Here is a 57,671-nt window from a genome sequence, read left to right on the forward strand (position 1 = left end):
TGCATATTGAGGATAAAGCGGAAAAAGTAAAACTTCTGTAACACCTTTATCACTCAATTCCTGAAGACCTTTTTCGATTGTCATGCTTCCGTAACGCATTGCTAAAGAAACCGGAACATTTACCAAAGGCTGTACTTTTTTCTGCATTCTTTCAGAAAGAACGACTAAAGGAGAACCTTCTTCCCACCAAATTTTTGCATAAGCATGTGCTGATTCTTCTGGTCTTTTTCTTAAAATAATACCGCGAACTAATAATGCTCTCAACAAATACGGAACGTCAATCACGTATTTATCCATTAAAAATTCATCTAAATAAGGTTTTACATCTTTTGTTGTTGGACTGTCTGGAGACCCTAGATTTACTAATAATACGCCTTTCATTATTTTTTACTTTAGGCTTTAAGCATTAGGCTTTAAGCTTTTTATTTGTTTTTAAAATTTCGTCAAAAGTAGAACTTGCTGCTTTTTAGAAATATGATATTTATTACTTTTTAATTATTGTGGAATACCCAAAATCAATATTGCAGCAATTTTTCACGCAGATTTCGCAGATCTTGCAGATTTTTAATTTGTGAAATTAGCGGCAAAAAATCTAAACATTCGCATTAATTGACATTAAATACTTTTTTGGAGTTGTCGCAAATTTTTTCTTGAACGCCGCTATAAAATGACTTCCAGTGCTGTATCCAATTTTAAGCCCAACTTCGTTTACGTTATAAGATCCGCTGTCAAGAAGCTTTCGAGCGAAATCCATTTTATAATCAAATAGAAAGCCATAAACGGTGTCACCGTAAATTTGTTTGAAACCCATTTTGAGCTTCTTCAAATTCAAACCAATTTCATCTGCTAATTCTTGTAATCCCGGCGGTTCAGCCATATTAGCAATGATAATTTCTTTGGCTCTGCGAATTTTAAGCACGTTATCTTCATCTATCAAAAACGGACATTGTTCTGCGTTTGGGTCTTCTGTTCGATTGAAATATAAACTCAATAATTCGTATCCTTTTCCTTTATAATAAAGGTTTTTTATAGATGGATGAAGATTATAATGAAACAACTGACTTAAAACAATTGCCATTGACGGACTGATATTTCCTTCGTTATAATACTTTTTATCCTTATTATCAGGACTTAAAAAAGTAATGTAATCAGCTTCGGCAGAAAATAATGCGTGAAATTTTTTAATAGAGACAATTACAGAAATCACCCAAGAGTTTGGAGCTAATTCTAAATTCAGCGGTAATTCTTTTTGCGGATTGTACAAAAGCAGCGATTTTTCTTCTTTCAATTCTAAAGCATAATTACCTTGATTGAACAAAAATTTGGCGTTGCCTTTTATTCCGAAGTGAAACTGTATCAGCCCACTACCTACTTCATGCTGCCCAAAAAAGGGTTCTGAACTATCGTTTTGAAAACGGATCAGCGTAAAGTCGTCTTCAATTTTTATAATTTCTTGAGAACTCATAGCGATGTTTTTTAGAAAAGAAAATCAAAGCAAATCCAGAATGTTATTTAGAACGACTCTAAACAAATCATTTCAAACGACTTGATTTTGCTACAAAAGTACTTCTTTTTGCATAAAAACAGTCGTTTACAATCAAAAAAACACATAGCGATACAAAAAGTACTTTAAGCGTTACTTTTATAAACACTATAGTAATAATTTTGTTGCACTTTTATGAAAGTGAATTTATGGAAAACAATAACGTACCGAAACACCTTTATTTTTACTCAGTTGGTCTGAGTTATAAAAAAGCTGATGCTGAGGTCAGAGGTCAATTTAGTTTGGATGCTGTTGCAAAAACTCGTTTGCTGGAACAAGCTAAAAATGATGGAATAGAAAGTTTAATTGTTACTTCAACCTGCAACAGAACCGAAATCTATGGTTTTGCAGAACATCCTTTTCAATTAATCAAACTTATTTGCGACAACAGCAACGGTTCTGTTGATGCTTTTCAAAAAGTTGGTTTTGTTTACAAAAACCAAGAAGCAATTAATCATATGTTTCGCGTAGGAACCGGTTTAGATAGTCAGATTCTAGGCGATTTTGAAATTATATCTCAAATTAAAACCAGTTTTGCCCATTCAAAATCAATGGGATTAGCCAATGCTTTTTTAGAAAGATTGGTTAATGCAGTTATTCAGGCCAGTAAAAGAATCAAAAACGAAACAGAAATAAGTTCTGGTGCAACTTCGGTTTCTTTTGCTTCGGTACAATACATTCTTAAAAATGTAGAAGACATCAGCAATAAAAATATTTTGCTTTTTGGAACTGGAAAAATTGGTAGAAATACTTGCGAGAATTTAGTAAAACATACTAAAAACGAACACATTACTTTAATTAACCGAACTAAAGACAAAGCTGAAAAATTAGCTGGAAAACTTAATTTGATTGTTAAAGATTATTCTGAACTTCATTTAGAACTTCAAAAAGCAGATGTTGTGGTTGTTGCAACAGGCGCTCAAAACCCAACGGTTGATAAAGCAATTTTAAATCTTAAAAAACCGTTATTGATTCTGGATTTGTCTATTCCGAAAAACGTGAATGAAAACGTAGAGGAATTAGACGGTGTAACCTTGATTCACATGGATTATTTGTCGCAATTGACAGATGAAACTTTAGAAAATAGAAAATTACACATTCCGGCTGCGGAAGCGATCATTGAAGAAATCAAAGAAGAATTTGTAATTTGGATGAAAGGCCGCAAATTTGCTCCAACAATTAACGCCTTAAAAGAGAAATTAAACGCAATAAAAGCTTCGGAATTAGATTTTCAAAGTAAAAAAATTGCTGATTTTAATGAAGAACAAGCTGAAATCATCAGTAATAGAATCATCCAAAAAATCACTACTCATTTTGCCAATCATTTAAAAGACGACGATACCATGGTCGATGAAAGCATCGAATGGATCGAAAAAGTCTTCAAAATAAAAGCATCTTAAATAAAATTTAAACCATATAAGTTATATAAGTTCATTTAAAAACTGTGTTTTACCCAAACTGCTTAAATTTACTTATATAACTTATATGGTTCAAAAAATAAAACATGGCTGAAAAAACAATCAGAATTGGAACACGAGACAGCGAATTGGCTCTTTGGCAGGCACATACTGTCGAGAAAAAACTAAATGATTTAGGTTATAAAACCTCAATTGTTGCTGTAAAATCTCAAGGTGATATTATTCTGGACAAACCTCTTTACGAATTAGGGATTACAGGAATTTTTACAAAAACGCTGGATATTGCCATGATTAATGGTGATATAGATATTGCGGTTCATTCTATGAAAGATGTTCCAACGGCTTTACCAAAAGGAATTGTTCAGGCAGCTGTTCTCGAAAGAGCCAATGTTTTAGATATTTTAGTCCATAAAGGAAATCCTGATTTTGCTAATCCAAGTACAATTGCAACCGGCAGTTTACGTCGTCAGGCACAATGGTTCAATAAATATCCAAATCATACTGTAGTTGATTTACGCGGAAATGTAAATACGCGTATGCAAAAACTACAGGACAATGATTGGGATGGAGCTGTTTTTGCTGCTGCAGGTTTAGAACGAATTAACTTAAAACCTGAAAATTTCATCAATTTAGACTGGATGATTCCTGCGCCGGCACAAGGAGCAATGCTTGTTGTGGCAATGGAAAACGATAATTATACTTTAGATGCGCTATCGCAGCTAAATCATATCGAAACTGAAATTTGCACGTATATCGAACGTCAATTTTTGAGAACACTTGAAGGCGGATGTACGGCACCAATTGGAGCTTTGGTAAACTATAACGAAGACGAGGATACACTTCATTTTCAAGGTGTGTTGCTTTCTATTGACGGAAAACAGAAATTAGAAATCAACAAAACGGTTGATATTTCAGAATGGAAAAAATTAGGTTTTCATTCCGCTCAGGAGATTTTAAACAATGGCGGAGTAGAATTAATGCAGAAGATTAAAGAATCCCTGAAAAAATAATGGCAAAATCAATTCAGATATTATCCACAAAAATATTATCTCCTGTTCAAAAACAAGAGTTGACAAAAGCTGGCATAGAAGTAATCGAAGCTGATTTTATCAAAACCCAAAACAAACCTTTTGAACTTAAAAACCTCAACGAAAGTTTGATTTTTACCAGTCAAAATGCAGTTCGAAGTGTTTTATCGAATCCAAAATCAGAAGATCTTAAAAGTAAAAACGTGTATTGCGTTGGCTTAAAAACAAAGATCCTTTTATCTGAAAACGGGTTCAATGTTGTAGCCTATACAGGTTATGCCGCTGATTTAGCAGAAATTATCACTCTAATTTACCGCAATGAAAGTTATACTTTCTTCAGTGGAAATCTTAGACGAGATACTTTACCAACGGCTTTAAAAGAAGCTGAAATAAAACTGAACGAAATTCAGGTTTACGAAACTTCATTACAGCCTCAAAAAATAAAAACTGCCGTTGATGCAATTTTATTTTACAGTCCGTCTGGAGTTGAAAGTTATTTAAAAGAAAATACGATCAAGAAAGAAATCTGTTTTTGCATTGGAGAAACTACTGCAGAAGCTTTACATAAAATTACCAAAAACATCATTATTGCAGATCAGCCCACAGTTGAAGATGTAATTGAAGATGTAATTAACGAATACAAGTAGCAATAGGCTTTAGGCTGTAAGCCGTAAGCTAAAAAATAAAAATAAATATCGCTTAAAGCCTAAAGCTTAAAGCCTAAAGCAAGAAAAAAATGTTAAAAAACGACCTATTTTTAAGAGCATTAAAAGGAGAAACAGTGCAACGTCCGCCAGTATGGATGATGCGTCAGGCAGGAAGATATTTGCCAGAATTTAGAGAACTTCGTGATAAATATGATTTTTTTACGCGTTGTGAAACTCCAGAATTAGCTGCTGAAATTACAGTTCAGCCAATTCGCAGAATTGCTCCGGATGCTGCTATTTTATTTTCGGATATTTTGGTAGTACCTCGCGCAATGGGAATTCATGTAGAATTGAAAGACAATTTAGGGCCGATTATTCCAAATCCAATTCGTTCTTTGGCCGATGTTCACAAAGTTTATGTTCCAGATGTAAATGAAACTTTAGGTTACGTTTTTGATGCTGTGAAATTGACCAAAGAAATGTTGAACGACGAAGTACCATTAATTGGTTTCGCAGGTTCTCCTTGGACAATTTTCTGTTATGCTGTTGAAGGAAAAGGTTCTAAAAGTTTTGATATTGCAAAAGGATTCTGCTTTTCAAATCCAGCTGCAGCACATACTTTATTACAAAAAATCACAGATACGACTATTTTATACTTAAAAGAAAAAGTAAAATCGGGTGTAAATGCGGTTCAGATTTTTGATTCTTGGGGAGGAATGCTTTCTCCTGTTGATTATCAAGAGTTTTCATGGAAATACATCAACCAGATTGTTGATGCTTTAGCTGATATTACTCCCGTTATTGTTTTTGGAAAAGGTTGTTGGTTTGCTCTTGGCGAAATGGGAAAAAGTAAAGCTTCTGCATTAGGAGTTGACTGGACTTGTTCGGCTAGAAATGCTCGTTATTTGTCAGGTGGAAACATTACATTACAAGGAAATTTTGATCCGTCAAGATTACTTTCTCCAATTCCGACTATCAAGAAAATGGTTCACGAAATGATCGACGAGTTCGGAAAAGATAAATATATTGTAAATTTAGGTCACGGAATTTTACCACATATCCCTGTAGATCACGCAAAAGCGTTTATTGACGCGGTTAAGGAATACGGGCAATAATCGTTGATAGTTTTTGGTTGATGGTTGTTGAAAATGTAACGATCAACCAAAAACTATCAACCATCAACTTAAAGAAACATGCTGAACAAAGGACTTAGAGACGAAGAATCTATTAGAATAGAAAATACTCTGCGAACTTTGCATGCCTTAATTTTTGTTCCAAAATTTTGGAATGCTGAAGACACAAGTCTTATTGATGAACAATTAAAAAGTTTTGGCTTAAGCCTGCAGAGAACAATTGAAATTCCAGAAGAGGAATTAATTACTCTATTGCAACAATGTCATTTAGACTGGAATCAGCAAGAACAATTTGCCGATATTTTGATGGGACTTTCTGCAGAGAAACAATTTGATTTTCTAGAAAAAGCTCTTGCCATTTACCAATATATCCAACAAGAAAGCAAAGTTTTTTCTTTTGGGATTAACGCTAAAATTGCTTCGGCCAAAAACAAATAGAGATGAGTTTTACAGACTGGAAAACAGAGCGAATTGAAAGCATTCTTCCCGAAGATTTTTACACGCTTATTGAAAAGAATGCAAAACACATCGAAAAAACTTTTCCAGTAACTTTATCTCATTGCTTAGATTTAGAAAAAACTAAAAATTTCATTGCTTATAATCAAGATAAAGAGAACCATAAAGAAGGATACTATTTTTATCCCAGAGATATAAAAACCAATGCCTTAATTGGTTATTTATGTATCAAAAGCATTGATAATCGTATTTCTAAATGTGAATTGGGTTATTTTGTTGATGAAGATTATCAAGGAAAAGGAATTACCTCAAAACTGGTTTCAGAAACATTAGATTTTTGTTTCAATACTTTAAAAATGAATAAGGTTTTTATCTGTACTTCAAAAATCAATAAAGCAAGTCAGCAAATTGCATTAAAACACCATTTTAAAAAAGAAGGAATATTAAGAGACGAATTTAAAGGCGGCGACGGAACATTTGAAGATGTCGTTTATTTTGGATTACTCAAATCAGAATATAAGCAACATGAAAGATAAAGTCAGATGAGTTCTTTTGAAAAAATCTTAACATCCATTCTTGATTTTAACTTAAAAAAATTGAGTCCAATATATCAAGGTTTTCTTGTGGCGTGTTTTTTTGCAATATTTATTAGCACATGCTCGTATTTTTCAAACGAAGCCAAAATGAGTAAAGATGCATATAGACAGATATTTCAAAAAAAAATTTCTGGATTAATTGTAAAGAAGTTTTTAGATAAACATAACCATATGTCTCACACATTTACACTAAATGACTCAAGTCATGTATATGGTTATTCTATTATTTGGGAAAAAGCTGAAATAGGAGATTCATTATTCAAAAAAGCAAATTCAAGGTTTGTAAAGATTTTAAAAAAAGATACAACAATAGTAATTGATATGAATCTTGCATTCAAATATCATGATACTTTCCCAGAAAAATAAAAACATGAAAGATAAATTTTACGCATACATACAACAATTACAAGACCAAATCTGCGCTGGATTAGAGACTGTTGACGGAACAACAAAATTCAAAGAAGATTTGTGGAAACGTCCTGAAGGCGGCGGCGGAAGAACACGTGTTATTGAAAACGGAAATGTTTTTGAAAAAGGCGGGGTAAACATTTCAGCCGTTCACGGAAAACTTCCTGAAACAATGCAAAAAATGTTCGGTGTTGGCGAAGCTGATTTCTTTGCTTGCGGATTGAGTTTGGTTTTGCATCCAAAAAACCCAATGGTTCCTACGGTTCATGCGAATTGGCGCTACTTTGAAATGTACGATGAATCTGGAAAAGTGATCGAACAATGGTTTGGCGGCGGACAGGATTTAACGCCTTATTATTTATTTGAGGAAGATGCAAAACACTTTCACCAAACTTGCAAAACGGCTTGCGATAAGCATAATCCAGAATTTTATCCAAAATATAAAAAGCAATGTGATTCGTATTTTTGGAATGCGCACAGAAATGAAGCCCGCGGAATTGGCGGTTTATTCTTTGATTATTGCAAAGCAAATGAGCAAATGTCGATGGAAAACTGGTACAATTTTGTAACCGAAGTTGGTAATAGTTTCCTTGAAGCATATGTTCCGATTGTGGAAAGAAGAAAAAATTTAGAATATAACCCAGAAAACAGAACATGGCAGGAAATTCGCCGCGGCCGCTATGTTGAGTTTAATCTCGTTCATGACAAAGGAACTTTATTCGGTTTAAAAACCAATGGAAGAATTGAGAGTATTTTGATGAGTTTACCTCCGCATGTTCAATGGGTTTACGATCATCATCCAGAAGCGGGAAGTGATGAGGAAAAATTGGTTAATGTGTTAGAAAATCCGCGTGAGTGGATTTGATTTTTATTGAGAATTTATAATCCGATTATTCTATGTCGCTCCGCTGGAGCTTTTGACAAGTATCGTGTAATTTTGCTATAAATATAATGCTCCTCTGGAGCATTTTTTTATATACGAATAGTTCCTGTAAAATTTTAGACTATTCCTAAAAAGAAGCTTCGGAGAAGCGAAATATTTATAGAACAATTTACATCCCCTAGCATAAAGCCCCAGAGGGGCGACATATTTTACACACCATAAAAAATAATAATTGTCCTACAAAATTAAAATTATTAACTAGCTTTACTAAATAATTAATTTTAATTAATCACATGGCAAACACCTATTCTCAGCTATATGTTCAAATCGTTTTTGCTGTAAAGGGAAGACAAAACTTAATTTCCAAAAACAAGAAAAACGAAATTTATAAATACATCACTGGAATTATTATCCATCAAAAACAAAAACTGATTGCAATAAACGGAATGCCAGATCATATTCATATCTTAGTCGGAATAAAACCAAATATTTCAATATCAGATTTAGTGCGAGATGTTAAATCAAGTTCATCTAAATTCATAAATGAACAAAAGTGGATAAATGGTAAATTTGAATGGCAAACAGGTTTTGGAGCCTTTTCATATGGACATTCGCAGTTAACATCTGTTATAAAATATATTGAAAATCAAGAAGAACATCATAAAACCAAAACATTTAAAGAAGAATATATCGCATTTCTAAAATTATTCAATATTGATTTTAAAAATGAATTTATTTTTGATGATATTTAATATTATATCGCTCCGCTGGAGCTTCAAATGTTATTCGATTATTATAATAGCTATAAATATTTTGCTTCTCCGAAGCATTTCTTAAATACCACATTATCTTGAAACTGATTTACGCCACATTTTTTATCAGCATTTTTGGGTGTTTTGCTCAAAACGATACTTTACAAAACCCTTACTTTAAATCATACAATGATAAAATTACCGTCAGTACTTATTATTTAGACACTTCCAATAGTTTTCAGATTGCTTCAGGCAGTCAAGATTCGCAAACATTTGTTAATCTTATTCCGAATCGGAAAGAACAAATTGGTTTTAATTTGAATTATAAAATCATCGATGTTACGATTGGTTTTGCGCCTAAATTTCTTGGCGGTAACAAAGGCGATTCTCATTCCAAGCATTTCAATTTCAATACCCGTTTTTATTATAAAAAATGGATGCAGTCATTCACTTTCATCAATCAAAAGGGATTTTATATCAGTGATGATAATATAACTGCTCAATTGCCAAGAATGAGAACCACTAAAATTGGCGGATCGACAGCTTATGTTTTTAATGATAAATTCTCTTTTAAAACACTGGTAAGCCAAAATGAATGGCAGACAAAAAGTTCTGGAAGTTTTATTCCGACTTTTTCATTTTATTACACCAATATAGATTTAAACACTCCAGATTCGTCTCCCGGCGATATTTATGTATTTACTTTAGCGCCTTCTTACTTTTACAATTTCGTAATCAGCGATCGTGTTTTAATTGGAGCTGGAATTGCCTTAGGATTTGGAATTAATGATGTTGACGGAGATACATCTGCTTTATATCAAGCCGATTTCAATTTAAAACTGGCCTATAATAAAGACCGTTTCTTTGCTTTTGCGAGTTTAAATTCGGTAAGCTTTGTTCAAGATGAAAAAGTTGATCCTAGGCTGAATGATAATGTTTCAACATTAAAATTTTCGGTAGGTTATCGATTTGATCCTCCAAAAAAAGTAAAGGAAGTTTACGATAAAGTCAATAAAAAAATTGGGCTGTAAAAAACACTCTTTCAATAAGTTCTAAAAAATGCTTAAATTAACGGGAATTTATTCCACCTAAAATTCAGTATTATGGCAAATATGAACAATGAACAATTAAATCGCATGCATTCTGGGAAAGGTTTTATTGCTGCTTTAGATCAAAGCGGCGGAAGTACTCCAAAAGCATTGGCACAATATGGAATACAGGAAAGCAGTTTCTCAAATGATGAAGAAATGTACACTTTAGTACACGAAATGAGAACGAGAATTATAAAAAGCCCTGCGTTTGACAGCGAATATATTTTAGGTGCTATTTTGTTTGAAAACACAATGGATCGTAAAATTGACGGTCTGTGGACTGCTGACTATTTATGGGAGAAAAAACAGATTGTACCGTTTTTAAAAGTTGACAAAGGTCTTGCTGATCTAGCAAATGGCGTACAGTTGATGAAACCTATTTCTAATTTGGATGAATTATTGACGCGTGCTGTTGAACGAAACGTTTTTGGAACTAAAATGCGTTCTGTTATTAAAGAGGCAAATGCAGCAGGTATTTGCGAAGTTGTGGAACAGCAATTTGCTGTAGGTCTTCAAATCTTTAAAAAAGGACTAATTCCTATTATTGAGCCTGAAGTTGATATTTATAGTGCTGATAAAACAAAATCAGAAGAAATTCTAAAAGAAGAAATCATAAAACAACTACGCACATTAGACAAAGATGTAAAAGTGATGCTGAAATTATCGATTCCAACGGTTAATGATTTTTACAGCGAATTAATGTCGAACCCGAATGTTGTTAGAGTTGTGGCTCTTTCCGGTGGATATTCTAGAGAAGATGCCAATGACAGGCTTTCACAAAACCACGGATTGATTGCGAGTTTCTCAAGAGCATTATCTGAAGGACTTAGTGCTGACCAATCTGATAATGATTTTAATAATACGCTGAAACATACGATAAAAGCTATTTATGACGCTTCTATCACTTAATAAATTGTTCTTTACAACTTAAAAAAATCCCCGAAAATTAATTTTTCGGGGATTTGTATTTTATAGCTTATTTAGAAGTCATCTCGTCAGCTAAATCTAATGTCTGTAAAATGATGTTTTTATCAGATTTTAAAGTGTTCAATTTAACTGCAAAAATCAATTTGTTATTGATTAGTTTTTTAGGAGACTCAAAAGTAATATCTGAAAATTGCTTCGAAATTCTATTTAATTTCTCAAAATCAGATGCATTAGTACTTTCAGATTTACCGAAAACATTCATCGTCTGACCAATATTCAACTTTCCGAACATATAATTTTTCTTTAAATCTTTCTTGGCTTCAGCCACAAATGATCCTTTTTCTTTGCTAAAATAATCAAGCGTGTTTGCTACGACAACAACATCTTTGTCTTTGATAATAAACAAATCGCCATATTCTTTTGTTCCTTCTATCAAGAAAGTATTTCCGTTTTGAGTCAAAAATTGCTTACGAACGCCTAACTGTAAAAGCTTATCTCCAAATGTTGGATGTGTAGAGGTAAAAATCACAGAAAAAAGCGGCACTGTTTTCTTAATTTTTTCTTCTTTTTCTATCGGCTCAAAATTTTCATCGTAGTCGTACGATTTAGAAACTACCTCAACTTTCTTGCTGTTGTATAAAAACAGGCTCAAATCACCGTCAAAAAGCTTTGCTGCGGCTTCTTCATCAACAATTGTAGAAATTAAATCTGTAACCACGGTCAAATCATCTCTCTTTAACGCAGGACTATTAAACAAATCGGTCATTAAAGACGGAATGTTTTCAAGCGCTGCTTGGGTATTGATGTGATAAGACATATATCCCAAAGGCTTATTCAACGGGAAGTAATTAAATATGTTTTTGTTGATTTTTCTATTGCTGATTTTCCCTACAACTTCTGCAATCTGCTCTGAATATTCGATAACTTCTTCTATTCGCGCATTGTTGTTGTCGAAATAAAAATCGAGATTTATCCCTTTTACAAAATTGCCCAAATTTTTCTGGTTTGGTAAAAATTTATCATAACCTCCAAAAATTGCCATTGGATAGGAGTAAGAAGAATATAAGCCAGTCATAATTGCACCATAATTTACCCACGATGAAATATCTGCCAGTGCATTTATTTTATCAGATACAGGTGCCGTAAAACCATTCTCAAACAATGCTTTTATCATCAAATTTTGCTGTTCGGCCAATTTTTGATTAAAGTCATCTTCTTCTTTAGTGTATTCAGCATAAGATTCATTACTATATGGAGATTCTTCTGCAGGAGATTCTTCTACAGCTGTTGAATTATCACTAACTGCCGGCTCCTCAATAGACAATTCTTTATAAGGTTCATCTATTGCAATTGAATCTTGCAGTGTAACTGCTGCTGGAATATCATATTGGTTTGAGTGAAATTTCTTTGTTAGTTTTAATATTACCAAATAATTATCATTCCACGCAAATGATTCTTTTTCATTTTTTGTGGTAAGAATACTGAAATTTCCAAAATCCTGAACATTTGGAGCTATAACCGAATCTGTGTTTTTATTCAAGCTGTATTCTTGCAGTAAAAACTGTCTTGCAGCTTCTTTATTCTTTATCGGAATCGTGATTTGACAATACGGAATACTGTCTGTAAAATTTCCGTGAACGGTTAATTGTTTGTCTAAATAAAAAAGAGATGTGTACTTGCTGATGTCAAAACCTGAGTTTCCCTCTTTGTACTTATTCAATACAGGATGATTTAATACCTCATCTATATTTACTTTTTTCGAAAGTTGATTTCCATTAAATTGTACAAAATAGTCGTATTTATTTTGATTGTTTTGACCAAAGGTCAGATAGGTGGCGAATACTAAAAATAAAGTGCAAAACTGCTTCATAAATCAGGGCGTTAATTGGATTGTATTATTCATTAATGTCGATTTTTTAAGTACGCTGTACATACTCTGTTTCAAAAAAACCGTTTTTTTGTTTTTGGATATTTTACTATTGGTATTTTCAACTGATGCAATATCTTTGTCGAAAGTATAAATCGCTGTTATACTGGCTTCTTCAAGATCTTTCTTTTTCTTTGGGTCTTTAATTACTTTCTCAGGAACTGGATAAGAAGCAATTCGTTCAAAATTTTTAGCATTACTGCTAAAATGAATTTGATCACGCTGATTGTTAATCGTATTTACGACAGCGTTTAAGGCTTTTATATTGGCATAATTAAGTTTGATAATGAAAACATAATTGTCAAAATCTGTTTTGGTCGTTACGTTTGAAATACCCCCAATTTTTGAAGCTTTCACTTTAAAGTCTTCTAATTTCTGCGAGATTTCCTGTTCGTTTGGGATTTTAACGCCATCAACTTCTTCTAAAAAAATAGCGGATTTGGTTTTAAACCATGATTTCGAAAAATCGATCATCAATGTATATTCACCACTTTGGTCGTCGTGATGTTTGATTCTTTCTGTTATCTCAAAACAACTCGTCATGAGCAAACAGCAGCAGAAAGCAAGAATTTTCTTCATTTAGCAAATTTATGCGAAATATTTTAAAAACCTACCGCAAAGGTTTCTTAAAATTCAGCTTATAAAAGCATCAATTTTTAGATAATATTAACGGATTCTACACAGGTCTAAACTCCTTATTCTGTTGATTTTTGATTAACTTTGCGCTACTTGTTAAAAAAGTAAAATAATCTTCAAAAAAATAAAAAAACAACTTCACTTTTAGAAATTAAGATTTATTGATCTGTTTTCGAAGAAATCAGGTTTCAAAGTCTGAAATCTAAAATCTAAAATCTAAATTATATGTTCCCATTACAAAGAAACCGTCGTTTGAGAACCAATGAATCAATTCGTTCTTTAGTACGTGAAACCAGTTTAAGTCCACAGGACTTTATGCTTCCAATGTTTGTTGCTGAAGGAAAAGATGTAAAAGCAGCTATTCCGTCAATGCCGGGAATTTACCGTCATTCCTTAGACAACACAATAAAAGAGGTAAAAGAAGCATGGGATTTAGGTATAAAAGCGGTAAATATCTATGTAAAAGTCAGCGATAATTTAAAAGACAACAAAGGAACTGAAGCTTGGAATAAAGACGGCTTAATGCAGCAAACTATTCGTGCGATAAAAGACGCTGTTCCAGAAATGATCGTTATGCCAGATGTAGCTTTAGATCCTTATTCAATCTATGGTCATGACGGAATTATTGAAAATGGTCAATTAATCAATGATGCAACTGTTGACGCTTTAACTCGAATGAGTTTAAGTCATGCAGAAGCTGGAGCTGATTTTGTTGCTCCAAGTGATATGATGGATGGAAGAGTTTTAGCGATTAGAAAGGCTTTGGAAGAAAACGGACATCATAATGTTGGAATTATGAGTTACAGTGCAAAATATGCTTCGGCATTTTATGGTCCTTTTCGTGATGCTTTGGATTCTGCTCCGGTAGATTCTCAAAATATTCCAAAAGACAAGAAAACTTATCAAATGGATTATGCTAACCGAATTGAAGGAATTCGTGAAGCTTTATTAGATGTTGAAGAAGGCGCAGATATTGTTATGGTAAAACCAGGAATGGCTTATTTAGACATTGTTCGTGAGGTAAAAAACGCAGTTCATGTTCCTGTTGCTGTTTACCAAGTTTCTGGTGAGTACGCTATGGTAAAGGCTGCAGCCGAAAGAGGATGGCTAGATCACGATAAAATTATGATAGAGCAACTTTATTGCATTAAGCGTGCGGGCGCTAGTATTATCTCTACTTACTTTGCAAAAGAAGCTGCTGTAATTTTAAATAAATAACATGAAGAAAGTATTATTCTTATCTGCTGTTTTAGCATTTGCTTCATGCAAAAAAGAAGCAACTGAAAATCCAGATCATAATCCTGCTGAAACATATACTGAAGGAGAATCTGCAGAAGCCAAAACACCAGAAGCTTTAGGAAAAGAAATTTTTGAAGGAAGAGGAAACTGTACTTCTTGCCATCAAGTTGATCAAAAAGTAATTGGACCAAGTATTAAAGAAATCGCACAGATTTACAAAGATAAAAATGCTGATATCGTTACGTTCTTAAAAGGAAAAGCGGAACCAATTGTTGACCCAAGTCAATTTGCGGTTATGAAAACTAATATTCCGATAACGCAGGCAATGTCTGATGAAGAATTAAAGGCTATTGAAACGTATATCTACAGTCAATTAAAATAATAATGAAAGTTTTGTTTTATTGCTGACATACTGTTGTCACCGCTTCGGTTTAGATTTGTGACTTAATAACTAATTTTTTAAATATGAGCATTCAACAATTTAATGTAATTGGTATTTCGGTAAGAACTACAAACGAAAATGGTCAATCAGCTCAGGATATTCCTGCTCTTTGGAACAAATTTATGACAGAAGGAATTCAACAAAAAATTCCAGCTAAAATTTCAGAAGAGATTTTTTGCATTTATACCGATTATGAAAAAGATCACACCAAACCTTACACTACTATTCTAGGCTGTAAAGTTGAAAGTTTAGATTTTGTACCTGAAAACATGGTTGGTAAAACAATTGAATCTGCTGAATATGAAAAAATAATTGCCAAAGGAGATTTGACTGAAGGTATTGTTTATAATAAATGGCTGGAGATTTGGAATTCAGATCTAAATCGAATTTTTACAGCAGATTTTGAAGTTTATGGAGAAAAAGTCCAAGACCCAAAAAATGCAGAAGTTGATATTTACATCGCAATTCGATAAGACTTAAAAACAAAAACGGCGCTGATTCAGCGCCGTTTTTTTATATTTTACTCTTACCAGATTTTAACTCTCTTAGCAGGATCAATATACATTTTATCTCCTTTTTTAATATCAAAAGCTTGGTAAAAAGCATCTACGTTCTGAATTGGCACAACTGCTCTGTACATTCCAGGAGAATGCGGATCAGTTTTAACCTGACTCTTAATTGCCTCGTCTCTAGATTTTGTTCTCCAAACCGTAGCCCAAGAAATAAAGAAACGCTGCTCTGGCGTAAAACCGTCAATTAAACCAGGATTTCCGTTTGCTTTTAAATACAATTGTAACCCGTCGTAAGCAGCATTAATTCCGCCTAAATCTCCAATGTTTTCCCCTAAAGTAAATTTACCATCTACATGAATTCCAGGCAAAGGCTCTAAAGCGCTGTATTGATCTGCCAAAGCAGTTCCAAGAGTTGTAAACTGTTTTAAGTCTTCTGGTGTCCACCAGTCAACAAGATTTCCATCAGCATTGTAACGTGCTCCAGAATCATCAAAACCATGAGAAATTTCGTGACCAATAACAGCACCAATTCCACCGTAATTAACTGCTTCATCAGCTTGGTAATTGTAGAAAGGCGGTTGTAAAATTGCCGCTGGGAATACAATTTCGTTATACGACGGATTGAAATAAGCATTAACTGTTTGAGGTGACATTCCCCACTCTGTTTTATCAACTGGTTTACCCAATTTCGCTAAACTTTCGGCATAAGACCATTTTGATATGTTTTTCATATTATCAAAATAAGTTCCGCCTTCGTTAACATTTTTAAGTTCTAGCTTAGAATAATCTTTCCATTTATCAGGATATCCAATTTTAATGGTAAGTCTCTTTAGTTTTTCAATTGCTTTTGCTTTTGTTGGTGCAGACATCCAAGGCAATGCATTGATTCTATTTTCGTAAGCTAACATTACATTAGCAATCATGCTCTTTGCTTTGTCTTTTGCCTCAGCAGGAAATAATTTTTCTACATACAATTTCCCCAAAGCTTCTCCGGTAGCACCGTTAATTACCTGCAATGCCATTTCTTCACGAGGACGTTGTTTTAACGCTCCAGTAAGGGTTTTTCCATAGAAATCAAAATTTGCTTCTTCAATAGCAGTAGTCAACGTTGAAGCATTTCTGTTCAATAAAGACCATTTCAAATATTCTTTCCATGCTTCTACTTTCTTTTCAGAAAGTGTTTTTTCTAAAGCAATCATATAACGGGGCTGCGATACATTTACTGAATCCAATTTCGTCATTCCAATTCCAGTGAAATATTTCTCCCATTGAATAGAAGGTGTGTTTTTCTTTAAATCAGCAATCGCAGTTGGATTGTATTGTTTTCTGCGGTCTCTTCTTTCAACACGGTCTAATCTTGGAGCAGAAAGTTCAATCTCTAAAGCTAAAATTTGTTTTGCGCTTTCTTTTGCTTTTGCAGGAGATTCTCCAATATATTGTAACATTCTCGCAACGTGTACTTCGTATTTTTCACGTTTTTCTTTTGAATCTTTATCGTCTGAATTGTAGTAATCCTTATCAGATAATCCTAAACCTCCCGGCCCTAAGTTAACGGTATTTTTGTTACTGTTTTTAGCATCAGCCCCAACATATACTCCAAAAAAACCAATACCTCCTTGTGGCTGCATTTCAATAAAGAAATTCTGAAGATCGGTAACGTTTTTAATAGCATCGATTTTCTTCAAAACAGGCTGAAGTGGTGTAATTCCGTTTTTATTGCGACCAACAGTATCCATAATCGTGTTAAACAAAGCAATTGCTTTACCTTGATCTGTATTTGATTTGTATTTAGGATCTTTTGATGCTTCTTTTAGAATAGCAAGAGCATCATTATCAGTCTTCTGACGCAATTCGTTAAAACTTCCCCATGAATTTCTATCGCTTGGAATCTCTGTTTTGTCCAGCCAAGCTCCATTTACGTAACGAAAAAAATCATTTTTTGGGCTCACTTTCGTGTCCATATTAGAAAGATTGATACCCGGTTCTTTCTTTTTTGCGTCTTGTGCCTGAGCTGCAGTAATTGTAATCATTGCAGAAACAACACAAAACAGCGGCTTTCTAAACTGTTTAATCATTTTTATTTATAGTTTTTAGTATATACACAAACATATTGCAATTATTCTAAACTATGTGTTAAATACACTAAATAATTAATTTGATACTTTATAGAAACAAAAACGGCGCTGAATCAGCGCCGTTTTTTATCGTTTGATATTATCTTACCAAATTTTAACTCTTTTATCTGGACTTACAAACATTTTATCACCGCTTTTAATTCCAAAAGTAGTGTAAAAAAACGTCCATGTTTTGAATTGGAACATAAGCTCTGTACATTCCCGGAGAGTGTGGGTCTGTTTTTACTTGGTTTTTTATCGCTTCGTCTCTTGATTTTGTTCTCCAAACTGTTGCCCAAGAAATAAAGAATCTCTGATCTGGTGTAAAACCGTCAATTAAACCAGGATTTCCGTGTTTCTTTAAATACAACTGCAGTCCATCATAAGCTGCATTTATTCCTCCTAAATCTCCAATGTTTTCACCTAATGTAAATTTACCATCTACTTTAATTCCCGGTAAAGGTTCTAAAGCGCTGTATTGATCTGCTAATTTATCACCAAGTGCTGTAAATTGTTTTAAATCTTCAGGTGTCCACCAGTCTACAAGATTTCCTTCGGCATTGTAGCGTGCTCCAGAATCATCAAAACCATGTGAAATTTCATGCCCAATTACAGCTCCGATACCGCCATAATTTACAGCTTCGTCAGCTTGATAATTGTAAAACGGCGGTTGTAAAATCGCTGCTGGGAAAACAATTTCGTTGTAAGATGGGTTGTAATACGCATTTACAGTTTGAGGAGACATTCCCCATTCTGTTTTATCAACTGGTTTGTTTAATTTTTCAATTCCTTTTTTGAAGTTCCATTTTGCTATATTTCGTGAATTATCGAAATAACTTCCGCCTTCTGCAATACTTTTAATTTCAAGCGCTGAGTAATCTTTCCATTTATCAGGATAACCTACTTTAATGGTGATTTTGTTTAATTTTTCAATTGCTTTTACTTTTGTTTCTGCAGACATCCAAGTTAAGTTGTTGATACGATTTTGGTATGCAGTGATTACATTCTGAATCATATCTAAAGCTTTGGTTTTAGCTTCAGCTGGAAAAACTTTCTCAACGTACAATTTACCAAGTGCTTCACCAACATCGTTATTTACAATTTGCAATGCTTTTTCTTCACGCGGTAATTGTTTTAATGCTCCTCTTAACGTTTTGCTGTAGAAATCGAAATTAGCCGTTTCAAGATTTGTTGATAATTTCGTTGCATAGGTATGGACTAAATCCCATTTTAAATACTCTTTCCATTGTCCAACTTTGTTAGCTGTAAAAACAGTTTGAAGCGCTTTCATGTATTTAGGCTCCATAACTATAACTGTATCAAGCTTTGCTAAACCTATTCCAGTAAAATAAGCTTCCCATTTTATAGCTGGTGTTAACTTTTGAAGTTCAGCAATTGTCATTGGATTATATTGTAAACGGCTGTCTCTGCTTTCAACACGATTTAATCTTGGCTTTGACAATTCAGTTTCTAAAGCTAAAATAGCCGAAGCACTTTGCTTTGATTTCTCTGGAGATTCGCCAATAAACTGCATCATCTTTGCAACATGCAATAGGTATTTTGCACGTTTTTCTTTAGAATCTTTATCTTCTGAAATATAATAATCTTTATCTGGCAATCCCAATTGGTTTACTCCAAGATATACCGAATTTTTAGAACTGTTTTTTTCATCAGCACCTACATAAGTTCCAAAAAAACCAGCAGCTCCTTCTTGTTCTACTTCAGTTAGATATTTTTGAAGATCGGCAACGCTTTTTATAGCATCAATTTTTTTCAAATAGGATTGTAAAGGTGTGATTCCTTGTTTGTTTCTGCCTACTGTATCAAGAACGGTTGCAAATAAATTTATTGCTTTTCCTTGATCAGTATCTGATTTGTACTTTGGATTTTTTGATGCTTCTTTTAGAATAGACATTGCATCTTTATCTGTTCTCTTTATCAATTCATTGAAACTTCCCCAAGTTGTACGATCACTTGGAATTTCGGTGTTGCTTAACCAAGTTCCATTTACATATTGAAAAAAGTCCTGACCTGGACTAACTTTGGTATTCATGTAGGAAACATTAATACCGGGCTCTTTTGGAGCTGCGTTTTGTGCTTTAACTGCAGTTAATGAAAACATTACAGAAAAGACACAAAATAAGGGTTTTGTAAATTGTTTGTTCATTTTCGAGTGTGATTTTTGTGTTAATACAAAAATATTGTTAATATTTGGAATTTTGTGTTAAAATCAAAGCAATAATTAGCGGCAGTATTTTAGTAAGAAGTATAACCTCCGCCATTTCTGCTTTTTAAGATTTAAACCGCATACAATTTCTAGAAAGTAAGTTTCATCAGTGTGTGCATTTAATTAAAAATCTGCTTAAATCTGTAAAATCTACATAAAACAAAAGCACTGCACCTTTACAAGATTAAAAAATCAAAGCTGTTAAAAAGCATTATAGTTGTGCCTTTTAAAATGCTCTTTTCGTATTTTTGCGCCAAATTGTTTTTATGAAATCGCTTCTATACAAATACCGCAAATTCTTTATTGTATTAATTGTCTTTTCGGTTGTCACTATATCTTTATTTTATTCGGCTTTAAAACCGCAAAAAACACTGCCTATTTTTAATCCTGCTGATGTTAATCCAGAATTAGTCGACAGCACTGTTCAATACAAAAGTAAATACCATACAATTGCTGATTTTTCGTTTGTAAATCAAAATGGAGACACGATTACTCAAAAAAACTACGAAGGAAAAATTTATGTTGCTGATTTTTTCTTTACAACCTGCGGTTCTATTTGCCCAAAAATGACAACGAATCTTGAGGAGGTTCAAAAAGCCGTTTTAAACAATCCAAAAGTTATGCTGCTTTCGCATACTGTTTTTCCAGAAGTGGACAGTATTCCTGTTTTGAAAGCTTATGCTGTAAAACATGGTGTTGTAGACAGTAAATGGAATTTGGTTACGGGCGACAAAAAAGAAATCTATACGATGGCGAGAAAATCGTATTTGGCGGTAAAATTAGGTCGACCTGATCAATTGTACGATATGGTTCATACCGAAAATTTTGTTTTAGTTGATCAAAAAAGACGTGTTCGCGGTTTTTATGACGGAACGAACAAAGAAGAAATTAAACGTCTGTTGGAAGACATCGATTTCTTGTGTAAGGAGTAAAATCCTCAATTTTTAGAAAGATTTAGCATTTTCAGGTGTGTTAAATGCCTTGAAATAAAGAATTATTGCCTATTTTTGCAATCTAAACTCAATCTAAATAAGCTTGCAAAATACAATCCATACCCTGAAAAAAGGCGATAAAGCCATTATCAAAGATTTTGATATCGATTTGATTCCTTTAAAATTATTAGAGATGGGTTGTTTGCCGGGCAGCTTAGTCGAATTGCTTCAAATTGCTCCTTTTGGAGATCCTTTATATTTAGATATAAATGGTTCGCACGTAGCGATACGTGTTGAAACTGCTCGTGAAATTGAAGTTGAACTTATCAAAAACAATTTGTAATGAGCATTCAAAATATCAATGTTGCCCTTATTGGGAATCCAAATACTGGAAAGACTTCTGTTTTTAATCAACTTACGGGTTTAAATCAACAAGTGGGGAATTATCCGGGAATTACGGTTGAGAAAAAAATAGGTTTCTGTAAATTACCGCATAACATCAAAGCTAACATTCTGGATTTGCCGGGAACGTACAGTTTGAATGCTAGTTCGATGGACGAAAGTGTTGTTATTGAACTTTTATTGAACAAAAACGACAAATTGTATCCAGATGTGGCTGTAGTAGTTACTGATGTTGAAAACCTAAAACGAAATTTACTGATTTACACTCAGATAAAAGATCTTGAAATTCCGACGATTCTAGTTATTAATATGTCTGATCGTATGGAAAGCAAGGGAATTAGTTTAGACATTCCGTATTTAGAAGAAAAACTAAAAACTAAAATTGCTTTAGTAAGTTCTCGTAAAGGTTTAGGAATTGAGCAATTGAAAGAATTAATTGTTTCCTACAAGACGATTCCGCACGAACCATGCTTAAATGCTTCTGTAATTGATCCTCAATATTTTGAAAATTTACAAAAAGCATTTCCAAATCAATTAATGTACAAATTGTGGCTGGTAATTACGCAGGATGTTAATTTTTCGAATTTAGATCGAAATGAAATCCGAAGCACTTTTACCAAATCGCATTCAGAATTAAAACGTCTGCAGCAAAAAGAAACCATTAAAAGGTATCAGTTTATAAATGATGTTTTAAAGGAAGGTTTAAAAGTCGATGCCTCGATAGCAAAAGATTTTAGAGCAAAACTAGATCGTGTTTTAACTCATAAATTTTGGGGTTATGCCATTTTTCTAGGCATTTTGTTTATCATTTTCCAGTCTATTTTCAGCTGGTCGACGATACCTATGGATTTTATTGACAGCTCTTTTGCATCTTTAAGCAGCTGGGTTGCTGACGAACTGCCAAGCGGTATTTTGACTGATTTACTTTCGCAGGGAATTATTCCGGGAATTGGCGGGGTTATTATTTTTATTCCTCAAATTGCCTTCTTGTTTTTATTTATTTCGATTCTGGAAGAGAGTGGTTATATGAGCCGTGTTGTTTTTTTAATGGATAAAATCATGCGCAAATTCGGGCTCTCAGGAAAAAGTGTTGTGCCGTTAATTTCAGGAACAGCTTGTGCGATTCCGGCAATTATGGCAACACGAAATATCGAAAATTGGAAAGAGCGTTTAATCACTATTTTGGTAACGCCGTTTACAACTTGTTCTGCGAGATTACCTGTTTATGCGATCATGATTTCGTTAGTGATTCCTAATAAACGCGTTTTAGGAATTTTCAATCTACAGGGATTGTCTTTGATGTTCTTGTATTTACTAGGATTTGTCGCGGCTATACTTTCGGCATATGTTTTAAATAAGGTTTTAAAACTAAACTCAAAATCCTATTTTGTTGTTGAAATGCCAAGTTACAAATTACCGCTTTTGAAGAATGTTGGAATTAACGTTGTCGAAAAAACGAAAGCTTTTGTTCTTGGTGCGGGTAAAATTATCTTAGCAATATCTGTTATTTTATGGTTTTTAGCTTCTTTTGGACCTGGAAAAGATTTTAATGACGCGGAAAACATTGTAAAGGAAAGATTCGCAAATACGACTTTAAATGAAGTTCAATTTGAAAACGAAGTGGCTTCTCAAAAAATAGAGAATTCTTATATCGGGATTATGGGTAAAGCTATTGAACCTGTAATTTCCCCTTTGGGTTATGATTGGAAAATTGGAATAGCGATTATCAGTTCTTTTGCCGCTCGTGAAGTGTTGGTGGGAACTTTAGCAACAATTTATAGTGTTGGAGACAGTGATAATGAATCGACAATTAAGAGCAAAATGCAAAAGGAAGTAAATCCTGAAACAGGCGAAAAGATATTCAATTTTGCCAGCGGTATTTCATTGCTACTGTTTTATGCTTTTGCGATGCAGTGTGCCAGTACATTAGCGATTACAAAAAAAGAGACAAATTCATGGAAATGGCCTGTTGCACAGCTTTTCTTAATGACTGGACTGGCTTATTTTACGGCTCTTTTAGCTTATCAATTTTTAAAATAAATCACCATGATACAAGAAATAATTGCTTTTGGAATCCTTTTTATCGCGGTCGCTTTTTTGATCAAAAAGTTTTTTTGGAAATCTAAAAAGAAAAAAGACTGTGGTGATGGTAATTGTGGATGTTCTTAGAAAAAAGGTTCTTAGCTGCTGAGGCTCTAAGGTTCCAAGGCTAAAAAAACAATTTCATAGAGATGCTAAAAATAAAAACACAAAGCCTCGCAGAGAATTAAAAATCTTTGCGAGGCTTTGTGTTTATTTGCTGAATATTTGCGAAACAAAAACTTACTTCACTCCTTCCCACTCTGCATAAAACTGGGCTAGAAATGTTTCCATAAAACGATGTCTTTCGGCCGCAATTTGTTTTCCTTTTTCGGTATTCATTTTATCTTTTAGGAGCAAAAGCTTTTCGTAAAAGTGGTTTATTGTTGGCGCACTATTTTTCTTGTACTCTTCTTTTGTCATATTTGTCACCGGCGCAATTTCGGGATTGTGCAAGGCTCTATTTTTGAATCCTCCGTAATTAAATGCTCTTGCAACTCCAATTGCTCCAATAGCATCTAAGCGATCAGCATCCTGAACAATATCTAATTCTATGGAAGAGAACTTTTTTTCAAAATTTCCGCCTTTATAAGAGATATTTTCAATGATATTGACAACGTGCTGTATAATTTCTTCTGAAACATTTTCTGACTCTAAAAACAACCGTGCAGTTTTGGGGCCAATTGTCTCGTCTCCGTTATGAAACTTACTATCGGCAATATCATGAAGTAAAGCTCCTAATTGAACAACAGTAAGGTCACAATTGGTATCATTTGCAATTAAAAGTGCATTCTTGTAAACACGTTCGATATGAAACCAGTCGTGCCCGCCTTCGGCATCATTTAATTTCTCTTTTACAAAAGTGATTGTTTTAGTTATAAGTTCAGAATTATTCATAAGTGGTATTAGTTTGTAATAAAAGCATTCTGATTAAACAGATTTATATTCGCTTTTATATTTAAAATAAAAAAGTTGATTGTTAAAGCTTCAAGACTTTAACAATCAACAATGTTTTCAATATCAATTGCAAAAATCAATTTTAAATCTAAAATCAGTACTCTGCAATCTAAAATCTATAATCTCGCTGGTTCAACCCATTTAAAGATATGTCCTTCAGCAGGAATTACTAATCTTTCAGAAATTCTAGCCATACGAGCTGGAAGTTTCATTAAGTAATCACGTGCTTTTTCTGCTTCATCAGTCAAATTAGTAACTTTATCAATTTCCCATTTGTTGATTAATTTCTGCATAATATCAACATAATCGTTAGCGGTGTAAACACCAATACGTTGTGCTGAATCTGAGAATTGCTCAAAAGCGGTACTTATTTTTTGACCTGATTCTCTTAAAAAGTGAGCCGGCATAACAATTTTCTGCTTCATCATGTATTGAAAAGCTAACATCATTTCGCTTGGATCAACTTGGAAAATTCTGGTAACAAATTCACTGTAAGCATGATGATGACGCATTTCGTCACCTGCAATCATTTTACACATTTTAGACAACTTGTTATCACCAAATTTCTTAGCGATCTGCGCTACTCTATTGTGCGAAACATAAGTTGCTAATTCCTGAAAACTGGTGTATACAAAGTTTTTGTACGGATCAGTTCCTGTTCCAATATCAAAACCGTCGTTAATTAAATGCTGTGTTGTCATTTCGATTTCACGCATATTTACACGACCAGACAAATACAAGTATTTATTTAAAAGATCACCGTGACGGTTCTCTTCTCCTGTCCATTGTCTAATCCATTTAGACCAGCCATTTCCGCCATTTTCTACTTGGTTTACACCTTCTACATCCATTAACCAAGACTCATATGTTGGCAAAGCTTCTTCGGTAATTGTATCACCTACAAGCGTTACCCAGAAATCGTATGGCAGTTCTTTGGCAATTTCACGCAATTCTTTTACCTCTTCAAAAAAGTTTTCACCTTCAGAATTAGGCAAAAAATCAGACGGCTGCCAAATTTTTTCCACAGGAATTAAATACTGTTCAACGAAGCTGTCAACGTTTTTTTCCAAAAACTGCATCACTTCTAATCTAATGTTTTTTATAGACATTACTTATTTTAAATTTGGATTTAAGTTTAGCTTTTTACTAAAATTAAATCTGTTTATACTCGTTTACTCCTTCTACAACTGCCTTTTCTGTCAAAGCCATCAGTTCTGCAAAATCATACTCTTTTACAGCCATTGCTTTATGCACTGTAAAGGTAAGGCGATTTCCTAAACCAACAGGAAACATTCCATAACGCACCATTTTCCATGAATTGTTAATACTTACTGGCACAACATACGCTGAAGGCGCATATTTACATAGAATTTTTAAACCGCTTTGGGCAAACTCTTTTGGATTTCCAGTTTTGCTGCGAGTTCCTTCTGGAAAAATCACAGCAGATCTAGTGTTTTTTTCGATATATTCAGACAAGCCTTTGATTACTGGAATCGCTTGTTTAGGGTCTTTACGGTCAATTAGTACAGATCCTCCGTGACGTAAATTAAAAGATACGCTCGGGATTCCGCTTCCTAACTCCTTCTTACTTACAAATTTACAATGAAAACGTCTAAAGTACCAAATCATTGTCACGATATCGTACATACTTTGATGATTTGAAACAAAAATAAGCGGTACTCCTTTAGGAATTGTGTCTACGCCTTCAATTTTATAGGTTGTTCCAACTAGATTTGTACATTTTAAAAGGCAAAAGTTTAAGTAATCAACGCTTTTTTTATGCGCCTGATAACCAAAAAGGTTTAAACAAACCCATTGTATCGGATGAAAAACCGCTAAGCATAATCCAAAACATAAATAATAAATTACTGATATAGGATACGAAATTACCTTTTGCATGCTTCTAAAAATTAAAGGCCAAAAGTAATAAATATATTTTTAGCGGTATAAAAATTAAAAACAATAACCATTTTTATGCTTTAATTGTACCTTTGTACCAAAATTTGCAAATTTTTTCTGAATTAAATGAACTTTACTTACCCTAAAAATGAACGCTTAAAGAGCAAAACGACAATTGGTTTACTGTTTTCTGAAGGAAAATCGGTTTCAAAATACCCGCTTCGTTTGGTTTATTGTCCAGTGGGAGAAAATTCAGAAGAAAAAACAAAAATTGGAGTTTCGGTATCTAAAAAATATTTTAAAAAAGCGGTTGATCGAAATTATTTCAAAAGGGTTCTAAGGGAAACCTATCGTTTAAACAAACATTTACTTTTAGATCATCTGGATCAGCCATATTCTTTCATGTTTTTTTATCAAACAAAAGACAGATTATCTTACGAAGAAATCAATACAAAAACGATTCAATTGTTTGAAAAATTCATACTTCAAATTAAGAAAACTCAGGAATCTGAAAATAAAACTGAGTTGTAGACCTCAAAACTCATTTTGTATGTTAATTTAGACAAAAAATTATAAAAAAATTGTAGTTTTAGCTCTAAATTGAAACTTTATGCGATATATTTTCTTTTTAACATGTTGTTTTTTAGTTCTTTCTGGCTGCAATAAAGCTGATGCAAAGCATGAAGATCTTGCCGTAAGTAATATCGAAATGCCTCCGCCACCGCCCGCAGGTGCAAGTGAGTCTAATAGAAAAGATCAAGATAAAAACGAGGCTTCGCTCGAAATTCCGCAGAAAATTATCAAACAAGCTTCGCTTCGATTTGAAACTAATGATTTAGAAAAAACTTTCGATCAAATCAAAACGGCTATTACAGCTAATAAAGGAAGTATTCTAAGTGATTCTGAAGGAAAAGATTATAATACTATTTATAGAAATTTAACGGTAAAAGTTCCAAGTCAGAATTTTGACCCTTTTTTGAGTTCTGTTTCAAAAGGTGTTTCGTATTTTGAACGCAAAGATATTTCGGCAGAAGATGTTACAGAACAATACATTGATCTGAATTCACGATTAAAAACGAAACAAAAACTGGAAGAGCGTTATCTTCAAATTCTACAAAAAGCAACTAAAATTAGTGAGATTTTAGAAATTGAAAAGCAAATTTCGGCGATTCGTGAAGAAATTGAAGCGAAACAAGGTCAACTAAAATATTTGGAAAGCCGAGTTTCGGAAAGCACTGTTACTATTGAATTTTACAAAACAATTGCAGAACAGGAAGGGGTTAAAACATCTTATGGTGCTAAAATCTGGACGGCATTTAAATCTGGATTTTTTGGCTTGTCTAGTTTTTTCATTTGGCTGTTAAGTGTTTGGCCATTTGTATTGATGGTTTGTGCGGCGGTTTATTTTATTAGAAAAAGATTTAAAAGAAAAAACAATAATCATGTATCCTTATTTCAAAAAGAAATTTATTATACCAGCTGTTGCTGCAGGGTTTTTATTTGTTGGAACCAGTTTTAAAGATGATTTCTTTGAAATTGCCAAGCAAATAGAAATTTTTACAACTCTATTTAAAGCGGTTAACACTAATTATGTAGATGAAACGAATCCGGGCGATTTGATGGATAAAGCCATTAAAAGTATGCTTGGAAGTTTAGATCCTTACACGGTTTACTTTAACGAACAGGATGTTGTTAATTTTAAAATTAATAATACTGGGGAATACACTGGAATTGGTGCTATGATTGCCCGTAAAAAAGATCGTCTTGTTGTTCGTGAGCCTTATAAAAATTATCCTGCTGATAAAGCGGGATTGAAAGCGGGTGACGAAATTATACAAATTGGTGATGTTTTAATTGCTGATTTTAAAGATGATGCTTCGCAGCTTTTAAAAGGGGCAAAAAACACCAAAATAGCAGTTAAATATCTTCGTCAGGGAAAAATGTATACAACTGAATTGGTTTTGGATGAAGTTGATATTAAATCGGTTCCTTTTTATGGCAAGATTGACAGCAAAACGGGTTATATAGTGCTGTCTCACTTTAGCCGAAAAGCTTCTGCTGAAGTTAAAGAGGCGCTGGAGAAGTTAAAAGCCGATGGGGCAACACAAATTGTTCTTGATTTAAGAGGAAATCCTGGAGGTTTGTTGAATGAAGCTATTGATATTTGTAATTTGTTTGTTCCTAAAAATGAAGTTATTGTAACTACTAAATCGAGAATTGAAAAACACAATAATACTTATAAAACGACCAAAGAACCTGTTGATACTGAAATTCCTTTAGCTATTTTGGTAAACGGACGCAGTGCTTCGGCTTCTGAAATTGTTTCTGGAGCTTTGCAGGATTTAGATCGTGCGGTTATTTTAGGAAGCCGCAGTTTTGGTAAGGGCTTAGTGCAACGCTCTGTAGATCTTACTTATGGAACGCAGTTAAAGGTGACTATTTCTAGATATTACACTCCTTCTGGAAGATGTATTCAGGCTTTGGATTATGCTCATAAAGACAAAAATGGTGTAGCGCAAAAAACGGATGCTAAAAATTTTAATGCTTTTAAAACTAGAAAAGGAAGAACGGTTTATGACGGCGGCGGAGTTTTGCCGGATATTGAATTAGACGAGACAAAAATGAGTCCGATAACGACTGCTCTTTTAAAAAATGACGGAATTTTTGATTATGCAACGTCGTACTATTACAAGAATCCAAATTTAGGTGACAAAATCCCTGTGATTACTGATGCAGATTACAGCAGTTTTAAACAATATTTAAAATCGAACAAAATTAGTTTTGATACTGAAACTGAAATTGCTCTTAAAAATACTTTGGCTGCTGCTAAAAACGAAAAGATTGACGAAACTATTGCTCCTGAATACCAACAATTAATAGCGGCTTTGGAGAAAAGCGAAAATACTTTATTGGATAAAAATCAAAAAGAAATTAAAAATCTAATTCAGGAAGAGCTTATAAAAAGATACCAATATCAGGAAGGTTTGTATCAATTTTACATCAAAAATAATTCGGAAATAAAAAAAGCTGTTAACGTATTAAATAATCAAACCGAATATAAAACGATTCTAAAAATGTAATGAATGAAACTTTATAGAGCCCTATTTCTGTTTTTAATTTACAATGTATCGGCACAACAAAAACCTATCGAAACGGTCTATTTTGATTTCGATAAATTTGATCTTACCAGCCAGCAGATTGAAGTTGTAAAGAATTTTATTAAAACAATAGATACCTCTAAAGTTGAGTCTATACAAATTTACGGCTACTGCGATGATCGAGGCAGTGATGATTATAATTTTCGATTGTCTCATGACAGGGTAAATACAATTCAAGACTTGCTGCTTGCTTCTGGATTTAATCAAACTAAAATTGTTGTTTTAGAAGGAAAGGGCCGTGTGGTGCTTCGACCAGATACGGTCGAAAATTTGTATGAAACGAGATCTAGAAATCGGCGGGTTGATTTAATTGTTGTTAAACGCAACAGTTTTGGCAAAGGCGTTTATTCTTCGTTTAAAGACAAATTAAAGGTTGGTGACAGGATTTATTTAGACAATATTCTCTTTGATCTTGGAAGTGCAAAACTTACTAATAATTCTAAAAAGGAGTTAGACAAAATTGCTGTTCTTTTGCAAAAGCAAAAAAACATACAGTTCGAAATTAGAGGTCACGTTTGCTGTACTCCAGAAATATATAGTGATGGAATTGACAAGGATACAAAGGAAAGACGTTTGTCTTGGAATCGTGCCAAAACCGTTTTTTATTATTTAAGCTCTAAAAAAGTCTCTAAAAACAGAATGACTTATAAAGGCTGCGGCAATAAATTTCCTTTAAAAAAGGGAGATAATTATGATCGCCGTGTTGAGTTTTTGATTACTAGGATTTGATAAAATAAAGTAAAAGCTACTGCCTTAACAGAAACTAAAAAAATTCTACTTAAAAAACTTGGCGATTTTGCAATATTAAATCACAAAATCGCCAAGTTTTTTACTTTCAATAAAGTATATCTTTTATTATTCTCTAATCATTTCAATATGCGGAATATCGTCTTCTAAATACATTTCGCTTGATTGTACAAAACCGTGGCTTTCGTAAAACTTCTTTAAATACAATTGTGCGCCAATGGTAATCTTTTCTGTATTGAAGTTTAATTTTATGGCAGAAATTGCTTCACGCATTAAATCGTGTCCCCATTTTCTATCACGATAATTGGCATCAACTACTACTCGCCCAATCGAAGCATTATCAAAAGTGATTCCTGCATCAAATAAACGGACATAGGCAACAATTTTATTGTCGTATTCCCCAATTAGGTGCAATGCTTTCTTGTCTTTGCCGTCAAGATCTAAATAAACACAGTTTTGCTCTACTACAAAGATCTCACTTCTTAATTTGAGCAAATCATATAGCTCGTTTACATTTAGTGCCCCAAAAGGCTTTATTTTCCATTTTAATTCCATTCTTCCTTATTTTTTTACCACAAAGGCACGAAGGCGCTAAGTTAAATAATTTTTTAGCTGCGCTAAAGTTTCTTATAGAAATTACAAAGACACAAAGCTTCATTTCCTAGAACAAACCTTTGTGTCTTTATTTCTCTATATCTAAATAGAAAATTACTTTTTCTTCATTATAATTTCCATGCTTTTATATTCTTCTCCATTTTTCATGTCGAACATTTCCATTTTTCGGGTTTTAGGGTCGACAATTGTGTAGATCTCTCTGTAAGGCGTTTTTATACCATTCATAGGGTTTACCATATCGCCTTTTAATTCTATGCTTTTGGTTTTTTCGTCATATTTACCAAATCCTACCATCATTCCAGTTCCCATATTATCGATAAAAGTGCTGGTAAATTCTTTGCTGGCATTATTGTACGCTAATGTGCTTTTGCCTTCAAATGGTTGTCCCATCATGGTTCCGATATAAATAGCTTCTTGATAACGTCCGCCAAGGATCATTTTTACATTGGCTGTCGAAGTGGCCTTTTCAGGTTTTCCATTTGGTTCTGACCAAAAAGTCATTTCGCAATTCCAAGTTCCAACTTCATCGGCCATTAATTTATGCTCGTTTCCTGGAGTTGCATAAGCTGCCCAAGCTTTCATTTGGGCTGCTGAGTCTAAAGGCTGTTCTGGAGCTGGTTCTTCTACAGCAACGCTGTCTTTGATTGTTTTTTCGGCATCTTCTGTTTTTGCTTCTTTTTTACAAGAGGTAAAACACAGTACCGCTAGTAGTAATGTTGTGGTTAAATTTTTCATAAGTCTTTGTTTTATTGTTTGTTATAAAACAAAAGTAAGAAATATATTAACTGTCGTGGTTTTAAGTTTAAGGTTTCAATGTTTCATGTTTTACATTGTGCAGTTTAACCACAAAGTTTACGAAAGGAATACTATTAAAAACGTTCTGATTAGAAAACTTGAAACATTGAAATCTGAAACAAATTTTTATCGTTTATCTATTTTTACCGATTTTATGATGGCTTCTAGTTCTAACATTAAATCTCGTTCTTGATTGGATGGGGAATAACAGAATCCTTCTATAACTAAAATTCTATTATAAACTGGATCGACGATTGCGTAATTGATAAATGGGCCTGCCATGAAATCGTTTTTGAGCTCCCAGGTTCCTTTTGTTTCAAAGGCTTCTTTTTGGTCTAAAGTTGTATTAGAAAAATAAGGTGCATAAGCTTCTCCGGTAATCATACGTGTATTTGGTTCACGCCCTTTTATGTAATAACCAATTGAATCTCTCATTTTGATTATATTACCAACAACATTTCCTTTGGTTTTAAAGTTGTGAAGTGGTATTTGATAAATAAGTAAACTTGTATTGCCGCTTATAATGTCTTTTTTAAGCCAAATGAAATTCTTTTTGTGCAGCATGTATTCATATCCGGTTGGAATTTGGAGATCAATATGAAATTTGTTTTTTATAACTGCTGGGTTTAATAGTGATTTCCTATTGTCTTCCTGAATTTTGTGGATTTCGGCATCACGAATCATTTTGATTATTTGTGCTGAATTTAATTCGATACTGCAAATAATATCATCAACTGATTTTCCGTAAATGCGAAATGTATTGTGGGGCAAGGCTTTGCTGCGAGTAATCTCGAATTTATCGACTGCAGCTTTTTTAACCACAATTATACTGCGGCTGTCTGTAACAAAACCTTCAAGAAGTCTTGCAGGGTATTGATTTATTGTAAATAGGGGTTCTTCTTGGGTTAGACCCAAAACTGGCGAGGCAAATTTGTTTCTAATGGTATCGCCAACTTCTCCGTACCACAATTGGTCGTCGATAATGATAGAAATAGTATTTGTTTTCCCTGAAACTGGTTCTGACTGCTTATCTGTCTTTAAGCAAGACAACAGTAAAAATGGGATTAACAGCAATAAAAAATGGGTTTTATTCATTTTTTCAATTTATGAAATAAAACCCAAATTTAAATAAGATTTTTTATTATCCGTTTATTTTAAGTTTCATTCCGGGTTTAATGTCTTCATCTTTAATACCATTCCATTTTTTAATATCCGAGATTGTTACTCCTGGATATTTTTTAGAAATACTGTATAAAGAATCTCCTTTTTTTACGTAATAATCCTCGCTCAAACTTTTTGCAGATGGTGCTTTTTTCTTAAAAGAATCAACAGAATTAAGTGCTATTGCAGTTGATGCCGGTTCTTCGATTTCAGAAACTGTTTTAGAAACTACTAATGTTTTTCCTAAAGCAATTGTATTTGAATTTAAATTATTCAGTTCTTTTAAGTCCGCAATAGTCGTACCGAATTTTTTAGCAATGCTTCCTAAATTATCTCCAGCTGCAACGGTGTACTCTTGAGTTTGCACCTCATTTTTATCTTTGTCGTCAGCAGCGGCAATAGCTTCTTCGTGATTTCTTTCGATAATTGCCGGGGTTTTAGGCTCTTTTATATTTTTAGAAACTGTTTCTGCTTCTGATCTGATTTTTAATGTTCTTCCAAATACAACTGCATTGGATTTAAGATTATTCCATTTTTTTAAATCAGAAATATTAACATTATACTTATCTGCGATTGCGCCTAAGTTGTCTCCTTTTCTAACTTTATAAAACTGAATATCTTTTGATGATGCTACGGCTTCTCTAGTTACTGCTGGTTTTACTTTTGGCGCCACTTTCATTGCTAATTGTGTCGACATTGTTTTAAATCCAGATTGGTACTTAACGTAGGCATATATTTTATCTTCATTTGAAACGAAGGTGGCAATTTTATCCTTTGGTAAACGAAGGAAATGCTGTTCTCCTTGATAATAAGGCACTACATTTAATTTATAAGAAGGGTTTAGGAGCTGAATCTGCGATTGCGGCATATCGAGTAAATCTGCAATCTGTTTGAAAGACATTTGGTTTTTTATTGCAACTGTGTCTGTTTCAAAATTTTTAACAACTGCTCTTTCTGGATTAATTCCGTGCTCTTTATGGTATTCGAAAAGATACATTGTAGCGTAAAATGCTGGAACGTATCCTTGAGTTTCTTTTGGAAGGTTATTACGAATGTCCCAATAGTTTGTTTTACCGCCTGAACGACGAATTGCTTTTGTTACGTTTCCTGGTCCTGAGTTGTATGAAGCTAAAACTAGTTCCCAATCGTTAAAAACGTTAAACATTCTGGTCATGTAATCTGAAGCTGCGGCTGTAGCTTTAAGAGCATCGCTTCGTTCATCAACATAAGAATCGATTTTTAAAGCGTATTGTTTTCCGGTTCCGTACATAAACTGCCAAAGTCCGGTGGCGCCCATTTTAGAAACTGCTTTAGGGTTTAAAGCAGATTCTACAACGGCTAAATATTTAATTTCCAAAGGAATTTTTTCTTTGGCAAACGTTTCCTCAAAAATTGGAAAGTAATATTCAGATAAAGCCATTAATCGAGAAAACGATTTTTTACGATTCTTAAGAAATGACTTTATTATATTTTCTAAACCTTGATTGTATTGAATATCAAATGGTGATTTTTCATTCATTGCCTGCAGACGTTGTTTTAGAAGTTCTGTTGGCAGTTCTTCATCTACTGTAACATCTGAGTTAATGGTTTGAATATCTTTTGTTAAATCGTCATAAATATCTAAGCTTACTAACTCATTCATCCAAAGACTGTCAACACGAGTTGCCATGTCATCTTTTTTGAAAGTGCTTTTTATTGAGTCTAGATATGATAACTTAACTACTGGCTTAAGTTCTAATTCGGTTTTTGCAGTTTCCTGCGCAAACATCGACATCGAAAAAAGGACAGATACCGCTAGTGAGATTTTTTTTACAATCATATAACATCTTTTTTAAACCCTTATAATTCAAATAATTATAAGACCTCGTTTTTGCAAAAATAAATGGTTTAACGAAGAAAACTATGCAAAAAAATGTTAAATGTGATATTTTAGTCTAAAATCGCAGCGATTCCAGGTAAAGTTCTTCCTTCTAACATTTCAAGCATTGCCCCGCCACCAGTAGAAACATAGCTCATTTTGTCTTCAAAACCGAATTGTTTTACGGCTGCAACTGAATCACCGCCTCCAACTAATGAAAATGCTCCATTTTGTGTTGCTTCGGCAATATAATCACCTAAAGCAATCGTTCCTTTAGAGAATGTTTCCATTTCGAAAACGCCTAATGGACCATTCCATAAAATAGTTTTTGACTCTAAAATCACTTTTTTAAAGTTTTCTAAAGATTTAGGTCCTGCATCAAGTCCTTGCCATCCGTCAGGAATTGCTGTTACATCTACAATTTGTGTATTTGCTGTATTTGAAAAATCATCAGCGGCAACTACATCAACTGGAATGTGAACTTGTACATTTTTCTCTTTTGCTAATCTTAAAATTTCAAGTGCTAAATCTAGTTTGTCATCTTCGCAGATTGACTCACCAATTTTTCCACCTTGTGCTTTAACGAAAGTAAAAGTCATTCCACCACCAATAATCATGTGATCTACTTTGTCAAGAATATTTTCGATAACGGTAATTTTAGAAGAAACTTTTGAACCTCCTAAAACTGCTATTACTGGTTTTTCGCTGTTTTTAAGTACTTTATTTAAGCTTTCAATTTCTTTTGCTAATAATGTTCCAAAACATTTTTCGTTTGGAAAAAACTGTGCAATAATTGTTGTTGAAGCGTGCGCTCTGTGTGCTGTACCAAATGCATCATTTACATAAATATCTCCAAGCGATGCTAATTCTTTTGCAAAAGCAACATCACCAGCTTCTTCTTCAGCATGAAAACGTAAATTTTCAAGTAATAAAACTTCTCCTGGTTTTAAATTTTTAGCTGCTGTTTGTGCTGGTTCTCCAATACAGTTTTCAGCAAACTTAACCTCAACTCCTAAAATTTGAGAAGCTGTTTTTAAAATATGTTTTAACGAATATTTTTCTTCTGCTCCTTTTGGTCTTCCTAAGTGCGACATTAAAATTACGCTTCCGCCTTGTGCTAAAATAGCATCAATTGTTGGTTTTGCAGCATCAATACGTGTCGTATCTGTTACATTAAAATTCTCGTCTAATGGCACATTAAAATCAACACGGATAATTGCCTTTTTATTTTTAAAATCGAAATCGTTTAAAGTTTTCATTTTATAATTTTTTAGTTTTTTTGAAAGAAAAACAAATATAGAACTTTTACAGTTGTATTAAATTCGAAAAAAACAAAAATAACTAGTGATTAACAACGAAAACGATGTAAATTATGAAATAAAACAAAAAATGTTTTAAATACTAAAATTTTTACGGTGGTTCTTATTAATCGTGCACTGGACTTTGTGTACAAGGACAGTTACTGATTGATGAGAAGAAATCAAAACCAATTGTAATTGAATGTGTACCAGTATTGTAATTTCCTAAATCATTGAACATTACTTGATACGAGTATCCAAAATAGAATTTTGATTTCATGAAACCTACCATTGGTCCTACTGACAATGGTTTTGGAAATTGATCGTTTAAGAAACGATATGAAACTCCAATCCAATAATAATCTTCGTAACGGTTATAACGTCTGTACTTAAAGTTGAAATCGGTTGTTGAACGCTTATCGCTGGCAAAATACTGATAGTAAATTGATGGTTCGTATTCTATACGTCTATTTTCGCCGTCGTTAAAGACAAAGCCTGTATACACTTGATAATTTGAAAGCAAACTAGGCTCTACACCACGATATTTATCTGTGTTCTTTTTTAAGACGTTATTGGCATTAAAACTTACATAAAATCCTTTGTTACGATATAGCGCACTAACATCGAAGTTGCTATTTGTTGTATAACGGTTATCTGTAACGGCTGGATCCAAAATTGGACGTTCTATTGTATTGTTAAATTCATCAATATCAATTCTAAATGTATTGAAGTTGTATGAAAGTCCAAAAGATAAATATTGTTTGGAATAATAATCAAGAATCAAATGGTGAGCAAATGAAACTTTTGCTCCTGTTTGTCTGGTATATCCATTTTTATCATTGTAAACATTTAAACCAACTCCTGAACGGTCTAGAATTCTAAAATCGGCATACAGCGATTGATTATCTGGTGCATCTTTAATCCCAACCCATTGTGTAAGGCCGTTGGCACGAATTCTAAGATTATCACCAATACCTGCAAATGCTGGTGAAATTACAAAAGGGTTATCTGCCAAATACTGGGTAAATACTGGTAGGTTTAACTCTTGGCTGTAACTTGTTGTTACAGCCATGAGTACTAAGGATAAAATAAACTTTTTCATTGTAATAATTTTTTTAGACAACATCATAGGGGCATTTATTTTGTTATCTGTATAAAGTGAAATGTCCAACAAACTCTCTTGCATCATTCTCGTCATTTAGTTTAAGAACATACCAATAATCACCTGATGGTAATTCAGCACCGTTGTATCTACCATCCCATTTTTGACCATAGTGATATTTAGCAATTATACGACCGTATCTGTCAAATATTGAGAACTCCAGTTTGTCATAGATATTTGTACATCCAGGTCCCCAAGTGTCGTAAACGCCGTCGCCGTTTGGTGTAAAGTAATTATCAAGACAAACATCAATATACTTAATGTAGTAATCTTGAGAAACTGTACAGCCATTTTTATCTCTTACGGTTATGGTGTAAGTACCAGTTTTGTAAATTTTGAACTCATTTTTAGTACTAAAGTTTACTCCATCGATACTATACTCGTAATCACCTCCACCACCTGTGGCAGTTGCTTTAATGATGTTCCATACTCCTTTGTCTTCTGCTAATGTTAATGCTAAAGGTTCGTATGAAACGATCTTGAAACTTGTTGTTGGCGTCTCACATCCATTTGTATGTCTTGCTACAATAAAGTGAGTTCCTGGTGCCACGTTTGTAAAGACGTTGCTTGGCTGATAAGTTCCTGTTCCGTCAAGTGAGTAATCGACATCGGCAATATCATTGCTGTCATCAATTTTTACAACTACCATGTTTGCTTGTGCATTGTTAACACAGTGGTAAGATACTTCGGTAATTGGATCAAGAACAACTGCTTTATCCATTATAACGTCTCTCGAAGTTAAACAAGTAGCGTCTTTAACAAACACCTTATGTGCTCCTCCTTTAAGGTTAGCAAAACTATGCTGTGTACCGATAACTGGTGCATAAGTTCCGTTTTCATTATCAAGACTGATACTATAAGGTGGTTTTCCTCCAGAAATTTCTATGGTAAATGCACCATCTTTATCTCCATCACATATTTCTTGGATAATAGGTCCTACTACTTTCGCCTCTAAAACTGTTGGTTCTTTGATTTCACGCTCTATAATTTGGAAACATGAATTTTCGTCTTGAATAATAATTTGGTATAAACCTGGAACTAAACGATCAAAGACAGATTTAGTATCGAATAAACCTAAATTTGGCGAAATTGCATACTGAATAACTCCAGTTCCACCAGTTGCAGCGATTACTATTTTACCATCATCAGCTCCAAAACATGTCACATCGGTTACTGTTGCTGTAACAGATAATGCTTCTGCAGGTTCATTTATTGTTATTGCTTGTGAAGAATACTGACAATCACCACTGTCTACTCTTACAACATAAACTCCTTTTGGAAGCAGATCGAAATAACCGCTAGGTTGTGCCGCTCTAACTATTCCACCTGTGCTATCAAGTAAAGTATATATATAATTTCCTAAACCGCCTACACCTTCAGCATCAATGACTGCTGTTGAATCTCCTTTACAATAAACTACTGCATTCATTAAATCTAGCTTAAGATCTAATGGTGTTACAGGATTTATGGTAATATTATTAGAGATAGCTCCAACACATCCTCTAGAATCTCTTACATAGTACTGATGATCTCCTAATCCAACAGCAAATGTTACTGATGAAGAAAATTGACCTGCAATTGCGGCAAAAGTTTTGTCTGTACTGTACTCATATTGTCCAGTTCCTCCTGTTGCACTTAAAGTCAATGTCGCACTTGTTTTACAAGTTATTCCTGTAGCCAGTTTTAATTCGGCTTCGACTTTAGATGGCTCGTTTATTACTAGCTCTGCACTTGGTTGTGAAACACAGTTAAGGCCATCAACAACTGTTACTGAATATGTTCCAGCTGCTAAGCCTGAGAAAACAGGTTGGCTTTGAGGTGCAGATGAAACTACAGGAACTACAGATAGATAGTTTAAAATATAAGAATAATTGGTTCCCTGACCTCCCGTTGGAAGATCAACTGTAATTTCACCACTGTTATCACCACTACATAGTAAACTACCAACAGTTGCATTAGCTGTTACCAATATTGGATCTGGAATTTTTAATGTTATTGTCTTAGTATCTATACATCCATTAATGTCTTTAACGTTTAGTGTATAAACTCCATCTTTTAAGTTTTCGAAATAAGATTGAGTTGAATATGCAAAACTAACTGGACCTACCAATTCATAAAGATAGTCTCCGCCTAGCCATCCACCTTCAGCATCTGCCTGAATTGTACCATCATTACCAGGATCACAAGTAATTGGTGTATGAATTTCTGATAATACTAACGCAGATTCCGGCTGTTCGATCAAGAAACTAGTTTCAACATCACAAGTTGGTGACCCAACTAATTGTGTTTTAACTGTATATCTTCCAGCAGGTAAATTAGGAATATTTACTGTAGCGCCTCCTGATGTTCCATTAATAATTAGTGGTCCAGCAGCTGTTATTGGTCCCGTAATAGTGTAATGAAATGCTCCCGCATCATCAGTTGGGACAACTTCCTTGTCTACCATCGTTAAATCAACACTTCCTGTTGAGCTTCCATAACAAATAACATTTTTAATATTATTTGCTACTAACTCAAATGTATTTGGATCGTTAACATAATGAATCATTGTTAGAACACATCCAGTAGAAAGATTAGTAACTTTAACTAAATAATTTCCTATCGTTAGTCCAAAGAAAGCACCATCATTATTTGTAACATCATATGTGCTTCCTGCACTAACTCCTTTTAGGTTGTAACGCAATACCGGCATAGGAGTTGTTGTTCCTGTCATGGTAACATTAACTTGAATATCCTGATCATTAATACAAGTACTTTCCTTAGTTACTGTAATTGCTGAGGGAGTTGCAAAATCAATAGCCACGAATGGTTTGATTACTGCAGTTGTTGTTCCTAAACAACCATTAGTATCGTAAACATTGATTACATAGTTACCTCCTAATAGATCTGATTCTATATAAACAGGATTATCTCCTCTTTGAACCGGAATAGGATTTCCATTTTTCAAAAATTCGTAAACTTTATAATCGTTAGAACCACCAGATGGCAGACCAACTGTAATCGTTGCATCATTCGCTTTATTTATCGAAGTACATCCAAATTCTACTACATCCGGATTAGGAACTGTGATTGCCAACGGTTCTTCAACGTCAATAGTTTTATCAACTGGACAACCTTTTCCTGAAGTTACTCTAACTGTATACGTTCCTTTAGGAAGATTTGTAAATACATTACCAACTAAAACCACTCCAATTGGTGATGGATTGATTGAGTAAGTATAAACAGGATTATTGTTTACTGTTGTTGTTTGAGCAGCCATATTTACAGTAATACTTCCTGTGCTTCCTCCGTTGCAAAGTACTTTTGATGGAGTTAAACTAAAGTCGATTGCTGTATTTGGAATTTCAAAAACAACTTCTACGTCTTTTGTACAATTTGTTCCTCTATCTCTAACACTAAATGTATACTTACCAGGAGTCAACCCGCTAAATACAGGTGTTGTTTGAGTATTTACCCAATTGTCTTTAGTGTATTCATAACTTGGTATTATTGTACCTCCTGAAGCAATTAATGTTACTTCGCCTTCGTTTCCATTACAAATAGGATTTATAATATTGTCGTCATACAATAATTTTAGCGGCTCTAAAATATGAACTACTTGAGTAACCACACATTTATTCTCGTCACGAACATATACAGTGTGATCTCCTGTAGTTTTTACTACCAAAATACTATTTGCTCCCCAGCTGTTTCCGTCTAAGCTGTATTGAAGATTTGGAGTAAATCCTGATGCTATTACAGGAATATCATAAGTACCTGCTGTACTAGGACATTGTGTAGGTATTGCCGAAGTAATACTTGGCATTGGATCTTGTGATATCTTAACTGTTACATGATCAAAACATCCTTGCAGATCTTTCACATACACATCGTATGAATCGAATTTCGGAAACACCTCACTTGTAGCAATTTCTATAGTAGTAAATGGATTATAATCTCCACCTGCTGGAATTGTTGGCGGCGTTGTTGTAGGTACTACTGCATACATATATCCAGATGTTCCTCCTACAATTGTTGTTTCGTCAATAGTAAGAACTGCTTTTAAATCATGACAGTTCTGATTCTTAACGCTTACCTTAAATCCGCTTAAATCTAAAGGATCCGGCTCAGTAATAATAACTGAATTTGAAGTTGCAGGGCAACTTGGGAAATCAGTTTCTACAATTCTTACTGTATAATTGTTTCCTTCAAGTAATCCGTAAGGAATTACAAATGGATTAGAAACAGCAGTATCATGAGAACCTGAAGCTCCAGCTACTGCCGTTGTTCCTTTATAAACTGCATAATCATATTTTCCAGAATAATTTAAGATATTAATTTCGATTGAACCCGAAGCATTGCCACTACAATCTACGTTTGCATAAGTGCTTGCAACCACTTTTGCTTTGTCGAAAACTGGAATTTCATATGACGCAGATTTTAAACTACACCCTGTATTATTATCAAAAACTTCAAACTCATAGTAACTACCTACTGATAATGCATCATAAGTAAATGTATTTCCTGTAACCGGAAGTGGTCCGTCAAAAAATGCACCGTCTTTGTATACATTATAAGTAAATGGATTAGGCGAATTACTTCCTCCAGTAATCGTAACATTTATTTCCTGCTTGTTATTAATACAGTCCATTTTTGTACCAAAAACACCATCCACAGAATTTAATTTAGGTAATGGATTTAATACTGTAGTCAATTTTGTTGTTTGTAAACAACCTTTCGAGTCTTTCACATAAAAAGTTGGATCTTGAACACTTCCATTATCCCCTAACTCAAATGTATATTTATTATCTGCAGGTATGCTATTACTTGCGAAATAACGAATACCATCTATACTGAAAGTATACGTACCTGTACCTCCTCCAGCTGTAACAACTGCAGTTGTTTTAGTTGGATTTACAGTACAGCTAAACGGTACTGCATCAGCTGTTGCAGTTACTGCGACAGGATCTAATATTTCAACATCTACATTTGCTTCGCAATTTAAGTTTGAGGTAACACTTACATTATATTTTCCAGGAGCTAATCCGCTAAATACATTCATACCTTGCGTTTTAGCTGTACCAGCTGGTAATGGTGTAAGTGTATAATTATAACTATCGCTATTATTTACTGGTCTTAAATTTACAGTAATGGTTCCGTTGTTATTTGTTCCTTGCGGAGCATTACAGTCTACTGGTGTAATATCAATATCTGTTATTAACAAATCTACCGGAGTTGGAGGATTCATAACAACTTTTTCTGTAATGACATAAGAACAATTTTTTGCATCATAAACTACAATTTCATAGTTTCCTGTCTCTCCAGCTAGAACGGTATGATAAGCAGTGTCTAATCCTGCTGGGAATGCTATTGGAGCAGATACTACGCCAGCAGGATTCTTAACGGTATAAGTATAAGAACCATAACCACCTACAGCAGTAATTTTAATGGTTCCATCAACTGTACCTGTACAGAAGATCTCTTTCTCGTTTGTTGCTGAAGCAAAAAGCTGCGATTTGATATCTGCTTTTTCAGATACTAATGACTGACATCCATAAGCATCTTTTACAAAAACATCATAACTACCTGGCGATAAATTACTAAAAGTATAAGTATCATCTGGTACAGGCAAAGTGTTACTTGGAAAGAATGTATCACCATTATCAATACTGAAAAGGTAAGGTCCTACCCCTAATGAAGCTTTTACAACCAATGTTGCCTTATTTGTACTATCATAACAATAGTCAGATGTTGCTGTAATAGTAGCTATTGGAGGAGTTGGAAGTACCAAATTAAATGTATCAGACTTCTCACAACCATTAGCATCTTTTACAGACACTTTATAAAGTCCAACAAGTCTTAGGTTTCCAAAAATACCATCGTTATTAACCAATGCAGGACCTGATGGAGGTGTAAGTGTATAAACATTATTACCCCATCCGCCTTGAGTAGTAACTTTAACTGCACCATCAGTTGTACAACCTAGCGGTGTAAAATCTAAAGGATCTAAAACCAAAGCCACTGCCGGTTCTTTAACAATAACAATATTAGAAGTTTTATTACAGTTTGGGTAAGCTGTTTCAACAATTTTAACAGTATAATTTGTTCCTTCTCCTAATCCGAATGGAATTATAAACGGATTCGAAGTTGCTGTATCATGAGATCCTGCAGATCCTGGAACAGCAGTTGCTCCATCAAAAACTTCGTATGTATATGGTCCAGAATAACCTGATACAGTAATTTGAATACTTCCGTTTTTATCTGTTTTACATTGAACGTCCGCAACTGTTCTAGCTACTACATTGATTGCATCGAATAATGGTACGCTGTATAAATTTGTCAAAATTTCGCAACCAGTTACATTATCTGTTATTCTAAATCTGTAAGTCGCACCAGCTGTTGTGGCTGGATAATTAATAGTAAGTGATGATAAAGATGCCGAAATAACTGAATATGGAGTACTGTTTACAGAAACTTCATATTTCAAATTAGTTGGTAACGAACCTCCTGCTACAGTAACCTCAATTAACTCTCGACTGTTTAAACAATCAATTTGAGAATCTGGAAGACTAGATCTTATCGCAGTTGCAGATATTAATTTTGGTAACGGCTGTAATGCTGCTGTCAAAGTTGTTGTTTGCACACATCCATTTGAATCTTTTACCCAATAAATAGGATTTTGTACGGTTCCAATATCTCCTATTTCAAATGTATATTTATTATCTGGCACCGTACTGTTACTAGCAAAGTAGTCAGTTCCATTTTTACTAAAATTATAACTTCCGGTACCTCCTAAACCTGTTACAACAACTGTCGTTATAGTAGGATCTACCGCACAACTAAATGGTGTTGCAACTGCACTCGCGACAACTGCAAGTGGAGCTGGTACATTTACACGTACTGTTTTCTCACAACCTCTTCCAGATTTAACAGTTACATCATAATCTCCTGCACTTAATCCTGTAAACACATTATTATTTGGCTGCGAAATTGCTGCACCAACAGGTGAAACAGGTGTTAATATATATGTATAATCAGGGTTATCGTTAGTAGTTTTTAAATTTACAGTAAGTGTTCCGTTATTCTTTGTTCCTTGGGCACCTGTACAATCTACAGGAGTAGTACTTATATCTGTTTCTTCCAAATCAACAAGTGTTGGAAGTACTAAATCAACAGTCGTTGATCTTGTACATGTTGTAGTAAGATCTTTAACTGTAATTTTATAATTCCCTGCGCCAATGCCTACAAACTTAGGATCATTGTTTTGTACAATATTTGTAATTCCAGGCAATGACGTTTTTTCTAAAGTATATTCTAAATTGTTTGGCAAAGCACCTCCGGTTACTACAGCGGTAATCTCACCATCTGTTTCCTCACATTTAGGCGGAGCTGTAAAACTTGCTTTGATCGTAAGAGGCTCTGAAATAAGCGGTAAAGTTACAGTGTTTCCACATCCGTTAAAATCTTTAATCACTATACTATGATTTCCTGATGAAAGGTTAGGAATAGAGAATTTTACCGAAGGTATTTGAACAAATCCTGTATTGTCTAAATTATAATAATGAGTTCCAATACCTGTTGTTGTTAACTCAACATCGATAGCAAAAGAACCTTCATTTGCACAAAAGTTGTTTACTACAGCAGTAATAAAAGGTTCATCATCTAATTTTACTTCGACAAATGCACTCTGAATACAACCATTTGCGTCTCTTACATATACAATATAATGACCAAATTCTTTATTGAAAGTATTACTGGTTTGAGTTGCTACATCAAACGCTGTAGTAAAAGTTGTTTCATCGATAGGATTTGGATCTGTGCCATCAATAGCTCCTACTGTACCAGTATCAGGATAAATTTGATACAAATAAGGATGCGCTGTTATCCCTAATGCAACATCTGCAGCTCTAAGAGTTCCTCCTCGCGCAAATGCTTCAACCAAACCTTTATTCAATCCGCAATTATCATTTACATTAGATTTAGCCTCTAGTGCTAATGGAACAACAGACTCTGATATTGTAAATTCTTTTGATGAGTTTATACAAACAGTAGTTCCAGAAGTATCCTCTTCTGTAAACAAAATATAATAAGTCCCAGGAACAAGAGGTCCTACATTGTTTGCACCTTTTAGTGGTAAAACCACCGTTCCGCTTACTGCTGGAGAAACTGCCGTATTAGTTAGCGAATTGTAAATTTCGTATTTAACTTGAGTTGTACTCCCTTGTTGATTATCAAACGTAAAGGAAACATTTCCATTTTTTAACCCAGTACAAGTTACATTAGCTGATTTTACATCACTGGTTAACGTCGATGCTGTTTCTGTAGCAACTTCTGCCTGTTTAAAGTAATAACATTTTGTTGTAAAATCGTAAACAATAAACGAATAAATTACTCCCGGTTTTAGATTATCAAAAGTTGATTGTAATAAAAGTGGATCTCCTGGTAAGGCAGGAGGAGCAACAGCATCTGCATTTTGATATAACGCAGAATATGTTGCATAATCATATTTATTTGGATCTGACGGATCTAATGGATACTTTGCAAAATAATAAGGCCCTCCTGCTATTTTTGGTTTAGCCGTTACGATTAAGCTTGCAGTTATACAGGATGGAGTTCCTGGCGCAACCACAATCTCCATTTCATCTACTGGAGATGCCATGTCAACTTTCTTCGAAACTGAACAACCATTTATATCAGAAACAGTTAATTCATAAGAACCAAAATTTAAGATTTGAAATGTGTGGTCTTCATTTCCAGTAGGAGTGTAAATTTGAGTTGGGCTAGTGTTACTTGTCAAAGTATAAACATAACCTGATGCCGCTGGAGCAGCATTCTTCGAACCTCCTGTTAGTAATGTTACTGCAATAGAACCAAAAGTAGTTCCTGTAGTACCACCAATACATGTAATTTGAGTATCTACTAATTTAAAATCAATTTTAGTTGGTTCTTCAATTTTAGCAGTTTCAACTTTAAAACAACCTTTACTATCTGTAACTGTAATTTTATAGTCTCCTGCTGGTAAACCTGTTGTTTTAGTTCCATAATCAACATCAGCTATTGAGGGAACTAAAGCCGAATTATCTTTTACAACATTTATAACATAAGGACCTATTCCTTTACTTTGATCAATAGTTACGGTTATAGAACCTGTTTCATCTCCATTACATAAAATAGTAGAGTTTGGAGCAGCTGTAAATACAGGATCTGTTTTTGGTGCTACTTCTACTGTAGAAGTTAGACTACACTTACCAGTAGAATCATCTGTTAAAGTAAATAAATAAGTCGTGTGTATCGCTGCGTTTGCCGCATCTGGATCTGTGTATAAAAATGTTGTACCCGTTACTGTTCTAATAGTTGGGTCTAATGTACCATTTGTAGTTACAGTATATGTATAAGGCGTTTTTCCTCCTGACACTGTACCTTTAATTTCGGTATTCTGACCCTTACAATCTGCTGCTATATTCAAGCCCGCATTAAATTTTAATTCTGTTTCAATCGTTTGTGCAGGTAATGTCAAAATACAACCTGTAGTCATATCTTTTACCTTAACAACATAAGAACCAGGAATTAGATTACTAAAAGTACCGCTAACTTGGTAATTTCCATCATTTATATTATACCTGTATGATGGCGACACAGCAGCAGGAATCACAACGATTTCTGCTTTTCCTGTTTCATCATAACACAAATCTGAAGCATCTACATCAATACTCGCATCTGGTTGTACTGGTGCATCAACATCAAATGTGTCTGTAATTGTACATCCGGTGCCACTTAAATCTGTAACAGAGATACCGTACGTTCCTGACTGAATCAAATTGTTAAATGTTGAATTCGATTGCGGTCCTACTACAGTACCATTTGGCAAGGTAAGTGTGTATCTGTTATTACCCCATCCGCCAACTGTATTAATAACTACTTTACCATTATTAGGTGAACATGTAATAGGTGTGATTGTAGGCAATATAAATGCAAATTTTACTGAAGCTTCTTTTACTTCTATTGTTTTTGAAGCAGTACATTTAGTTGCTGGATTCGTAATTGTTATGGTATATGTTTCTGCTGGTAATCCAACATAATCGATCACATTTAGTGTTTGAGTAGATTGAGTACTAGGTATAATCGCGTTTGCACTATTTTTAAGTTCATATGTAAATGCTCCAGAATTACCTGAAACTGTAAACGTAAGTTTACCATCAGATGATCCTTTACAAACTACATTTGAAACTAATGAACCGTCTACCAAAACAGGTAGTGGTTTATCAATAGTAAATTCTCCTTCTGTAGTACATTTATTAGCATCAGTAACTTTAAAGTAGTATTTACCTGGTGCCAGACTATTAAAGGTGTGATCTTGTGTAAGAACACCAGTTGCTACAGGAGCCGGTGGTGCAACTGCTGCATCGGTATCTGTTATTTCAAATTTAAATGGAGCAACACCATTATCAACTTTAACCGTTAAATTAGTTTTATCAGAACCGGACGCGCATGTAACTGGCACTGGCGTAACAAACGTCATGTTCTTTGGTGCATCTAATGCCTCAATAACTGGCGAATCTACCACTGTAAACGGACAGTTATTAGCATCGTATACCACGACCGAAACAGTTCCCGATGTAGTTGTTGTATATGTATTTGAAGTTACAGCTGGTAATACACCATTATAACTGTATAAATATTTATTAGGCCCCGTAAATGGTGTTCCTGGTTTATCAATTATTACTGTAATTGTTGCCGCTTGCGCTCCATTTAAAGGTCCACAAGTTAATGGAGTTGTAACATCTGCATGTGCGGCTAATTCTGCTGGATTGTTTAATATTCTTGAAACTACAACAGAACATTTTTTAGAATCAGAAACTTTAAACCAATAAGTTCCTGCACCAACATTACTTAATTTATTCGTTAGCATTGTACTAAATCCAGCTGTTGCAGAAGTAGTTGAAACTTCATAAGAATAAGGCGGTAAACCTAAACTTGCTGTTACTATGATAGAACCATCTGTTCCATTATAACACTTAGGATTTGTTGGTGTAGTATCTGCGCTTGGTGTTTCTTTTACATTAATTACTCTAGAAACAATTGTAGTACAACCTTTTTTATCTGTAATTTCAAAATAATGAGTTCCAGATGCTCCAGTATCAAACGTAAATGTATTCGATCCTGCAGCAACATCGGTATATGCTTCTGTAGAAAAAACTCCTGTTGTATTATGTCTGTATTTATAATCTGGATATCCGTCTAAAATTGTTACTTCAATTGACGCATCCGAAGAAGCTGGAGCTACATCACAATCTAGATCTGCCAGTAATTTAGTTGAAGCTGAAATTGGAATAGCAATAATTTCTTCATCTAAATCTATAAAACATCCGGTAGATGTATCTGTAACTCTGATCGTATATTTTCCAGGTGTTAATCCTGAGAAAGTTCCATCACCTTTTGCTGTACCTTTGTTAATGCTGTAGGTGTAATTTGTTTGTGTATTAGGATTTACTTTTAAAGTTGCTCCACTTCCGCCGGCACAGTATACCGAAGATCCGTCAATACTTGCTATTGGTTTTACTTCAGGGTTAATTGTAAAATCTGTACCCGCTACATTACAGCCTGTTCCATCGGTTACAGAAACACTATAAGTTCCAGCCGCTAAGTTTTTAAACAGATTATCATTCGTTTGAATAATTGCTGTTCCAATAACTGGTGCTTTTTGTGTAACAGTGTATGTATAAGCTCCTGATCCTCCTACAGCATTAATTTTTGCTGTTCCTAAATCCTTACAGGTAACATGTGTAAGATCTGACGGATTTAATTTTAATGCAGATGCCGGACCTGCCACTGTTACCTTTTCTGGAACTGTACATTTTGTAACTGAATTTGTAACGACAATAGTATGTAAACCTGCGCCTAATCCAGAAACAGTAATATCAAAAGGATCAGTTGTCGAAGTGCCCGATCCTGTTATTGGTGGTGTTGTATCTACTGAATAGGAGTAGGTTGTACCTACAACCATTCCGCTAACCGTAAATATAGCAGAACCATCAGAAGCACTAAAACATTTTATACTAGTTGGAGTACCTGTTACTGTAAAGTCTTTAGGCAAATCAATTAAATGCGTTTTTTCAAACGTACATTTATTTGCATCTCTTACTTCAAATTTATAAGTAACACCAGCTTTAATATTATCAAATACGTTACTTGGTTGAAACGCTGTTGCTGTTGGCGAAACAATTCTATATTCTAAACCTGCAGTTGGTAAAGGAGTATTTGCAGCATCAACAACATTAGTAATCGTAACACTTCCCTCGTTCAACGGACAAGTAGCTGCTGTAGTTGTCGAAATTGTCATTCCCTTTGGAGGATTCAAATCTACAATAGTTAATTTTGGTGTTGTTGTAAATGTACATGAATTACTATCTGTAATAGTTACTGTGTAATCTCCTGCTACAGAAATATTATCAAAAACCTTTGTCGTCTGAGTAATTAATGCAACTCCATTTCTATTCAGCGTGTATTTGTAAACACCATTTCCACCCATAACTACTGCACCTACGGTTATTGTAGCGGGGCTATCACAAGTATACGGAACTGTTATTGTTGCTGTACCACTAATTGGATCTGGCGCTGTTAAGGTAACTGTTATACTTTTTTTACATCTATTTTCATCTTTTACATAATATGTATAAGCCACTCCAGCACTAAGTCCTGTAAAATATGATGTGTTATTATAAGTAATATCGTCTTTACTATATGTATATACTCCGGTTCCTCCACCTGGTTTTAATAAAATAGTTCCATCATTAGAACTATCACATTTTGGGTTTACATTTGTTGATCCTAATGTAATTGGAACCAATGCCTCTATCTTAGCATCGCTGGTTGTTGTACAATTGTTTGCATCTTTAATTGTAAAAGTGTAATTACCAGCCACCGCTGTAGTATACGTAAAAGTGTTTCCTGTTGAAGTAGGTCCCACTAAATCTCCTGTTTGATCTCCAGTAGTAATTGTTACTGTAAAAGGTGCTTTACCTCCTTCGATTGTTCCCGTAATTACTGCACGATTTGCTGGTGCAACGTCGCAATCAAGCGGAGTTGTAACTGGAGTCGCTGCAAGTAATTGAGCCGTTATAACTTGAGTAATTGGATCTGAGCTGCATCCAAAACTATCTGTAACTATAAATTCATAAGTTCCTTCATTCTCCGCTTTATAAGTAAAAGTAGGTCCTGCAAATGTTGCACTTGGTCCAACTGGATTGCCTCCATTATATTTTACTGTATAGGTATAATCTGGTACTCCATCTGTAACTTTTATTGTGATATTTGTTCCTGCATTTTTATCAAAACATACACTTGGCGTAACATTTTCTAATTTTGGTTTTACTGGAGCAACAATATCCACAGATGCCAAAACTTCTGTCTCACAATCGTTTAAATCTTTAGCTACAACTTTATAATTTCCAGTTATTTTAATATCAAGAAATGTATCTGAATCTTGAAAAGCTTTTACAACTGTTACACCGTCCGTTTCTCTTAATTCATATCGGTAACCAGGAGTTCCATCACTTGCCTTAGCCTTAATAATTGCACCCGCAGAACATTTTAATACCTGCTCTACCCAAGCATCTACTTTTAATTTTTTTGGAGATTTAATTTCCTGAGCTACTGGAAAAACACAACTGCCAGCTGTGTTATCGTAACGAATACTAATATTATAAATTTTACTTGCTAAATTTTTCAACGTTATACTACCGCTTGTTGCAGCAGGAACTGGAATTACAGTCTGCCAACCAGCAGGATCACCTGCTATCAAATATTGAAATCCTTTTTTCGGATCAAAGTTTTTAGCTGATAATGTAATTTCTCCATTTTGCTCACCACTGCATCTTACATCTTTATATCCTGTTATACCAGCAGAGAAAGCCTTACTACCATCAACATAAATCGGAAAATTAGCTACTGTATTACACGCTTTTGGCATTTGGGTAACTACCAAATCATCAACTGCGAAATCAATACCATTAACCTGAGAAAGCTCTAATCGCAATACAAAATCTAAAGTGGTATTATTACCTGGATTAATAGTTCTAGTGTATTCTACCCAGCCGTTTGTTTTTGGTATTCCGCCTGTAGATTGCGAAGACAATGGAACTCCTGAACCATTTTGTAATTCTACTGTAAGAGAAGCATCTGGCTGAGTATTTCCAACTTTCAGTAAATTCGTTGCAACAAAAGTAACTTTAACTGGTACGTTTGGTATAATATCATTAATAGTTTTTCTATAAAGAACGGCATTATTCGGAATGGATGTTCCAGCATCTACCGCTAAAAACCTGCCATTAGAATCTGCTCCTTTGCTTGTATTATCTTTTGGACTCCACCATCCATCATATGGTTTGTTTCTTAAAAAATTTGTAACGGTATATTCTCCGTTACCAAACCTCAGGTCGTTATTACATTTCGTTGCTTCTACTTGTCGTTCCCAACAAAAATTAGGATTAATTCCTGGAGAACTAACATCTGGTCCTGCACCAAAAGTTTCATTTAACAAAACACTTTCAGTAGGAACGTTTACAACATTATAACTTACTGATATAGTATGATCTCCTTGTGTTACATTTTTAAAAATATTTGTTGGATTATTAGTATTAAGAACACCATCTATAAAATACTCATAAGTAAATTGGGTGGTTGGACTTCCTTCATTTTTAACCGTTACAGTAGTTGTTGCCGAACCATCACAATTAAAAACCGGATCATCAACTGATATAGTTGGCGGTTTAGGCTGGCTTAATAAAGTAATTGCTTTTAATGGAATTTCGCACTTGGCATCTCTAATGTAAAAAACATGTGTACCGGGTTCAACGTAAGCCTCTTTATCGGTTGTCCAATTTTTTTTACCATCATAACTGTATTCGTAAGGCCCCCTAGGTGCCGCGAAAGGAACACCTCCCTCAGCATTTGTGATTCTAACCTTTCCTTGTTGTACATTTCCTGCAGGACCACAACCAGATAATTCTGCTACTCCTGCAGATGCCGTTAAAGCAGTTGTTAATCCTATTGAAATAGGAAAATTTGGATCTGTACAAGTGTTTCCTGATTTAGTATATCTAACACTTATAATGTAATTTTCAGGAGGCTTATTAGGATAAACTTTACTTCCGGTAATTCCAGATACTGTTCCCGTCGTATAAGCTCCTCCATCAATACTGTATTCTAACGTATATGATTTTCTATCTGTAACGTTTATCGTTATGGTTCCATTAGGATTATTACAGTCTCCATCAGTTTTAGTAACCGTGTAGGTAGGTTTATCAATATCTCCAACGAGAATAGTTTTTTCAACAGAACAGCCATTAGCATCTTCAATACGAATCAAATAGCTTCCTGAAAGGACTGTTGTTATAACATTATTAGCATTTTGAAAAGATGGCGCTCCATTAATACTTACTAAATATCTAAAAGGATAAGTTCCTCCTCCTGTATTAACAGTAATAGTACCGGGACGACAAGGAGATAATGTTCTGGTAATAACAGGATTTGATGTTAATTCTGCGGGAGCATTAGGTATAACTACAGCATTCTTATTATCAAGTACACATTTTGTTACTTGATCAACCGTTTCAACTCTGTAAGTTCCTGGATCCAAATCTTTAAATGTATACTCCAGTTCATCAACTGAAGTATTGTAAAATGTTAAAGGAGTTGTACTGTTTGCTGGCTTATAAATATTAAACTTATACCCTCTACTGGCTTCATTTTTAATTACTTTAATGCTTCCTTTTCCATTAAAACATCTTGGAGAAACAACCTCAGTAGAGACATTAAAAGTTACATTTTTAATTTCCAGATTTATAACTTTAAATTCACATGAACCCACTACATCTTTTATTCTAATAAAAGCTGTATAATTACCTGGAGTACTAGTAGTAAAGGTATTACCTGACTGCCATCCTCCAGGAGCTCCAGTTGTAGTAAAACTATATTCATAACCATTCCCGAAACCACCAACAGTAATTTTACCATCAATTTGACATGTTCCTGCATTATTTTTAATAATATTACTTTTAGTAACAGCCGTCGGAATTAAAGTATTCTGATATACATTAAAATAGAAAACACTTGGTACACCAGCTTTATCTACTATTTTTACTCTAAATTGTCCAGCCGAATTTGCTAAATAATCTTTTCCAGTCGCAACTTGTACCCAGCAAGATGCTGCAGCGGTTTCATTAGCACAATCACTGTTTGAAACTGTTACACAACTACCTCCAGAAATAAATCTTTCCCAAACAATAGATTGAGCATCTGTTATTTTTAGGTCGATAGGTCGAGAATCGTTTCCACCACATAAAAATAATTTAGGTAATTTTTTTCCATCATTTGGACATTCTACAACTTGCCCTGCATACGGTAGTTCAGCATATGGAATTATAGGATTGGTAAGTGCTGCGACAGCTTCCGTTTTTGACGTTTCTTTTTCATCATTCAAACTAATTGAGTTGTCGAGCTGACTTGCAGCTTTAAAAAATACATCTTCCTTCAAGTTCTTATTGAACTTAGAATCGAATGCTATTAAATTCTGTGAATGGGACACAAAATTAAATAACATTGCAACGGCAAAAATCAGCGTTCTTAAAATAGTAGGTTTTTTCATAGTCAATCTATTGTTTACTTCCATCTTGCTGTCTGAGGGGCGTCATAAAGCAAAATAATTAGTATTTAAAACATTTTATTTTATAAGCTCTTAGATATTATCTAAGAGCTGTATATATCTTTTTAATTCTCCACTTTTACGATAGCCATTTTCCCGTTGTATGGCTTAGATCCTTTAGCTTCTAATGCCTTAGTTGCCTCTGGTAATCCATCGAACTTATCGTAATAGATGTAATATTTACTTGTTGTCACGTTGTAGAAGAAATTAACATCTGTACGTCCAGCCGCTACGGCTTTTCTTAAGAATTCATCTCTTTTTTCAACGCTGTTGTGAACCGCAATAATTAAATAATAACCATTATCAGAATTTTTAATATTCTTAATAATCTGCATATTCGACTGGTCTTCTCCAAAATCAAAATCACTTGCCTTCAATGGTGTGCTGCTTAATTTTGTGGTCTCTTTTATACGTTTAAGAGCGGCAACGTCCTGTGCATATCTTCCTTGATCGTTTTCATATGCTGCACGTTTAATTCTACGTTTTTTCTCAATCTCCGTTTCAGTCTTAATACGCTCTAAATTTGAAAGCAGAACCGCACTGTCTTGCTCCATTTTTAACTGTGCTGCTTTTAACTCATTTATCTTATCTAAATAAGCTTTATTCAAAGCGTCATTTTTATTTGGAACTTTTTTAAGTCTTTCGTTATACAAATTAGTCAGCTTGGCAATTTCTTCTTTTTGCATTCTGCTCGCATCTGCAAGTTGTCCTTTTAAGGCCTCTAACTGACTGTTTTCTGCAGCAACACTTTTAAATGGTTTTGGCTCTTTATAAATACCTTTTTCACTTAAATCGTTCTCTTCTCTTAAATCATTCAAATCTCTTTGTTTATTAGCTACTGTTGTATTAAACTGAGATAATAAATCTTTCTGTACTTTACTTGAATTTTCTAATGACTGTGTTAAGTTTTCAATAGCTTTAGCTGAATCATCTTTTGGAGTTGCTGCTGCTTTTGCCGCAGCTTCGGCAGCTAATCTTGCCTGAAGCGCTTCTGCATCAGCTTTCGCTTTAGCGTCTGCCAATAATTTTGCCTCACGTGCTTCTTCTGCTAATCTTAACTGTCTCGTTTCTTCTTCCGCTTTCATTTTTTCAGTCGCTTCCGCATCTGCTTTTGCTTTGGCATCTGCTAATAATTTAGCCTGAGCCGCCTCCATGTCTGCTTTTGCTTTTGCGTCCGCAGCAAGTTTTGCTTGGCGGGCTTCTGCATCAGCTTTTGCTTTTTCTTCCGCTGCTTGTTTTACTCTAAGAGCTTCAGCATCTGCTTTCGCTTTAGCGTCTGCGGCTAATTTTGCTTGAAGTGCTTCTGCATCAGCCTTAGCTTTTGCGTCGGCAGCAAGTTTCGCCTGTAATGCTTCTGCGTCTGCTTTAGCTTTCGCATCGGCTGCAAGTTTCGCTCGAAGTGCATCAGCTTTGGCTTTTGTCTCAGCATCGGCTTTTGCTTTTTCTTCAGCCGCTTGTTTTGCTTTCAGCGCTTCAGCATCGACTTTCGCTTTTGCATCTGCAGCTAATTTAGCCAAGCGAGCTTCTTCAGCTTGTTGTAATTGTTTAGCTTCAGCATCTGCCTTTGCTTTCGCAGTTGCTTCTGCATCAGCTTTAACTCTTGCATCTGCAATTAGTTTTGCTTGTAATGCCGCCATATCAGCTTTTGCTTTAGCTTCAGCTGCCAATCTCGCTTGTTCCGCTTCTGCATCAGCCTTCACTTTAGCTTCAGCTGCCAATTTCGCTTGTAATGCTTCTGCATCGGCTTTTGCTTTAGCCTCAGCGGCAAGCTTCGCTTGAGCGTCTGCTTTTGCTTTGGCATCGGCTACTAATTTTGCTTGAAGTGCTTCAGCATCGGCTTTAGCTTTTGCTTCTGCTGCTAATTTTGCTTGTGCTTCGGCATCGGCTTTAGCCTTAGCATCTGCCGCCAATTTAATTTTTAAAGCTTCTGCATCTGCTTTCGCTTTTGCTTCTGCCGCTATTAATGCTTGTCTTGCTTCAGCATCTGCTTTTGCTTTTGCTTCGGCAGCTAATTTTTCTTTCAAGGCCGCATCTGCAGCTGCTTTTGCTTTTGCATCTGATGCTAGTTTCGCCTTATTTGCGGCATCAATTGAAGCTTTAGTTTTTGCTTCGGCAGCAGCTTTTGCTTTTGCTTCGGCAGCTAACTTAGCTTGCAATGCATCAGAATCTGCTTTTGCTTTTGCATCAGCAGCTAGTATCGATTGTAAATCTGCTTCTTCCGCTTTTGCTTTAGCTTCGGCTTTTCGTTTTGCTTCAGCTGCATCAGCCTTAGCTTTATCATCTGCTGCTAATTTTATTCTTAAAGCTTCCGCATCTGCTTTGGTCTTCGCATCTGCCGCAAGTTTAACTTTAAGAGCCTCTGCATCTGCTTTTGCTTTATCAGCTGCTAACTGTGCTTGTGTTTTTTGTGGAGCTGTACTCGCTGCTGCAGGTTTATTTGCAATTGCTTGAGCTCTCGCTGCTGCAGCTGCATCAACTCTTGCTTTATTATCTGCGGCAAGTTTAATTCTGCGTGCTTCAGCATCGGCTCTGGCTTTATCTGCAGCCAATTGTGTTTGTGTTTTTTGTGTTGTAGCTACTGCTCTATTTGCTGTTGCAGTTTGTGCTCTCGCACTGGCCGCGGCATCAGCTTTAGCCTTAGCATCGGCTGCTAATTTTATCTTAATAGCTTCAGCATCTGCTTTCGCTTTATTATCTGCTTCTAATTTTGCTTTCGCTGCGGCTTCGGCATCAGCCTTCACTTTTTCTGCAGCGGCAAGTCTTGCTTGTTTTGCTTCTGCATCAGCAATAGCTTTAGCTTCAGCTGCTAATCTAGCTGTTTCGGCACCACTCACTCTTGTAACTGGAGCACTTGTAGTTTTCTTAGCCATTACAGCTTTTGGTTTCGCAGGATCTATTAATGAACCTTCTTCATCTTCACCGTAATAGTAATTTTTACTTTTAAATTTATATGCAATTGCAAATTCATGAGAACCTCCCATATTGGTGAAATTTCCCATTCCTCTTTCATAATTGTATTCGATCGAAATGCTAGGCGAAATATTAACGCCTAAACCAGCCGAAATTCCGTATAAAGTATTATATCCTGCCTGAGCCCAAACTCCTTGCGGAATAGCAAGCATGGCAAGTCCAGAAATAACTGTTTTATCTTTTTTAATCTCTGTTTTTACAAGTCCAGAAAATTTACTTCTGTCAAAAAAACCAAAACTATCCAAATAACCTGTGTACATTCCGTGCAGTTGTATCGCTCTTTCTGGATCATCCTTTACCATTCCTGAACCAAAATTGTAAAGCACTAAGTTGTTTATCGATAATCCGAAATCTAGAAATGCAGTTCCGTAATTAATACCCGGATTAACGGTTAATAAAGTATTTGAGGGATACTCTCCGTTTAAAACTTCAATGTCGTCAGTAATGATTTTACCTCTGTCTAAACCGCTTTTATAAACTCCTACATTCAAACCAAATGTTAAGTTGCTGTCTTCTTGCAAAACGATGTTATGAGCAAAATTTCCGACTCCGCCAAAAACAGTCATTAAACCATAATTTTGTTGAAATAAACCAAAAGCGAAAGCCTCATTTTCTCTAAAACGACCTGAATAACCTGCCAAATAAGTTTGCGGCGCATTATCAAATTGTACCCATTGTCTTTTATTATAAAAACTTGCATAAGCATTTGTTTCTCGAACAAAACTAAATGCAGGGTTAATTAAATATCTGTTGAACTTTAAAGAATTTCTTATAGGCATTGAAAACGAAACAACTCCATTCTCATTTTGTTCTTGAGAATAGAGTGCATTTGAAAAACCGTAAAATAAAGTTATGAATAGTAAAATTTTCTTCATCTTATTTAATCACAGTTATTGATCCTTTTTTTTCACCGGTGTCTGATTGAATGACATAGTAATATACTGGATTTACATTTTTAAAATCTATTGCTGTCTGCGG

The 57,671-nt window shown here is 34.4% G+C and carries 39 protein-coding genes and 1 pseudogene (2 of these 40 cut by a window edge); 22 read left to right on the forward strand and 18 right to left on the reverse strand.

The annotated features are described in order from the left end of the window. Both hemH and BOW55_RS01610 read right to left on the reverse strand, forming a co-directional pair. On the reverse strand, positions 1-381 hold the beginning of the coding sequence (gene hemH, locus BOW55_RS01605; RefSeq protein WP_089053458.1) for a ferrochelatase. The gene continues 633 nt to the left of window position 1, outside the view; the window shows 381 of its 1,014 coding nt (coding positions 1-381); the start codon lies at positions 379-381; its stop codon lies beyond the left edge, outside the window. A 211-nt stretch (positions 382-592) separates the two neighbouring features. Next, entirely contained in the window at positions 593-1,465 is an 873-nt protein-coding gene (locus BOW55_RS01610; RefSeq protein ID WP_089053460.1) for an AraC family transcriptional regulator, read from the reverse strand. Positions 1,466-1,692: 227 nt separating this feature from the next. Here BOW55_RS01610 and hemA point away from each other — a divergent pair, with 227 nt between their 5' ends. The 11 genes from hemA to BOW55_RS01665 all read left to right on the forward strand — a co-directional run bounded on the left by hemA (position 1,693) and on the right by BOW55_RS01665 (position 10,864). Beyond that, entirely contained in the window at positions 1,693-2,943 is a 1,251-nt protein-coding gene (gene hemA / locus BOW55_RS01615; RefSeq protein WP_089053461.1) for a glutamyl-tRNA reductase, read from the forward strand. A 104-nt stretch (positions 2,944-3,047) separates the two neighbouring features. Continuing rightward, complete coding sequence (gene hemC, locus BOW55_RS01620; RefSeq protein WP_129022685.1) at positions 3,048-3,971, forward strand: hydroxymethylbilane synthase; 924 nt, start codon at positions 3,048-3,050, stop codon at positions 3,969-3,971. Beyond that, a complete protein-coding gene (locus tag BOW55_RS01625) occupies positions 3,971-4,636 on the forward strand; it encodes a uroporphyrinogen-III synthase (protein ID WP_129022686.1) in 666 nt (221 codons plus the stop codon). The genes hemC and BOW55_RS01625 overlap by 1 nt, the downstream gene beginning before the upstream one ends. A gap of 89 nt (positions 4,637-4,725) precedes the next feature. Next, positions 4,726-5,751, forward strand: a complete 1,026-nt coding sequence (gene hemE, locus BOW55_RS01630) for a uroporphyrinogen decarboxylase (protein WP_129022687.1) — start codon at positions 4,726-4,728, stop codon at positions 5,749-5,751. Positions 5,752-5,829: 78 nt separating this feature from the next. After that, on the forward strand, positions 5,830-6,207 hold the full coding sequence (locus BOW55_RS01635) for a hypothetical protein (RefSeq protein ID WP_129022688.1): 378 nt from the start codon (positions 5,830-5,832) through the stop codon (positions 6,205-6,207). 2 nt (positions 6,208-6,209) lie between these two features. Next, positions 6,210-6,761: a GNAT family N-acetyltransferase gene (locus BOW55_RS01640; protein ID WP_129022689.1), complete on the forward strand. Its 552-nt coding sequence runs from the start codon at positions 6,210-6,212 to the stop codon at positions 6,759-6,761. Positions 6,762-6,908: 147 nt separating this feature from the next. Beyond that, on the forward strand, positions 6,909-7,187 hold the full coding sequence (locus BOW55_RS01645) for a hypothetical protein (protein WP_129022690.1): 279 nt from the start codon (positions 6,909-6,911) through the stop codon (positions 7,185-7,187). A gap of 4 nt (positions 7,188-7,191) precedes the next feature. Then, complete coding sequence (gene hemF / locus BOW55_RS01650) at positions 7,192-8,094, forward strand: oxygen-dependent coproporphyrinogen oxidase (RefSeq protein WP_129022691.1); 903 nt, start codon at positions 7,192-7,194, stop codon at positions 8,092-8,094. A gap of 311 nt (positions 8,095-8,405) precedes the next feature. Further along, positions 8,406-8,864 (forward strand): IS200/IS605 family transposase, encoded by a 459-nt coding sequence (gene tnpA, locus BOW55_RS01655; RefSeq protein WP_129022692.1) that lies wholly within the window; start codon positions 8,406-8,408, stop codon positions 8,862-8,864. Between the two features lie 98 nt (positions 8,865-8,962). Beyond that, a complete protein-coding gene (locus tag BOW55_RS01660) occupies positions 8,963-9,895 on the forward strand; it encodes a DUF4421 family protein (protein WP_241686442.1) in 933 nt (310 codons plus the stop codon). Positions 9,896-9,976: 81 nt separating this feature from the next. Then, positions 9,977-10,864, forward strand: coding sequence for a fructose bisphosphate aldolase (locus BOW55_RS01665; protein ID WP_129022731.1), 888 nt, complete (start codon positions 9,977-9,979; stop codon positions 10,862-10,864). Positions 10,865-10,931: 67 nt separating this feature from the next. On the opposite strand, the gene BOW55_RS01670 is transcribed toward BOW55_RS01665, so the two are convergent. Further along, positions 10,932-12,752 carry a hypothetical protein gene (locus BOW55_RS01670; protein ID WP_129022694.1) on the reverse strand — a complete coding sequence of 607 codons (1,821 nt, stop codon included), beginning with the start codon at positions 12,750-12,752 and terminating at the stop codon, positions 10,932-10,934. Positions 12,753-12,755: 3 nt separating this feature from the next. Beyond that, positions 12,756-13,388, reverse strand: coding sequence for a hypothetical protein (locus BOW55_RS01675; protein ID WP_129022695.1), 633 nt, complete (start codon positions 13,386-13,388; stop codon positions 12,756-12,758). A 282-nt stretch (positions 13,389-13,670) separates the two neighbouring features. On the opposite strand from BOW55_RS01675, the gene hemB reads away from it, so the two are divergent. From hemB to BOW55_RS01690, 3 genes are all read left to right on the forward strand, one after another. Further along, a complete protein-coding gene (gene hemB, locus BOW55_RS01680; RefSeq protein WP_089053472.1) occupies positions 13,671-14,663 on the forward strand; it encodes a porphobilinogen synthase in 993 nt (330 codons plus the stop codon). A gap of 1 nt (position 14,664) precedes the next feature. Then, on the forward strand, positions 14,665-15,066 hold the full coding sequence (locus BOW55_RS01685; protein ID WP_129022696.1) for a c-type cytochrome: 402 nt from the start codon (positions 14,665-14,667) through the stop codon (positions 15,064-15,066). An 83-nt stretch (positions 15,067-15,149) separates the two neighbouring features. Then, entirely contained in the window at positions 15,150-15,599 is a 450-nt protein-coding gene (locus BOW55_RS01690) for a GyrI-like domain-containing protein (protein WP_129022697.1), read from the forward strand. Positions 15,600-15,652: 53 nt separating this feature from the next. Here the strand turns inward: BOW55_RS01690 and BOW55_RS01695 are convergent, their stop codons facing one another. Both BOW55_RS01695 and BOW55_RS01700 read right to left on the reverse strand, forming a co-directional pair. Continuing rightward, on the reverse strand, positions 15,653-17,713 hold the full coding sequence (locus tag BOW55_RS01695) for a M13 family metallopeptidase (RefSeq protein ID WP_129022698.1): 2,061 nt from the start codon (positions 17,711-17,713) through the stop codon (positions 15,653-15,655). A 144-nt stretch (positions 17,714-17,857) separates the two neighbouring features. After that, positions 17,858-19,919, reverse strand: a pseudogene (locus BOW55_RS01700) (M13 family metallopeptidase). A 326-nt stretch (positions 19,920-20,245) separates the two neighbouring features. Here BOW55_RS01700 and BOW55_RS01705 point away from each other — a divergent pair. From BOW55_RS01705 to BOW55_RS01720, 4 genes are all read left to right on the forward strand, one after another. Further along, the gene (locus BOW55_RS01705) at positions 20,246-20,911 is read left to right on the forward strand and encodes an SCO family protein (RefSeq protein ID WP_089053477.1); all 666 of its coding nucleotides are present in this window, start codon (positions 20,246-20,248) and stop codon (positions 20,909-20,911) included. Between the two features lie 103 nt (positions 20,912-21,014). Beyond that, positions 21,015-21,254, forward strand: a complete 240-nt coding sequence (locus BOW55_RS01710) for a FeoA family protein (protein ID WP_071635705.1) — start codon at positions 21,015-21,017, stop codon at positions 21,252-21,254. Next, entirely contained in the window at positions 21,254-23,353 is a 2,100-nt protein-coding gene (gene feoB / locus BOW55_RS01715) for a ferrous iron transport protein B (protein ID WP_129022699.1), read from the forward strand. Before BOW55_RS01710 ends, feoB begins: the two co-directional genes overlap by 1 nt. A gap of 6 nt (positions 23,354-23,359) precedes the next feature. Continuing rightward, entirely contained in the window at positions 23,360-23,482 is a 123-nt protein-coding gene (locus tag BOW55_RS01720; RefSeq protein WP_089053480.1) for a FeoB-associated Cys-rich membrane protein, read from the forward strand. A 153-nt stretch (positions 23,483-23,635) separates the two neighbouring features. On the opposite strand, the gene BOW55_RS01725 is transcribed toward BOW55_RS01720, so the two are convergent. From BOW55_RS01725 to BOW55_RS01735, 3 genes are all read right to left on the reverse strand, one after another. Further along, the gene (locus BOW55_RS01725) at positions 23,636-24,289 is read right to left on the reverse strand and encodes an HD domain-containing protein (protein ID WP_129022700.1); all 654 of its coding nucleotides are present in this window, start codon (positions 24,287-24,289) and stop codon (positions 23,636-23,638) included. A 176-nt stretch (positions 24,290-24,465) separates the two neighbouring features. Beyond that, entirely contained in the window at positions 24,466-25,458 is a 993-nt protein-coding gene (locus BOW55_RS01730; protein ID WP_129022701.1) for an acyl-ACP desaturase, read from the reverse strand. Positions 25,459-25,501: 43 nt separating this feature from the next. Next, a complete protein-coding gene (locus tag BOW55_RS01735) occupies positions 25,502-26,248 on the reverse strand; it encodes a 1-acyl-sn-glycerol-3-phosphate acyltransferase (protein WP_129022702.1) in 747 nt (248 codons plus the stop codon). 126 nt (positions 26,249-26,374) lie between these two features. On the opposite strand from BOW55_RS01735, the gene rnpA reads away from it, so the two are divergent. From rnpA to BOW55_RS01755, 4 genes are all read left to right on the forward strand, one after another. Continuing rightward, positions 26,375-26,779 (forward strand): ribonuclease P protein component, encoded by a 405-nt coding sequence (gene rnpA / locus BOW55_RS01740; RefSeq protein WP_129022703.1) that lies wholly within the window; start codon positions 26,375-26,377, stop codon positions 26,777-26,779. Positions 26,780-26,858: 79 nt separating this feature from the next. Beyond that, a complete protein-coding gene (locus BOW55_RS01745; protein ID WP_129022704.1) occupies positions 26,859-27,767 on the forward strand; it encodes a DUF4349 domain-containing protein in 909 nt (302 codons plus the stop codon). Further along, positions 27,691-29,328: a S41 family peptidase gene (locus BOW55_RS01750; RefSeq protein WP_129022705.1), complete on the forward strand. Its 1,638-nt coding sequence runs from the start codon at positions 27,691-27,693 to the stop codon at positions 29,326-29,328. Before BOW55_RS01745 ends, BOW55_RS01750 begins: the two co-directional genes overlap by 77 nt. Positions 29,329-29,331: 3 nt before the next feature. Continuing rightward, positions 29,332-30,135, forward strand: coding sequence for an OmpA family protein (locus BOW55_RS01755; RefSeq protein ID WP_129022706.1), 804 nt, complete (start codon positions 29,332-29,334; stop codon positions 30,133-30,135). A 126-nt stretch (positions 30,136-30,261) separates the two neighbouring features. Here BOW55_RS01755 and BOW55_RS01760 read toward each other — a convergent pair whose 3' ends face one another. From BOW55_RS01760 to sprC, 9 genes are all read right to left on the reverse strand, one after another. Further along, the gene (locus BOW55_RS01760; protein ID WP_129022707.1) at positions 30,262-30,708 is read right to left on the reverse strand and encodes a GNAT family N-acetyltransferase; all 447 of its coding nucleotides are present in this window, start codon (positions 30,706-30,708) and stop codon (positions 30,262-30,264) included. 153 nt (positions 30,709-30,861) lie between these two features. Next, entirely contained in the window at positions 30,862-31,503 is a 642-nt protein-coding gene (locus BOW55_RS01765) for a DUF1579 domain-containing protein (RefSeq protein ID WP_129022708.1), read from the reverse strand. A 186-nt stretch (positions 31,504-31,689) separates the two neighbouring features. Next, positions 31,690-32,658 (reverse strand): DUF4837 family protein, encoded by a 969-nt coding sequence (locus BOW55_RS01770; protein WP_129022709.1) that lies wholly within the window; start codon positions 32,656-32,658, stop codon positions 31,690-31,692. Between the two features lie 46 nt (positions 32,659-32,704). Beyond that, positions 32,705-34,543 (reverse strand): LysM peptidoglycan-binding domain-containing protein, encoded by a 1,839-nt coding sequence (locus BOW55_RS01775; RefSeq protein ID WP_129022710.1) that lies wholly within the window; start codon positions 34,541-34,543, stop codon positions 32,705-32,707. Positions 34,544-34,653: 110 nt separating this feature from the next. After that, positions 34,654-35,841: a phosphoglycerate kinase gene (pgk, locus tag BOW55_RS01780; RefSeq protein WP_129022711.1), complete on the reverse strand. Its 1,188-nt coding sequence runs from the start codon at positions 35,839-35,841 to the stop codon at positions 34,654-34,656. 166 nt (positions 35,842-36,007) lie between these two features. Beyond that, positions 36,008-36,982 (reverse strand): type IX secretion system membrane protein PorP/SprF, encoded by a 975-nt coding sequence (locus tag BOW55_RS01785; protein ID WP_241686443.1) that lies wholly within the window; start codon positions 36,980-36,982, stop codon positions 36,008-36,010. Positions 36,983-37,025: 43 nt separating this feature from the next. After that, on the reverse strand, positions 37,026-53,666 hold the full coding sequence (locus BOW55_RS01790; RefSeq protein ID WP_164974988.1) for a T9SS type B sorting domain-containing protein: 16,641 nt from the start codon (positions 53,664-53,666) through the stop codon (positions 37,026-37,028). A gap of 122 nt (positions 53,667-53,788) precedes the next feature. Further along, positions 53,789-57,568 carry a type IX secretion system membrane protein PorP/SprF gene (locus tag BOW55_RS21600; RefSeq protein ID WP_129022713.1) on the reverse strand — a complete coding sequence of 1,260 codons (3,780 nt, stop codon included), beginning with the start codon at positions 57,566-57,568 and terminating at the stop codon, positions 53,789-53,791. Position 57,569: 1 nt separating this feature from the next. After that, positions 57,570-57,671 carry the 3' portion of a gliding motility protein SprC gene (gene sprC, locus BOW55_RS01800; protein WP_129022714.1) on the reverse strand. 1,344 nt of this gene lie beyond the right edge of the window, so only the last 102 of its 1,446 coding nucleotides appear in the window; the start codon falls outside the window, past its right edge; the stop codon is at positions 57,570-57,572.

It is taken from the genome of Flavobacterium sp. YO12 (assembly GCF_004119495.1).
Lineage (GTDB): Bacteria > Bacteroidota > Bacteroidia > Flavobacteriales > Flavobacteriaceae > Flavobacterium.

Coding starts and splice junctions, on each gene's coding strand:
- BOW55_RS01610 (WP_089053460.1), bottom strand. CDS start 1,465: ATGAGTTCTCAAGAAATTATAAAAATTGAAGACGACTTTACGCTGATC.
- hemA (WP_089053461.1), top strand. CDS start 1,693: ATGGAAAACAATAACGTACCGAAACACCTTTATTTTTACTCAGTTGGT.
- BOW55_RS01745 (WP_129022704.1), top strand. CDS start 26,859: ATGCGATATATTTTCTTTTTAACATGTTGTTTTTTAGTTCTTTCTGGC.
- BOW55_RS01645 (WP_129022690.1), top strand. CDS start 6,909: ATGAGTAAAGATGCATATAGACAGATATTTCAAAAAAAAATTTCTGGA.
- hemC (WP_129022685.1), top strand. CDS start 3,048: ATGGCTGAAAAAACAATCAGAATTGGAACACGAGACAGCGAATTGGCT.
- BOW55_RS01695 (WP_129022698.1), bottom strand. CDS start 17,713: ATGATTAAACAGTTTAGAAAGCCGCTGTTTTGTGTTGTTTCTGCAATG.
- BOW55_RS01730 (WP_129022701.1), bottom strand. CDS start 25,458: ATGTCTATAAAAAACATTAGATTAGAAGTGATGCAGTTTTTGGAAAAA.
- BOW55_RS01675 (WP_129022695.1), bottom strand. CDS start 13,388: ATGAAGAAAATTCTTGCTTTCTGCTGCTGTTTGCTCATGACGAGTTGT.
- tnpA (WP_129022692.1), top strand. CDS start 8,406: ATGGCAAACACCTATTCTCAGCTATATGTTCAAATCGTTTTTGCTGTA.
- BOW55_RS01635 (WP_129022688.1), top strand. CDS start 5,830: ATGCTGAACAAAGGACTTAGAGACGAAGAATCTATTAGAATAGAAAAT.
- BOW55_RS01770 (WP_129022709.1), bottom strand. CDS start 32,658: ATGAATAAAACCCATTTTTTATTGCTGTTAATCCCATTTTTACTGTTG.
- rnpA (WP_129022703.1), top strand. CDS start 26,375: ATGAACTTTACTTACCCTAAAAATGAACGCTTAAAGAGCAAAACGACA.
- hemE (WP_129022687.1), top strand. CDS start 4,726: ATGTTAAAAAACGACCTATTTTTAAGAGCATTAAAAGGAGAAACAGTG.
- BOW55_RS01790 (WP_164974988.1), bottom strand. CDS start 53,666: ATGAAAAAACCTACTATTTTAAGAACGCTGATTTTTGCCGTTGCAATG.
- BOW55_RS21600 (WP_129022713.1), bottom strand. CDS start 57,568: ATGAAGAAAATTTTACTATTCATAACTTTATTTTACGGTTTTTCAAAT.
- hemF (WP_129022691.1), top strand. CDS start 7,192: ATGAAAGATAAATTTTACGCATACATACAACAATTACAAGACCAAATC.
- BOW55_RS01685 (WP_129022696.1), top strand. CDS start 14,665: ATGAAGAAAGTATTATTCTTATCTGCTGTTTTAGCATTTGCTTCATGC.
- BOW55_RS01735 (WP_129022702.1), bottom strand. CDS start 26,248: ATGCAAAAGGTAATTTCGTATCCTATATCAGTAATTTATTATTTATGT.
- pgk (WP_129022711.1), bottom strand. CDS start 35,841: ATGAAAACTTTAAACGATTTCGATTTTAAAAATAAAAAGGCAATTATC.
- BOW55_RS01720 (WP_089053480.1), top strand. CDS start 23,360: ATGATACAAGAAATAATTGCTTTTGGAATCCTTTTTATCGCGGTCGCT.
- BOW55_RS01665 (WP_129022731.1), top strand. CDS start 9,977: ATGAACAATGAACAATTAAATCGCATGCATTCTGGGAAAGGTTTTATT.
- BOW55_RS01755 (WP_129022706.1), top strand. CDS start 29,332: ATGAAACTTTATAGAGCCCTATTTCTGTTTTTAATTTACAATGTATCG.
- BOW55_RS01785 (WP_241686443.1), bottom strand. CDS start 36,982: ATGAAAAAGTTTATTTTATCCTTAGTACTCATGGCTGTAACAACAAGT.
- BOW55_RS01690 (WP_129022697.1), top strand. CDS start 15,150: ATGAGCATTCAACAATTTAATGTAATTGGTATTTCGGTAAGAACTACA.
- BOW55_RS01625 (WP_129022686.1), top strand. CDS start 3,971: ATGGCAAAATCAATTCAGATATTATCCACAAAAATATTATCTCCTGTT.
- hemB (WP_089053472.1), top strand. CDS start 13,671: ATGTTCCCATTACAAAGAAACCGTCGTTTGAGAACCAATGAATCAATT.
- BOW55_RS01725 (WP_129022700.1), bottom strand. CDS start 24,289: ATGAATAATTCTGAACTTATAACTAAAACAATCACTTTTGTAAAAGAG.
- BOW55_RS01750 (WP_129022705.1), top strand. CDS start 27,691: ATGTATCCTTATTTCAAAAAGAAATTTATTATACCAGCTGTTGCTGCA.
- BOW55_RS01705 (WP_089053477.1), top strand. CDS start 20,246: ATGAAATCGCTTCTATACAAATACCGCAAATTCTTTATTGTATTAATT.
- BOW55_RS01775 (WP_129022710.1), bottom strand. CDS start 34,543: ATGATTGTAAAAAAAATCTCACTAGCGGTATCTGTCCTTTTTTCGATG.
- BOW55_RS01760 (WP_129022707.1), bottom strand. CDS start 30,708: ATGGAATTAAAATGGAAAATAAAGCCTTTTGGGGCACTAAATGTAAAC.
- BOW55_RS01765 (WP_129022708.1), bottom strand. CDS start 31,503: ATGAAAAATTTAACCACAACATTACTACTAGCGGTACTGTGTTTTACC.
- feoB (WP_129022699.1), top strand. CDS start 21,254: ATGAGCATTCAAAATATCAATGTTGCCCTTATTGGGAATCCAAATACT.
- BOW55_RS01670 (WP_129022694.1), bottom strand. CDS start 12,752: ATGAAGCAGTTTTGCACTTTATTTTTAGTATTCGCCACCTATCTGACC.
- BOW55_RS01640 (WP_129022689.1), top strand. CDS start 6,210: ATGAGTTTTACAGACTGGAAAACAGAGCGAATTGAAAGCATTCTTCCC.